Annotated in this window: 50 protein-coding genes and 2 tRNA genes (2 of these 52 running past the window's edge); 23 read left to right on the top strand and 29 right to left on the bottom strand. The window is 71.5% G+C overall.

Going from position 1 to position 57,193, the window contains the following annotated elements; all coding sequences use genetic code 11:
* A protein-coding gene (gene folE, locus LR269_RS08285) for a GTP cyclohydrolase I FolE (RefSeq protein WP_231430261.1) crosses the window boundary here: on the bottom strand, positions 1–191 show its start. 448 nt of this gene lie to the left of the window's left edge; 191 of the gene's 639 nt are visible here — the first part of the coding sequence; its start codon is at positions 189–191; its stop codon lies beyond the left edge, outside the window.
* 86 nt (positions 192–277) lie between these two features.
* Between folE and LR269_RS08280 the strand changes: the two genes are divergently transcribed.
* The 4 genes from LR269_RS08280 to LR269_RS08265 all read left to right on the top strand — a co-directional run bounded on the left by LR269_RS08280 (position 278) and on the right by LR269_RS08265 (position 3,961).
* Entirely contained in the window at positions 278–952 is a 675-nt protein-coding gene (locus tag LR269_RS08280; protein ID WP_231430260.1) for a metalloregulator ArsR/SmtB family transcription factor, read from the top strand.
* Between the two features lie 56 nt (positions 953–1,008).
* Positions 1,009–1,701, top strand: coding sequence for a response regulator transcription factor (locus LR269_RS08275; protein ID WP_022894322.1), 693 nt, complete (start codon positions 1,009–1,011; stop codon positions 1,699–1,701).
* 31 nt (positions 1,702–1,732) lie between these two features.
* On the top strand, positions 1,733–3,547 hold the full coding sequence (locus LR269_RS08270; protein WP_231430259.1) for a cell wall metabolism sensor histidine kinase WalK: 1,815 nt from the start codon (positions 1,733–1,735) through the stop codon (positions 3,545–3,547).
* A 123-nt stretch (positions 3,548–3,670) separates the two neighbouring features.
* Positions 3,671–3,961, top strand: a complete 291-nt coding sequence (locus LR269_RS08265) for a WXG100 family type VII secretion target (RefSeq protein ID WP_231430258.1) — start codon at positions 3,671–3,673, stop codon at positions 3,959–3,961.
* Between the two features lie 156 nt (positions 3,962–4,117).
* On the opposite strand, the gene groL is transcribed toward LR269_RS08265, so the two are convergent.
* The 5 genes from groL to LR269_RS08240 all read right to left on the bottom strand — a co-directional run bounded on the left by groL (position 4,118) and on the right by LR269_RS08240 (position 8,423).
* Entirely contained in the window at positions 4,118–5,737 is a 1,620-nt protein-coding gene (groL, locus tag LR269_RS08260) for a chaperonin GroEL (RefSeq protein ID WP_231430257.1), read from the bottom strand.
* 199 nt (positions 5,738–5,936) lie between these two features.
* Positions 5,937–6,989 carry a DUF3048 domain-containing protein gene (locus LR269_RS08255; protein WP_231430256.1) on the bottom strand — a complete coding sequence of 351 codons (1,053 nt, stop codon included), beginning with the start codon at positions 6,987–6,989 and terminating at the stop codon, positions 5,937–5,939.
* Between the two features lie 150 nt (positions 6,990–7,139).
* Complete coding sequence (locus LR269_RS08250) at positions 7,140–7,343, bottom strand: cold-shock protein (protein WP_231430255.1); 204 nt, start codon at positions 7,341–7,343, stop codon at positions 7,140–7,142.
* A 210-nt stretch (positions 7,344–7,553) separates the two neighbouring features.
* The gene (locus LR269_RS08245; protein ID WP_231430254.1) at positions 7,554–8,099 is read right to left on the bottom strand and encodes a LytR C-terminal domain-containing protein; all 546 of its coding nucleotides are present in this window, start codon (positions 8,097–8,099) and stop codon (positions 7,554–7,556) included.
* Between the two features lie 27 nt (positions 8,100–8,126).
* Complete coding sequence (locus LR269_RS08240; protein WP_231430253.1) at positions 8,127–8,423, bottom strand: DUF3263 domain-containing protein; 297 nt, start codon at positions 8,421–8,423, stop codon at positions 8,127–8,129.
* 191 nt (positions 8,424–8,614) lie between these two features.
* On the opposite strand from LR269_RS08240, the gene msrB reads away from it, so the two are divergent.
* Both msrB and LR269_RS08230 read left to right on the top strand, forming a co-directional pair.
* A complete protein-coding gene (gene msrB / locus LR269_RS08235) occupies positions 8,615–9,016 on the top strand; it encodes a peptide-methionine (R)-S-oxide reductase MsrB (RefSeq protein WP_231430252.1) in 402 nt (133 codons plus the stop codon).
* On the top strand, positions 9,013–9,561 hold the full coding sequence (locus LR269_RS08230; RefSeq protein ID WP_231430251.1) for a nitroreductase family protein: 549 nt from the start codon (positions 9,013–9,015) through the stop codon (positions 9,559–9,561). Before msrB ends, LR269_RS08230 begins: the two co-directional genes overlap by 4 nt.
* Here LR269_RS08230 and LR269_RS08225 read toward each other — a convergent pair.
* The 3 genes from LR269_RS08225 to LR269_RS08215 all read right to left on the bottom strand — a co-directional run bounded on the left by LR269_RS08225 (position 9,545) and on the right by LR269_RS08215 (position 11,691).
* Positions 9,545–10,573 (bottom strand): DMT family transporter, encoded by a 1,029-nt coding sequence (locus LR269_RS08225; RefSeq protein WP_231430250.1) that lies wholly within the window; start codon positions 10,571–10,573, stop codon positions 9,545–9,547. The two genes, LR269_RS08230 and LR269_RS08225, sit on opposite strands and share 17 nt — an antisense overlap.
* A gap of 1 nt (position 10,574) precedes the next feature.
* A tRNA-Thr gene (locus LR269_RS08220) sits at positions 10,575–10,647 on the bottom strand.
* A 111-nt stretch (positions 10,648–10,758) separates the two neighbouring features.
* The gene (locus tag LR269_RS08215; RefSeq protein WP_231430249.1) at positions 10,759–11,691 is read right to left on the bottom strand and encodes a thioredoxin domain-containing protein; all 933 of its coding nucleotides are present in this window, start codon (positions 11,689–11,691) and stop codon (positions 10,759–10,761) included.
* Positions 11,692–11,972: 281 nt separating this feature from the next.
* Between LR269_RS08215 and LR269_RS08210 the strand changes: the two genes are divergently transcribed.
* Positions 11,973–13,073 carry an ABC transporter ATP-binding protein gene (locus tag LR269_RS08210; RefSeq protein WP_231430248.1) on the top strand — a complete coding sequence of 367 codons (1,101 nt, stop codon included), beginning with the start codon at positions 11,973–11,975 and terminating at the stop codon, positions 13,071–13,073.
* A 121-nt stretch (positions 13,074–13,194) separates the two neighbouring features.
* Positions 13,195–14,514, top strand: coding sequence for a DUF4032 domain-containing protein (locus LR269_RS08205; RefSeq protein WP_231430247.1), 1,320 nt, complete (start codon positions 13,195–13,197; stop codon positions 14,512–14,514).
* An 88-nt stretch (positions 14,515–14,602) separates the two neighbouring features.
* Here LR269_RS08205 and rlmB read toward each other — a convergent pair whose 3' ends face one another.
* From rlmB to LR269_RS08185, 4 genes are all read right to left on the bottom strand, one after another.
* Positions 14,603–15,646: a 23S rRNA (guanosine(2251)-2'-O)-methyltransferase RlmB gene (gene rlmB, locus LR269_RS08200; RefSeq protein WP_231430246.1), complete on the bottom strand. Its 1,044-nt coding sequence runs from the start codon at positions 15,644–15,646 to the stop codon at positions 14,603–14,605.
* Positions 15,643–17,073, bottom strand: coding sequence for a cysteine--tRNA ligase (cysS, locus tag LR269_RS08195; RefSeq protein ID WP_231430245.1), 1,431 nt, complete (start codon positions 17,071–17,073; stop codon positions 15,643–15,645). The genes rlmB and cysS overlap by 4 nt, the downstream gene beginning before the upstream one ends.
* 40 nt (positions 17,074–17,113) lie before the next feature.
* Entirely contained in the window at positions 17,114–18,319 is a 1,206-nt protein-coding gene (gene ispD / locus LR269_RS08190; RefSeq protein ID WP_231430244.1) for a 2-C-methyl-D-erythritol 4-phosphate cytidylyltransferase, read from the bottom strand.
* Positions 18,320–18,388: 69 nt separating this feature from the next.
* Complete coding sequence (locus tag LR269_RS08185; protein ID WP_022889889.1) at positions 18,389–18,871, bottom strand: CarD family transcriptional regulator; 483 nt, start codon at positions 18,869–18,871, stop codon at positions 18,389–18,391.
* Between the two features lie 157 nt (positions 18,872–19,028).
* Between LR269_RS08185 and LR269_RS08180 the strand changes: the two genes are divergently transcribed.
* On the top strand, positions 19,029–19,553 hold the full coding sequence (locus tag LR269_RS08180; protein WP_231430243.1) for a hypothetical protein: 525 nt from the start codon (positions 19,029–19,031) through the stop codon (positions 19,551–19,553).
* Between the two features lie 75 nt (positions 19,554–19,628).
* Here LR269_RS08180 and LR269_RS08175 read toward each other — a convergent pair whose 3' ends face one another.
* The 3 genes from LR269_RS08175 to LR269_RS08165 form a co-directional block, all read right to left on the bottom strand.
* Positions 19,629–19,967, bottom strand: coding sequence for a hypothetical protein (locus LR269_RS08175; protein ID WP_231430242.1), 339 nt, complete (start codon positions 19,965–19,967; stop codon positions 19,629–19,631).
* 75 nt (positions 19,968–20,042) lie between these two features.
* Positions 20,043–20,723 carry a response regulator transcription factor gene (locus LR269_RS08170; protein WP_231430241.1) on the bottom strand — a complete coding sequence of 227 codons (681 nt, stop codon included), beginning with the start codon at positions 20,721–20,723 and terminating at the stop codon, positions 20,043–20,045.
* On the bottom strand, positions 20,720–21,964 hold the full coding sequence (locus tag LR269_RS08165; RefSeq protein WP_231430240.1) for a cell wall metabolism sensor histidine kinase WalK: 1,245 nt from the start codon (positions 21,962–21,964) through the stop codon (positions 20,720–20,722). The genes LR269_RS08170 and LR269_RS08165 overlap by 4 nt, the downstream gene beginning before the upstream one ends.
* 189 nt (positions 21,965–22,153) lie before the next feature.
* Between LR269_RS08165 and phoU the strand changes: the two genes are divergently transcribed.
* A complete protein-coding gene (gene phoU / locus LR269_RS08160) occupies positions 22,154–22,813 on the top strand; it encodes a phosphate signaling complex protein PhoU (protein ID WP_231430239.1) in 660 nt (219 codons plus the stop codon).
* A gap of 68 nt (positions 22,814–22,881) precedes the next feature.
* Here the strand turns inward: phoU and LR269_RS08155 are convergent, their stop codons facing one another.
* The gene (locus LR269_RS08155; protein WP_231430238.1) at positions 22,882–23,628 is read right to left on the bottom strand and encodes a phosphoglyceromutase; all 747 of its coding nucleotides are present in this window, start codon (positions 23,626–23,628) and stop codon (positions 22,882–22,884) included.
* Positions 23,629–23,717: 89 nt separating this feature from the next.
* On the opposite strand from LR269_RS08155, the gene LR269_RS08150 reads away from it, so the two are divergent.
* Complete coding sequence (locus LR269_RS08150) at positions 23,718–24,569, top strand: class I SAM-dependent methyltransferase (protein ID WP_231430237.1); 852 nt, start codon at positions 23,718–23,720, stop codon at positions 24,567–24,569.
* 220 nt (positions 24,570–24,789) lie between these two features.
* Positions 24,790–30,885, top strand: coding sequence for a ThuA domain-containing protein (locus LR269_RS08145; protein ID WP_231430236.1), 6,096 nt, complete (start codon positions 24,790–24,792; stop codon positions 30,883–30,885).
* Between the two features lie 108 nt (positions 30,886–30,993).
* Here LR269_RS08145 and LR269_RS08140 read toward each other — a convergent pair whose 3' ends face one another.
* The 3 genes from LR269_RS08140 to LR269_RS08130 all read right to left on the bottom strand — a co-directional run bounded on the left by LR269_RS08140 (position 30,994) and on the right by LR269_RS08130 (position 33,226).
* On the bottom strand, positions 30,994–32,157 hold the full coding sequence (locus tag LR269_RS08140; RefSeq protein ID WP_231430235.1) for a folate-binding protein YgfZ: 1,164 nt from the start codon (positions 32,155–32,157) through the stop codon (positions 30,994–30,996).
* A complete protein-coding gene (locus tag LR269_RS08135; protein ID WP_231430234.1) occupies positions 32,157–32,765 on the bottom strand; it encodes an FABP family protein in 609 nt (202 codons plus the stop codon). The genes LR269_RS08140 and LR269_RS08135 overlap by 1 nt, the downstream gene beginning before the upstream one ends.
* A 146-nt stretch (positions 32,766–32,911) precedes the next feature.
* On the bottom strand, positions 32,912–33,226 hold the full coding sequence (locus tag LR269_RS08130; RefSeq protein ID WP_231430233.1) for a hypothetical protein: 315 nt from the start codon (positions 33,224–33,226) through the stop codon (positions 32,912–32,914).
* A gap of 76 nt (positions 33,227–33,302) precedes the next feature.
* On the opposite strand from LR269_RS08130, the gene LR269_RS08125 reads away from it, so the two are divergent.
* From LR269_RS08125 to pstB, 7 genes are all read left to right on the top strand, one after another.
* Positions 33,303–33,989, top strand: coding sequence for a response regulator transcription factor (locus LR269_RS08125; RefSeq protein WP_231430232.1), 687 nt, complete (start codon positions 33,303–33,305; stop codon positions 33,987–33,989).
* 45 nt (positions 33,990–34,034) lie between these two features.
* Positions 34,035–36,242, top strand: a complete 2,208-nt coding sequence (locus tag LR269_RS08120; RefSeq protein ID WP_231430231.1) for an RNA degradosome polyphosphate kinase — start codon at positions 34,035–34,037, stop codon at positions 36,240–36,242.
* Positions 36,239–37,174, top strand: a complete 936-nt coding sequence (locus tag LR269_RS08115) for an NUDIX hydrolase (protein WP_231430230.1) — start codon at positions 36,239–36,241, stop codon at positions 37,172–37,174. The genes LR269_RS08120 and LR269_RS08115 overlap by 4 nt, the downstream gene beginning before the upstream one ends.
* 138 nt (positions 37,175–37,312) lie before the next feature.
* Positions 37,313–38,407 carry a phosphate ABC transporter substrate-binding protein PstS gene (pstS, locus tag LR269_RS08110; protein ID WP_231430229.1) on the top strand — a complete coding sequence of 365 codons (1,095 nt, stop codon included), beginning with the start codon at positions 37,313–37,315 and terminating at the stop codon, positions 38,405–38,407.
* A 116-nt stretch (positions 38,408–38,523) separates the two neighbouring features.
* Positions 38,524–39,465, top strand: coding sequence for a phosphate ABC transporter permease subunit PstC (pstC, locus tag LR269_RS08105; protein WP_231430228.1), 942 nt, complete (start codon positions 38,524–38,526; stop codon positions 39,463–39,465).
* Positions 39,465–40,571 carry a phosphate ABC transporter permease PstA gene (gene pstA, locus LR269_RS08100; RefSeq protein WP_231430227.1) on the top strand — a complete coding sequence of 369 codons (1,107 nt, stop codon included), beginning with the start codon at positions 39,465–39,467 and terminating at the stop codon, positions 40,569–40,571. The genes pstC and pstA overlap by 1 nt, the downstream gene beginning before the upstream one ends.
* A gap of 43 nt (positions 40,572–40,614) precedes the next feature.
* Positions 40,615–41,394, top strand: a complete 780-nt coding sequence (gene pstB, locus LR269_RS08095) for a phosphate ABC transporter ATP-binding protein PstB (RefSeq protein WP_231430226.1) — start codon at positions 40,615–40,617, stop codon at positions 41,392–41,394.
* Between the two features lie 72 nt (positions 41,395–41,466).
* Here the strand turns inward: pstB and LR269_RS08090 are convergent, their stop codons facing one another.
* From LR269_RS08090 to LR269_RS08070, 4 genes are all read right to left on the bottom strand, one after another.
* Complete coding sequence (locus LR269_RS08090; protein ID WP_231430225.1) at positions 41,467–43,320, bottom strand: glycosyl hydrolase family 18 protein; 1,854 nt, start codon at positions 43,318–43,320, stop codon at positions 41,467–41,469.
* Positions 43,321–43,552: 232 nt separating this feature from the next.
* Positions 43,553–46,147, bottom strand: a complete 2,595-nt coding sequence (locus tag LR269_RS08085; protein ID WP_304504448.1) for a glycosyl hydrolase family 18 protein — start codon at positions 46,145–46,147, stop codon at positions 43,553–43,555.
* A 176-nt stretch (positions 46,148–46,323) separates the two neighbouring features.
* Positions 46,324–48,843: a helix-turn-helix transcriptional regulator gene (locus tag LR269_RS08075; protein ID WP_231430224.1), complete on the bottom strand. Its 2,520-nt coding sequence runs from the start codon at positions 48,841–48,843 to the stop codon at positions 46,324–46,326.
* Positions 48,844–48,955: 112 nt separating this feature from the next.
* Positions 48,956–49,843 (bottom strand): aminodeoxychorismate lyase, encoded by an 888-nt coding sequence (locus LR269_RS08070; RefSeq protein WP_231430223.1) that lies wholly within the window; start codon positions 49,841–49,843, stop codon positions 48,956–48,958.
* 51 nt (positions 49,844–49,894) lie between these two features.
* On the opposite strand from LR269_RS08070, the gene LR269_RS08065 reads away from it, so the two are divergent.
* A complete protein-coding gene (locus LR269_RS08065; protein ID WP_231430222.1) occupies positions 49,895–50,800 on the top strand; it encodes a MerR family transcriptional regulator in 906 nt (301 codons plus the stop codon).
* On the top strand, positions 50,797–51,717 hold the full coding sequence (locus LR269_RS08060) for a transglutaminase-like domain-containing protein (RefSeq protein ID WP_231430221.1): 921 nt from the start codon (positions 50,797–50,799) through the stop codon (positions 51,715–51,717). The genes LR269_RS08065 and LR269_RS08060 overlap by 4 nt, the downstream gene beginning before the upstream one ends.
* Before the next feature lie 231 nt (positions 51,718–51,948).
* Here the strand turns inward: LR269_RS08060 and LR269_RS08055 are convergent, their stop codons facing one another.
* Complete coding sequence (locus LR269_RS08055; RefSeq protein WP_231430220.1) at positions 51,949–52,587, bottom strand: DNA-directed RNA polymerase subunit beta; 639 nt, start codon at positions 52,585–52,587, stop codon at positions 51,949–51,951.
* Positions 52,588–52,878: 291 nt separating this feature from the next.
* The gene (locus tag LR269_RS08050; RefSeq protein WP_231430219.1) at positions 52,879–53,193 is read right to left on the bottom strand and encodes a hypothetical protein; all 315 of its coding nucleotides are present in this window, start codon (positions 53,191–53,193) and stop codon (positions 52,879–52,881) included.
* 172 nt (positions 53,194–53,365) lie between these two features.
* On the opposite strand from LR269_RS08050, the gene LR269_RS08045 reads away from it, so the two are divergent.
* Positions 53,366–53,440 (top strand) — tRNA-Lys (locus tag LR269_RS08045).
* Positions 53,441–53,525: 85 nt separating this feature from the next.
* Here LR269_RS08045 and LR269_RS08040 read toward each other — a convergent pair.
* A complete protein-coding gene (locus LR269_RS08040) occupies positions 53,526–54,197 on the bottom strand; it encodes a response regulator transcription factor (protein ID WP_231430218.1) in 672 nt (223 codons plus the stop codon).
* Complete coding sequence (locus LR269_RS08035; RefSeq protein ID WP_231432285.1) at positions 54,194–55,531, bottom strand: sensor histidine kinase; 1,338 nt, start codon at positions 55,529–55,531, stop codon at positions 54,194–54,196. The genes LR269_RS08040 and LR269_RS08035 overlap by 4 nt, the downstream gene beginning before the upstream one ends.
* A 158-nt stretch (positions 55,532–55,689) precedes the next feature.
* On the opposite strand from LR269_RS08035, the gene LR269_RS08030 reads away from it, so the two are divergent.
* A complete protein-coding gene (locus LR269_RS08030; RefSeq protein ID WP_231430217.1) occupies positions 55,690–56,841 on the top strand; it encodes a hypothetical protein in 1,152 nt (383 codons plus the stop codon).
* On the opposite strand, the gene LR269_RS08025 is transcribed toward LR269_RS08030, so the two are convergent.
* Positions 56,822–57,193 carry the end of an LLM class F420-dependent oxidoreductase gene (locus LR269_RS08025; protein ID WP_231430216.1) on the bottom strand. The gene runs 678 nt beyond the window's last position, so the window shows 372 of its 1,050 coding nt (coding positions 679–1,050); its start codon lies beyond the right edge, outside the window; it ends in the stop codon at positions 56,822–56,824. The genes LR269_RS08030 and LR269_RS08025 overlap by 20 nt on opposite strands.

The raw sequence follows: 57,193 nt of genomic DNA, 5'->3' as shown, positions 1-57,193 counted from the left end.
AAGGCGTCGGCCACGCGTCGCGGGGTGTCGGCGAGGTGCTCGCTCTCGACGTCGCGGCCGAGCGCGACGAGCAGCGCCCGCACCGCGCGGGCGGCCCCCTCGCGGTCGACGGCACGCTCCGGCGCCTCGTCGGCGGTGACGGCGTGGAGTCTCGGCACCTCGGCCGCCCCTGCGAGTTCGATCGACGTCATGCGCACCTCCCGGGCCCTCGATGCCGAGGCTAGGCCCGCGTGATTCTTTTGTCAATGATTTCTGCATTTAGAGATATGATCGGGCCATGGCCTCCGCAGCGCAGGGCGACGCCGACGCGATCCGGGCGGTCGGCGCCCTCGCCGACCCGATCCGCAGACGCGTCTACCGCACCGTCTCGGCGAGCCGCGACGCCGTCGGTCGCGATCACGTCGCCGAGGTGCTCGACCTGCCGCGATCGACGGCCGCGTTCCACCTCGACCGCCTCGCGGACGCCGGTCTGCTCGCGACCGAGTCGCGCCGCCTGACCGGCCGATCAGGACCGGGGGCGGGCCGACCCGCGAAGCTCTACCGGCGCGCCGACGACGAGATCGCCTTCAGCATCCCGGCCCGGCTCTACGAGCTCGGCGGCGGCGTCATGGCCGAGGCGATCGGCCGAGCCGTCGACGAGGGGGTCCCGGTGCGCGACGCGCTGCGCGACGCGGCCGAACGAGCTGGGCGGCGTCTCGCCGAGGCATCCGGCGACCTCACCGAGGCGCTCGGCGACGCCGGCCTCGAACCGCGCGACGACGGCGGCGAGGGGGTCGTGCTCGGCACCTGCCCGTTCCATCGGCTCGCCCGCGAGAACCCCGGCGTGGTGTGCGAACTCAACCACGCCCTCGTCTGCGGCATGGCCGACTCGACCGGGTCCGACCCCGAACGCGTCATGCTCGACCCCGGGGCGGGCGCATGCTGCATCCGCATCGTCGACGCGCCGCACTGACCCGCCGCCCACACGACTCACAGCCACGTTTCAGCAAACGTCAAGAGAATCGAGCCATGAGCGACGGACCTCGCATTCTCATCGTCGACGACGAGCCCAACATCCGCGACCTCCTCACCACCAGCCTGCGGTTCGCGGGCTTCGCGGTGCGCGCCGTGGGCAACGGCGCGCAGACCATCTCGGCCGTGCTCGAGGAGGAGCCCGACCTCATCATCCTCGACGTCATGCTGCCCGACATGAACGGCTTCGGCGTCACCAAGCGGCTGCGCTCGGCCGGGTACACCGCGCCGATCCTCTTCCTCACCGCGAAGGACGACACCGAGGACAAGATCACCGGCCTCACCGTCGGCGGCGACGACTACGTGACGAAGCCCTTCTCCCTCGACGAGATCGTCGCGCGCATCAAGGCCATCCTGCGGCGCACGATGCACGCCGAGGAGGACGCGGTCATCCGCACCGGCGAGCTCACGATGGACCAGGACACCCACGAGGTGCTCGTCGGCGACGTGCCGGTGGAGCTCTCGCCCACCGAGTTCAAGCTGCTCCGCTACCTCATGCTGAACCCCAACCGGGTGCTGTCGAAGGCGCAGATCCTCGACCACGTCTGGGAGTACGACTTCAACGGCGACGCCGGCATCGTCGAGAGCTACATCTCGTACCTGCGCCGCAAGCTCGACCAGCACTCGGCCGAGCCGCTCATCCAGACCAAGCGCGGGTTCGGCTACATGCTGAAGAGCTCCAAGCCCTGACCCAGCTTCCGCCGCCTAGACTCGGCCAGCCATGAATCAGACGATGTTCGAGCGGTGGAACCGCATCTCGCTGCGCACCAAGATCACCGGTGTGACGGTGCTCATGCTGACGCTCGGGCTGCTCGTCTCGGGCATCGGCACGGCCGCGATGCTGCGCTCGTACGTCGAGGACCAGATGGAGTCGAAGCTCCAGTCGCTCGCCTCGGGCGACGGGCTCACGAAGTACTTCGAGATCGACAGCGACCGGCCCCGGGCGCAGACGAACCTCAACCAGCTCGACTTCAGGCCGAGCGACGACGTCTTCGTGGCGATCTACACCTCGAGCGGCGAGTACCTCCGCAGCAACTGGGAGGACCGGCCCGAGGCCGACTGGCCGCGGATCCCCAAGACGCTCACGCAGGGGAAGGTCACCTCGCTCAACGACGGGGGCTACCGGACGTTCGCCCTCGACGACGACGCCGACGAGCCGACCTTCCGCGCCGTGACGACGCTCGTCACCGCCGACTCGCACGGCACCCTCGTGCCGATCGTGATCGCGATCTCGTCGAAGGACACCGAGCGCCTGCTCGCGGTCTACCTGACGATCTTCTTCGGCTTCGGGCTCGGCGTCGTGCTCGTCGGGGCGCTGCTCACCCGGATGCTGGTGACGAGCACCTTCGCGCCGCTCCGCGAGGTCGAGCGCACGGCCGCCGCGATCGCCGACGGCGACTTCAGCCAGCGCCTCGGCGGCGCCACCCCGAACACCGAGGTCGGCCGGCTGAACCGGTCGCTCAACACGATGCTCAACCGCATCGACCGCGCCTTCCGCGACCGCGCGCGCACGATCGACCAGATGCGCCGCTTCGTCGGCGACGCATCGCACGAGCTGCGCACGCCGCTCGTCTCGGTCCGCGGCTACGCCGAGCTCTACCGCATGGGCGCACTGCAGTCGCCCGAAGAGGTCGGCCAGGCGATGGAGCGCATCGAGAAGGAGGCCATCCGCATGGGCGGTCTCGTCGAAGACCTCCTCGCGCTCGCCCGCCTCGACGAGGCGAAGCCGCTCGAACTCGCCGAGGTCGACCTGGTTCCGCTCGCCCGCGACGCAGCGCTCGACACGATGGCGGCCCATCCCGACCGCACCGTGACGGTCATCGCCCCCGAGGCCGGCACCGTCGAGGACGCCTCGGAGCCCGTGGAGCTCGCCGTCGACCTCGAGCAGGCCCCCATGCGCTCGACCGGCGCGATCGCGTTCGCCGGCGCGACCCTCGCGCGACTCCGTGGCCGACGACTCGCACCGGCGCCGCGGCGCACCTCTTCGCGCGCGGCCGGACGCGAGGCGCAGCGACGGCGCCAGCTCGACGCCGCCGGCATCGAGCTCGAGGCATCCGCAGCCGCATCGGCCGGCGAGCCCACCGGGCCCGCGCCCACGATGCCGGTGCCCATCGGGTCCGGTGAACCCGCCCCCGTGCAGCGCGCCGTCGTGCTCGCCGAGGAGAACAAGATCCGCCAGGTCATCACGAACCTGATGGGCAACGCGATGCGCTTCACGAACGACGGCTCGCCGATCGAGATCAGGGTGAGCATCGACCCGGCCGACGAGCGGGCAATGGTCGAGGTGATCGACCACGGCGAGGGCATCCCGCCGCAGATCCGCGAGAAGATCTTCCAGCGGTTCTGGCGCGCCGACACCTCGCGCACGCGCGAGACCGGGGGCTCCGGTCTCGGGCTCGCGATCGTCTCGTCGATCGTCGCGGCCCACAACGGCAGCGTCGACGTCGTCGAGACGCCCGGCGGCGGCGCGACCTTCCGCGTCATGCTGCCGCTCGCCGGTTCCGCCGCCGCTCCGCAGTCGATCGTCGAGGCCTGAGCCGCGGACCCGTCCTCGACAGCCGCCGACGTGCGCCGTCAGTGCACGACGGCAGCGGACTCGCGGTCCCGAGCGGACGCGCCCGCCTAACGTTCGGGAAGACACCGAACGAGAGGGACTCCCATGACCAGCTATCACGTCGACGCCGACCAGGTCTCCGCCGCGACCCAGACCGTGCAGGGCACGATCGGGCGCATCCAGTCCGACGTCGCGGCGCTCATGTCGCAGCTCACCGGGCTGCAGTCGTCGTGGTCGGGCCAGGCGTCGTCGGCCTTCCAGGGCGCGGTCGCCGACTGGCGGGCCACGCAGTTGCAGGTCGAGCAGAGCCTCGTCGGTCTCAATCGCGCACTCGGGCTCGCCGCGGCGCAGTACGCCGACGCCGAGCAGTCGAACGCCCGGCTCTTCCTGCGCTGAGCCGGGCGCATTCCCGGCGTCGGTGCCACGTGCCCGAGACCGGGTCCATGACGAACGAGACACCGCTCGACCTGTCGCCGGCGGACGCCCGGCGGGCGGACACGACGAAGGGCGCCTCCCGGGGGAGGCGCCCTTCGCGCATTTCGTGCGGACTGCTTAGAAGTCCATGCCACCCGTGGGGTCGCCGACCGGAGCCGGGTTCTTCTCGGGCTTGTCGGCGACGACGGCCTCGGTCGTGAGGAAGAGGCCGGCGATCGACGCGGCGTTGAGCAGCGCCGAGCGGGTCACCTTCACCGGGTCGTTGATGCCCGCGGCGAGCATGTCGACGTACTCGCCGGTCGCGGCGTTGAGGCCCTGGCCGACCGGGAGGTTGCGCACGCGGTCGACCACGACGCCCGGCTCGAGGCCGGCGTTGAGGGCGATCTGCTTGAGCGGGGCGTCGATCGCGACGCGGACGATGTTCGCGCCGGTCGCCTCGTCGCCCGAGACGTCGAGCTTCTCGAAGGCGGTCTTGCCGGCCTGGATGAGCGCGACGCCACCACCGGCGACGATGCCCTCCTCGACCGCGGCCTTCGCGTTGCGGACGGCGTCCTCGATGCGGTGCTTGCGCTCCTTGAGCTCGACCTCGGTGGCCGCGCCCGCCTTGATGACGGCGACGCCGCCGGCGAGCTTGGCGAGGCGCTCCTGGAGCTTCTCGCGGTCGTAGTCGGAGTCGGTGTTGTCGATCTCCTTGCGGATCTGCGCGACGCGGCCGGCGATGGCCTCCTCGTCGCCGGCACCCTCGACGATGGTCGTCTCGTCCTTGGTGATGATGACCTTGCGGGCCTGGCCGAGCAGGTCGAGGGTGACGTTCTCGAGCTTGAGGCCGACCTCCTCGGAGATGACCTGGCCGCCGGTGAGGATCGCGATGTCCTGGAGCTGCGCCTTGCGGCGGTCGCCGAAGCCGGGAGCCTTGACGGCGACCGACTTGAAGATGCCGCGGATCTTGTTCACGATCAGGGTCGCGAGCGCCTCGCCGTCGACGTCCTCCGCGATGATGAGCAGCTGCTTGCCGGTCTGGATCACCTTGTCGACGATGGGCAGCAGGTCCTTGATGTTCGAGACCTTGCTGTTGACGATCAGGATGTACGGGTCTTCGAAGACCGCCTCCTGACGCTCGGGGTCGGTGACGAAGTACGCCGACAGGTAGCCCTTGTCGAAGCGCATGCCCTCGGTCAGCTCGAGCTCGGTGCCGAAGGTGTTCGACTCCTCGACGGTGACGACGCCCTCCTTGCCGACCTTGTCGATCGCCTCGGCGATGAGCGCACCGATCTGCTCGTCGGCGGCCGAGATCGAGGCCGTGGCGGCGATCTCTTCCTTCGTCTCGACGTCCTTCGCGTTCGCGAGGAGCTCGGCCTCGACGGCCTGGACGGCCTTCTCGATGCCGCGCTTCAGCGAGATGGGGTCGGCGCCTGCGGCGACGTTGCGGAGGCCCTCGCGGACGAGCGCCTGAGCGAGGACGACCGAGGTCGTGGTGCCGTCACCGGCGACGTCGTCGGTCTTCTTCGCGACCTCCTTGACGAGCTCGGCGCCGATCTTCTCGTACGGGTCGTCGAGTTCGATCTCCTTGGCGATCGAGACGCCGTCGTTCGTGATCGTGGGGGCGCCCCACTTCTTCTCGAGCACGACGTTGCGGCCGCGCGGGCCGAGGGTCACCTTGACCGCGTCGGCGAGCGTGTTGAGGCCACGCTCGAGGCCGCGACGGGCCTCTTCGTCGAAAGCAATGATCTTTGCCATGTGTGTCTCTCGTCCCTTCTCGGACGTCTTCAAAGATTCGTGGTTTAGCACTCAAAACGAGTGAGTGCTAAGACGATTCTGGCACTCTCGTGCTGGGAGTGCAAGCGAGCACCGGACCCTTCCGCACGCTCGCGGCGAACACCCGCCGCTGCGTGCGCGGCGGTCCGAGACCTCCCGGATGCCTCGTGGCCGGCGCCGTTCAGGGCGCGAACTTCACCGAACCCGACTTCGGCACGAGTTCGATCCAGGTGTTGCCCGGCGCGAGCCGAAGCGGCGACCCGTCGTCGGCGGTGAGCACGATCGGCGCCGCCTGCGAGTCCTTCTTCCAGGTTCCGTGGGCGGTGCGCCCGGCGCTCGAGACCCACACCTCCCCCGAGCCGACCATCACCGTCTTCGGCACCTCGCCGTATCGCCAGTCGATGCCGACCCGCATCGTGACGACATTCGTCGCACGGACGCGTTCGCCGCCCTCCTGCGTGTCGGCCCGCCCCTCCTGCGAGCGGAGCCAGCTCGAGGTGCCCGCGTCCCAGTCCCACGAGGGGTTTCGGGCATCGGAGAACACGAGCGCGATCTTCGAGGTCGGTGCCGCCTTCAGGGCGGGGTCGGCGAGCGGGTCGGCCGTGCCGTACGCGAACTGCACCGGCGGCGGATCGAGCTTCGCGTTGCGCCCGACCGCCTCCTTCGAGCGCAGGATCACGTCGTGCGGTCCCGGCCGCTCGTCAGCGCGGTGGAAGAGACCGGTGTCGTCGTAGTCGAACACGATGTTCTTGAGCGGGGTCGCCATCATCATCGCGACGAACTGGTCCTGCCCGCCCGAGTACGCGATGATGCCGCCGAGCGGCGTCACGATGTCGGGATCCATCGGCCGGATCGACCGGACCGGTCCCACACTGTCCGGCACGTCCGAGTGCCAGACCGCGATGTAGCGGGTGATGCCGCCCTCGACGAGCTCCTCGAAGACGAGGTCGGTGCGGTTGAGCGCGATCTGCGGCCGCGCCTCCTCGTGGTCGTCGATCTTGACCGCGAGCGACGGGTGCGCGGGCGCCGCGGGGTCGGTCGTGGTGCCGCGCAGCGGCGAGAACGAGACCGCGACGGGCTGCGACGTCCCGACCGGCCGCGGTTCGGCCGACGGCGTCGGCGCCTCCGTCGGTTCGGGCGGTGACGACTGGCACGCCGCGGTGACGAGCACCGCCGCGGCGAGCACGAGGACGGCGATCGCACGTCTCGCGCCCGGGCGGACCCCCTTGACCATGCCGTCATCGTAGCCATCGCCGGGCTTCGCCGGCCGGGATGCGGCCCGGGACACGCCGCGCCCGCCGCACCTCGCCGGGTCGCGCGACGAACCCCACGAACACCGAACGCGCCGCCGATCGGCGACGCGTTCGGGACGCTCGGATGACGCTCAGGCGGGACGCACCGCCTCGGCCTGCGGCCCCTTCGACCCGGTGCCGACCTCGAAGACGACCTGCTGGCCCTCTTCGAGCACCTTGTACCCGGCCATGTCGATGGCCGAGTAGTGGACGAAGACGTCCTGGCTGCCGTCGTCGACGGTGATGAAACCGTATCCCTTTTCAGCGTTGAACCACTTGACGGTTCCGTTCGCCATGCGTTGCTCCCATAACTGCAGTGTGTCGATCAGCACGTGCCTGTCGCCTGTACCGGGCCGGCTCAGTCGATGCACTGGCACGAGCCCCGAGGGGGCGCCTGCACAGCGCGGGCGCGAGCGACCAATTCCAGATACTCACAGACCCGACATCCCGCGCACAAGGGGTCCGATGCAACGAATGGTCGCAGAATGGCAACGATTCGCGGGCGATCAGCCGGCGGACGCCTCCGCGTAGTCGGAGCCCAGGACGAGGACGAGCGGCGTGCCCGTCTCGGCGAAGCTCTCCGACAACCGGACGTCGGCTTCCGGCAGGAGTCCGGCGACCCCGCGCGCCGCGCCCTCGAGGTCGGGTGTCGCATAATAGACGACCGTCTCCGTGATGTCGTTCTCGCTGGCGTTCGCGGTGGCGCCCACCGTGACCCCGCCGGCCGTCAGCGTCTCGCTCGCCTTCGCCGCGAGGCCCGCCGTCGAGGTGCCGTTGAGCACCGTCACCGGCACCGGTGCGATCGTCGGCGGGGCCGTGGCGGCGGGCGACGCCGACGCCGTCGCAGCGGGCCCGCCGCCCGAGATGTCGAGGCGGTCGTTGAAGATCATGACCCCCGCGATGCCGATGCCGGCGAGCACGACGGTCGCGAGCGCCGCCCAGCCGAACCTGATCCACTTCGCACCGCGGCGGGCGGGAGCGCGATGCGCGCCGACGCGGTCGATGCCGTGCGGGATCGAGTCGAAGCGGTCGCGGGGGAACTTCTGCGCCATGGGGTCCAGATCGGGGTCGGGGCCGGCTCAGTCGAGCGGTCGGCCGAGGGAGAGCGAACGTTGCGATCTCGCCGCGCGGCGTGCGGACCGCAGGCGTTGCAGTCGCTTGACGAGCATCGGGTCGTGGCGCAGCGCCGCCGGCGAATCGATGAGCTCGCCGAGGATCCGATAGTAACGGGCGGCCGAGATGCCGAACTCGTCGCGGATCGCCTCGGCCTTGCGGGCCGGCTGCTGCCACGCGCGCGCCTCGAAGGCGAGCACGCGCAACTGGCGATCGTCGAGCGGGGCGTCGTCGGGGCGGTGCGGCACGCGCTCGGCGCTCATCCGGTCCTCCCGTCGCGCGAGCCGGGCGGCCCGCCTGCAGCACATCCTAGGCAACGCTCGCCGAGAGGCCGCCGCATGGCGGCGTGTGTCACCGCGGAACAGCCGGGCCGCTCGCGGCGTTGCATCCGATGTCGTCGCCGCCCCTGAGAACTGCGACGATGGAACCGACCCCGTGAACGAGAGGAGCGCCCATGTCACACCCGGTGCAGAAGAGCGATGAGGAATGGCGCGCCGAGCTCGACCCCGCACGGTACTCGGTGCTCCGTGAGGCCGCGACCGAGCGGCCGTGGTCGGGCGAACTGCTCGACGAGGAGCGCGCCGGCGTCTACACCTGCGGCGCATGCGGTGCCGAGCTCTTCAAGAGCGGCACCAAGTTCGACTCGGGGTGCGGCTGGCCGAGCTTCTACGAGTCGGTGCGGCCCGAGGCGGTCGAGCTCATCGAGGACCGCACCCTCGGCATGGTGCGCACCGAGGTCCGCTGCGCGGCGTGCGGCTCGCACCTGGGGCACGTCTTCCCCGACGGGTTCGGCACGCCGACCGGCGACCGCTACTGCATGAATTCGCTCGCGCTCGGCTTCACGCCCGAGCAGTGACGACGGATCCGGCACGCCGGGCGGCGCTCCTGCGCCGCTCGGCAGCCAAGGTGACGGAGGCCGCGCCCGACGACGCCGAGCTGCTCGTGCTGCTCGAGGCGGCGGAACGGGTCGCCGATCACGCGGGCCTCCGTCCGTGGCGGACGATCGCCCTGCGCGGCGACGCGCGGAGGCGGCTCGGTGCCGCACTCGTCGAGGCATCCGGTCTCGACGGCGCGGCCGCCGACAAGCTCGCGGCCAAGCCGTTGCGCGCCCCGCTCCTCATCGCGCTCGTCGTGCGCCGCATCTGGCACCCGAAGGCTGCCGACTGGGAGCAGGACGCCGCGGCGGCCGGCGTCGCGCACATGCTGAGCCTCCTGCTCGACGAGGCCGGCTGGGGCGTCATGTGGCGCACCGGGCCGTACACGAGGCATCCGGCCGTCGCCGACATGCACGGCCTCGCGCCCAACGAGCAGCTGCTCGGCTGGCTCTACGTCGGCGGCCGCGACGGCGAACGGGCGCCGAGGGGCCCGGCCAGGCCGCCGCAGTTCAGCTCGATCGACTGACCGCGTCGGGGCGCTCGACGACGTCGGAGCGGTGCCGGTGGCGCGACCACCGGATCGATGCGACCGCGACCGCGGCGAGCGCGAGGAGGGTGCCGCCGATCGTCGCCGCGTCCACGGCGCGTCCGGTCGGCAGGAAGAGGTCGAGCGCGAGCGCGCCCGCGAGCTGTCCGGCGACGCCGCACAGCGCGAGCAGGAGCACGCCGACGACGCGCACGACGAGCGCCTGGCCCGCGATGAAGATGCAGCCGATCGCCCCGCCGGCGCAGAGCCACGGTTCGGTCGGCAGGCGTTCGGGCCAGCCTGCGGCGACGCCGTGCACGACCGCCGCCGCGACGAGAGCGACGGTGCCGACCGCGAAGTTCACGAACGCCGCCGTCAGCGCGCTCGACGCCTCGGCCTTGACGCGGCCGTTGACGGCCTGCTGCCACGAGACGGCGAGGCCGGCCGCGAACGGCAGCAGCATGACGACGAACGGCACGTCGTGGGCGAGCTGCGCCGAGACGGCCCAGGCGATCGCCGCGAGGGCGAGGACCGCGCCGAGCACCCGGGTCGGCGAGAGCGGCCTCCTGCCGCCCGGGCCGAGGCCCGCGAGGTCGAACACGATCCCGCCGATCGTCTGGCCCGCGACGATCGCGACGGTGAACATCGCGACGCCGAGGAGCCCCGCCGACAGCCCCTGGGTCGTGACGAACCACGCACCGCTCAACCCGCCGAGCACCATCCACCAGGCGAGCCGGCGTGCGCCGAGCGCGGCGATCACCCGCCGGAGGCCGACCCGACCCGGACGCCACACGCAGAGGGCGACGGCGAGGATCACGAGCCCCGACCCGAACGAGATCGCGGCGGCCGTGAACGCGTCGTCGAGGTCGGCCGCGAGCGCGCCGTTGACCCGCGACTGCAGGGCCGTGAACGCCCCGAACACGATCGCCAGCGCGATGGCGATCCAGCGCGGCATGCGGGTGCGTTCGGCGTGCTGGTGGTGCTCGTGCACGTCGGCGGGATGCTCGGTCAAGAGCCGACTGCGGGACTTGAACCCGCAACCCCCGTATTACAAGTACGGTGCGCTACCAATTGCGCCAAGCCGGCATGGCCCGACCGGTGCGGGCCCCGACAATCCTACTCGGAGCCCGGCCGCCGGTGCGCGGAGACGACGAAGGCCCGGCGACGCGCGCCGAGCCTTCGTGCGATCGCGATGGGTCAGCCCGCGGGCGTGGGCGTCGGGGTGGGCGACGGGGTCGAGTTCGACTCCGAGAACGCCTCGCCGGTGGCCTGCAGCACGAACGACTGGAACTCGGCCGGGTCGGTGAGCGAACCCTGGTACTGCTTGCCGTTCACGAGCACCGTCGGGGTGCCCTTGATCGACTCGAGCTCCGAGTTCGGCACGGGCTGGGTGAGCGCGCGGGTCGTCGCCTCCTGCACCCACGACTTGAACTGGGTCTCGTCGATGCACTTCTCGATCGTCGACGTCGACTTGGCACCCGACTGCGACACGAACTCCTTCAGCTGGTCGTTCGTGAGGCCGTCGCTGCCCTCCTCGGGCTGGTTCTCGAAGAGCAGCGCGTTGAAGTCGAGGAACGCCTCGGGCGAGGTGTCGGCGACGCACGCCGCCGCGTTCGCGGCGCGCAGCGAGTACTGGGTGCCGTTCGATCGGTTCGTGAGGATCGCGAGCGGGTGCACCTCGAGCGTCGCCGCCCCCTGCTCGACCATCGTGCTGATCGCTTCGCCGTTCGTCGTCTCGAACTGGCCGCAGAAGGGGCACAGGTAGTCGACGTAGACGACGATGTTCGCGACCGTGCCGCTGTCGTCCTGCTCGGTCGGCTTGGGCGTCGCACCGGCTGCGAGCGCCGGGGTGTCGACGGGCGTGATCGTGCCGTCGGCCCCCGTGAGCACGATGCCGTCGCTCGCCATGTTGGCGGGGCCGGGGCCGGCCGGCTTCACGCTGTTGAAGATGAGCGTGCCGACGAGCGCCGCGATCGCGATGACCGCCACGATGATTCCGCCCTGGATCAGCACCTTGTTGCGGCGGTCGCGCTTCTTCTGCGCCTCGCGGAGCTCGCGCGCCTTCTCGCGCGCGGCCTCCCGCTGCTGGTTACGGGTGGGGCGTGGCTGGTTGGATCCGCCGTTGCTCATCGATGGTCACTCCGGTCGCTGTGTGGGCACGCCGAAACAGGGGGGCGCACGTGAACACGATAGTAGGAACGGCATCTGGGAATCACCCGAACCCCGGCTGGACATCGCGACGACGGTCTGGCGGTCCGCCCCGAGAGGTCCGTGCGAGGCATCCCCGCGAATTCCTCCGTGGTCGGGAGCCTCTGCCGCGCGTGCGATACTGAGGAGGCGTCACCGTCGACGCGCTTCCATTCACAACGGATCGTCCGGCACGTACCTGCCGGTGAAGGAGAGAAATCAACATGGCGTCAGTCACGTTCGACAAGGCCACCCGCCTCTACCCGGGCGGCACCCGCCCCGCGGTCGACCAGCTCGACCTCGAGATCGCCGACGGCGAGTTCCTCGTGCTCGTCGGCCCGTCCGGCTGCGGCAAGTCCACGTCGCTCCGCATGCTCGCCGGCCTCGAAGAGGTCAACGACGGCAACATCTTCATCGGCGACCGCAACGTCACCGACGTCCCCCCGAAAGACCGCGACATCGCGATGGTCTTCCAGAACTACGCGCTCTACCCGCACATGACGGTCGCCGAGAACATGGGCTTCGCGCTCAAGATCGCGGGCGTCGGCAAGGACGAGCGCGCTGCGCGGGTCCTCGAGGCCGCGAAGCTGCTCGACCTCGAGCCCTACCTCAGCCGCAAGCCGAAGGCCCTCTCTGGCGGCCAGCGCCAGCGCGTCGCGATGGGCCGCGCGATCGTTCGCCAGCCCCAGGTCTTCCTCATGGACGAGCCGCTCTCGAACCTCGACGCCAAGCTCCGCGTGCAGACCCGCACCCAGATCGCGTCGCTCCAGCGCCGGCTCGGCGTCACGACCGTCTACGTCACGCACGACCAGACCGAGGCGCTCACGATGGGCGACCGCATCGCGGTCCTGAAGGACGGCCTGCTCCAGCAGGTCGGCACCCCGCGCGACCTGTACGAGAAGCCGAACAACGTGTTCGTCGCCGGCTTCATCGGCTCGCCCGCCATGAACCTGTTCCACGCCGACCTCGTCGACTCCGGCGTCAAGTTCGGCACGGCTGTCGTTCCCGTCGACCGCGACGTGCTCGCCGAGGCCAACGGGGCTGTCGCCACGATCGGCGTGCGCCCCGAGGACATCGTCGTGTCGGCGACCCCGGGCGAGGGCCTCGAGGTCGACGTCGACCTCGTCGAGGAGCTCGGCGCCGACGGCTACCTCTACGGGCACTCGACCGTCGAGGGCAAGCGCACCGACATCGTCGCGCGCGTCGACGGCCGCCTGCACCCGAACGCCGGCGACAAGGTCTACCTCACCGCGACGCCGAACCACGTGCACCTCTTCGACGCCGAGTCGGGCGACCGCCTCGGCAACAAGGCCGTCGTCAGCTGACGCGCCTCACGACGATCGATGCCGGTCGGGCCCTCGGCCCGGCCGGCATCGTCGTCTCCGGCGGCGCCCCGCGCGAGGCATCCCGTTTCTGCAACCGCCGCAGGGCTGCAAGGATCGACATATGAGCGGTTCCCTCTCGATCACCTCGGCCATGACCGACCCGGCGCTCCTCGATCTGCCGTGGGACCTCCCGCTCGAGTCATGGCCGTCCGACGCGATCGCCGCGCTGCCGAAGGGCATCTCGCGGCACCTCGTGCGCTTCGCCCACCTCGGCGGCCACGTCGTCGCGATCAAGGAGACGACCGCCGAGATGGCGCGGGGCGAGTACGAGATGCTGCGCACCCTGCAGCGGCTCGAGATCCCCTGCGTCGAACCGGTCGCGGTCATCACGAACCGCACCGACGACGAGGCCGAGGAGCTCAAGCCCGTGCTCGTGACGCGGCACCTGCGGTTCTCGCTGCCGTACCGGGCCCTGTTCTCGCAGACGCTGCGACCCGACACCGCGACCCGGCTCGTCGACGCCCTGGCGGTGCTGCTCGTGCGGCTCCACATCGTCGGCTTCTTCTGGGGCGACGTGTCGCTCTCGAACACGCTCTTCCGCCGTGACGCCGGCGCGTTCGCCGCCTACCTCGTCGACGCCGAGACCGGCAAGCTCTTCGAGGGCGGCCTCTCGAACGGCCAGCGCGAGAACGACCTCGAGATCGCGCGCGTGAACATCGCCGGCGAGCTGCTCGACCTCGAGGCCGGCGGCAAGGTCGCCGACGAGCTCGACCCGGTGCGCATCTCGAACGGCATCGTCGACGCCTACCGCAAGCTCTGGGGCGAGCTCACCGGGCCTGAATCGTTCCCCGGCGCCGAGCGCTGGCGCATCACCGAACGCGTCAACCGCCTCAACGAGCTCGGCTTCGACGTCGAAGAGCTGGCGATCAAGACGGATGCCTCGGGCACGACGGTCCGCATCCAGCCGAAGGTCGTCGACGCGGGCCACCACCAGCGGCGCCTGCTGCGCCTCACCGGCCTCGACGCGGGCGAGAACCAGGCCCGGCGGCTGCTCAACGACCTCGACTCGTACCGCGCGGCGTACGGCAAGGCCGACCTCGACGAGGAGATGGTCGCGCACGAGTGGCTCATGCGGGTGTTCGAGCCGGTGGTCCGCGCCATCCCGCTCGAGCTGCGCCGCAAGCTGGAGCCGGCCGAGGTGTTCCACCAGCTGCTCGAGCACCGCTGGTTCATGGCGCAGCGCGCCGGACACGACATTCCCCTCGCCGAGGCCGTGACCTCGTACGTCAACGAGGTGCTGCGGCACCGCCGCGACGAGGCGACCGTGATCGACCCGCCGACCGGATCGATCACGGCGGCGATGGACGTCGTGCCGACCGAGACGGCTGCGATCAGCGCGATCGACCCCGACGACGAGGACGACTGGCGGCTGAAGGTCTGACGCACGGGCGTCGCGCCCGCGGGTCGGCGCCCGCGGGTCGGCGCCCGCGGGTCGGCGCCCGCGGGTCGGTCGCGCGGCGGCGCGCTCGTTACTCGGCGGCGCGCAGCTTCGCGATCTCGTAGAGCGTGACCGATGCGGCGATGCCCGCGTTCAGCGACTCGGTCGAGGCGCTGATCGGGATCGACACGATCGCGTCGCACGTCTCGGCGACGAGGCGCGAGAGCCCCTTGCCCTCGCTGCCGACCACGATGACGATCGGGCGATCGGCCCAGCTGAGGCCCGGCAGCGACACGTCGCCGTCGCCGTCGAGGCCCAGCACGAAGACACCGCGCTCCTTGAGGCTCTTGAGCGTCTGCGTGAGGTTCGCGGCCATCGCGACGGGCACGCGAGCCGCGGCGCCCGCGGAGGTCTTCCACGCCGCCGAGTTCACGCCGACCGAACGGCGCTGCGGCACGATGACGCCCTGGCCGCCGAACGCGCCCGTCGACCGCAGGATCGCGCCGAGGTTGCGCGGGTCGGTGACGCCGTCCAGGGCGACCAGCAGCGGCGTCTCGTCGCGGGCGATGACCTCGTCGAGCAGTTCGATCGGGTGGGCGTACTCGTAGGGCGGCATCTTGAGCGCGAGGCCCTGGTGCACGCCGCCGTCGCCGGCGAGCCGGTCGAGCTCGGGCCGCATGACCTCGAGGATCGGGATGCCGCGGTTCGTGGCGAGCTTGACGGCCTCTTTCACCCGGTCGTCCATCTCGACGCGGGCGGCGATGTACAGCGTCGTCGCGGGAATGCGGGTGCGCAGCGCCTCGACGACCGAGTTGCGGCCCGTCACGATCTCCGACTCGTCGCCGGACTTGGCGCGGCGCGATGCGCCCGAGGCGCCGCGGGGCGCGCTCGCGCCCCGGCCCTGACCTGCGACCTTGCCGGCCGGCTTGCCCTTGCCGCCGGCCGCGGCGTAGCGCTCCTGCGCCGCCTTGCGCTTGCCGGCGGGGTGCCAGGCGCGATCCTCCGCCTTCGGGGTCGGGCCCTTGCCCTCGAGCGCCTTGCGCCCGTGCCCGCCGGTGCCGACCTGCTTGCCCGCCGCGCCCTTGCCGCCCTTGCGTACGGCTCCGGCGCGCGACTTGCCGCTGCTGCCCTTCATGATCCCAAGCTCCAATGCGTGCCGGTCTGACTGTCTTCGATGGTGATGCCCGCCTCGGCGAGCTCGGTGCGGATGCGGTCGGCGGTCGCCCAGTCCTTCGCGTCGCGCGCTGCGCGGCGGTCGTCGATGAGGCGTTCGACGAGCGAACCGAGGGCGGATGCCGCGGGGCCGGCGTCGGCCGTGGCCCAGTGCGGGTCGCGGGGATCGATGCCGAGCACCTCGACCATGGCGCCGACCTGCCCGTGGGCGACGGCGGCGTCGTGCAGTTCTTCGTCGTCGAGCGCCTGGTTGCCGGCGCGCACCGTGTCGTGCAGCACGGCGAGCGCCTGCGGAACGCCCAGGTCGTCGTCCATCGCCGCGGCGAACGCTTCGGGGACCTCGGGCGCGCCGACGCCGACGAACCGGGTGCCGGCGAGTCGGCGTTCGACGCGCTGCAGGAACGTGCGGATGCGATCGACGGCGGCCTCGGCCTCGGTGAGCGAGCCCGGCGAGTAGTCGAGCGTCGAACGGTAGTGGGCCTGCCCCAGCAGGTACCGCACGGCGAGCGGAGAGGCGAGGCTCAGGAGCTCGGCCGCGTAGACCGAGTTGCCGAGCGACTTCGACATCTTCTGCCCGCCGATGTTCACGAGGCCGTTGTGCACCCAGTAGCGCGCGAACGCCTGGCCGGCCGCGGTCGACTGGGCGAGCTCGTTCTCGTGGTGCGGGAAGCGCAGGTCGAGGCCGCCCCCGTGCACGTCGAACTCGTCGCCGAGGTAGCGCGCAGCCATCGCCGAGCACTCGATGTGCCAGCCGGGCCGGCCCACGCCCCAGGGCGAGCGCCAGCCCGCGGACTCGGGCTCGCCGGGCTTGCGTCCCTTCCACAGGGCGAAGTCGCGGGGGTCGCGCTTGCCGCGCGGGTCGGCGTCGGCCGCGGCCTCCATCTTGTCGCGCGACTGACGCGTGAGCTCGCCGTAAGCGGGCCAGCTCGAGGTGTCGAAGTACACATCGCCCGAGTCGTCGGCGGCCGGATAGGCGTGCCCCGATTCGATGAGGCGGGCGATGAGCTCCTGCATCTGCTGCACGCTCGCCGTCGCCCGCGGCTCGTACGTCGGCGGCAGGATGCCGAGCTGCGCGTAGCCCGACGTGAACTCGAGCTCGATGCGGTAGGCGAGGGCCCACCACTCCTCGCCCGAGCCCTGCAGCTCGCGGTGCGCGGCGTCGAGGATCTTGTCGTCGATGTCGGTGACGTTGCGCACGAAGACGACCTCGTTGCCGCGATAGGCGAACCAGCGCCGCATGATGTCGTAGACGAGCGCACTGCGGAGGTGCCCGATGTGCGGGCTCGACTGCACCGTCGGACCGCAGACGTACATGCCGACGCGCCCCTCGCGGAGGGGCACGAAGTCGCGCAGCGCCTGGGCCTTCGAGTCGTAGAGTCGCACGGTCACCCGCCAAGCCTACCGGCGGGGGGCCCGAACGTCGTGCGGCTCAGGCGGGCACGATGAGCGCGGTCGCGATCGCCGCGACCCCCTCGCCGCGCCCGGTGAAGCCGAGCGCGTCGCTCGTCGTCGCGGCGACGCTCACGGGGGCGCCGAGCACGCGGGACAGCAGCGCCTCGGCCTCGGCGCGACGCGGCGCGAGCTTCGGCCGGTTGCCCACGACCTGCACCGTGACGTTGCCGATGACGAACCCGGATGCCTCGACGAGGCGCCGCGTCTCGGCGAGGAAGACCTCGCCGTGGGCGCCGGCGAAGCGCGCGTCGGCCGTGCCGAAGATCTTGCCGACGTCGCCGAGGCCCGCGGCCGCGAGCAGCGCGTCGCAGATCGCGTGGGCCGCGGCGTCACCGTCGGAATGGCCCGAGAGCCCGCGCTCCCCCGGCCACTCGAGCCCGGCGAGCCACAGCGGCGTGTCGTCCTGCCCGAACGCGTGCACGTCGGTGCCGGTGCCGATGCGCGGCACCGCGGCGCTCCTGCCCCGGGCGGCCGCCGCGGCGGCGGCGGCCGGGTGCGGCTCGGCGAGCAACTGCTCGGCGCGGCGCAGGTCTGCGGGCACCGTGATCTTGAAGGCGCGCACGTCGCCCGGCACGGTGTCGACGACGAGCCCGGTCGCTGCGACGAGCGCCGCATCGTCGGTGTGTTCGGCGTCGGCCGTACGGTAGGCGTGGTCGAGCGCCCCGCGCGGGAACCCCTGCGGGGTCTGCACCGCCCGGAGCTCGGACCGGTCGATCGTCTCGACCACCGACCCGTCGGCGACGCGCTTGATGGTGTCGACGACCTCGAGTGCCGGCACGATTCCGTGACCCCGGGCGCGCACCGCGGCGGCGACCTCGTCGAAGACCGGTGCGGGCGTGAGCGGCCGGGCGGCATCGTGCACGAGCACCGTGTCGACGCCAGCGGCGACGACCGCGAGGCCCCGGGCCACGGAGTCCTGCCGGCTCGCACCGCCCGCAACGACCTCGAGCGGAGCGCCGGCGGCCGCGACGACCGGGGCGAGCCCGCCCCGCACCTCGTCGACCCGGTCGGCGGGGGCGACGACGACGATCGCCGGCGTCTCGCGCATGGCGAGCACGCCGGCGATCGCGGTCGAGAGCACCGTGCCGTCGCCGAGCGGCACGAACGCCTTCGGCTCGGGACGGCCCAACCTCGTGCCGCTTCCTGCGGCGACGATGATGACGGCGGTGCGCGGGGTGCTCATGGGATGAGCGTAGCCGCGACCCCGGTGGCCTCGATACGGCGCTGCGCGCCTACTCGACCGACCGTGGCGTCAGGAGGCGAGGACCTCGTCGAGGACGGTCGACGCCGCCTCTTCGTCGGTCTTCTCGGCGAGCGCGAGCTCGGAGATCAGGATCTGGCGGGCCTTCGCGAGCATGCGCTTCTCACCGGCCGAGAGGCCGCGGTCCTGATCGCGGCGCCACAGGTCGCGCACGACCTCGGACACCTTGATCACGTCGCCCGAGGCGAGCTTCTCGAGGTTCGCCTTGTAGCGGCGCGACCAGTTGGTCGGCTCCTCGGTGAACGGCGCGCGAAGCACCTCGAAGACCTTGTCGAGGCCCTCTTTGCCGATGACGTCGCGCACGCCGACGAGGTCGACGTTCTCGGCCGGAACCTCGATGACGAGGTCGCCCTGCGTGACGTTCAGCTTGAGGTAGAGCTTCTCTTCACCCTTGATGATCCGTTTCTTCACCTCGGTGATCGTTGCGGCTCCGTGGTGGGGGTAAACGACGGTTTCGCCAACCTCAAAAAGCATGAATAAAAGTCCTTTCGGCAACTTTCAGGATATCACATTCGTGATCGTGCTAAGGTTCGCCTCCCCTTCCACGCCCGCCTCCTGCCGTGCGATATGCTCGGAGTCGATCGCGCGCGCCACCTGGGCGCGCGTGCGCACGCTCGCACTTGGAGGTTCTGTGAAGGCGCGTCTCGCGGCATCAGCTGCTCTGGCCCTCGGCATCGCGATCGGCGCGAGCGGCTGCTCGATGCTGACCTATCAGGCGACGACCGAGCCGTACGACGCGAGCGACGGCGTCGGGGTCAACGTCGGCGACCTCCACCTCCGCAACGTGCTCGTCGTGAGCGACGACGGCGTCGACGGCACCCTCGTGCTGACGATCGTGAACGACGGCGCCGACGACGTCGAACTCGGTGTCCAGGTCGCCGACGGCGAGACGCAGACCATCCCGGTCGACGCGGGCGCCACGGTCGCCTTCGGCGTCGCCGACGAGGACGAGCTCGACGTCGTCCCGCCGCTGGTCCTCGAGGGCATCGACACGAAGCCCGGCGCGCTGCTGCCCATCTACTTCCAGTACGGCTCGGCCGAGGGCATCGAGAAGGAGGTCCCCGTGCTCGACGGCCGCCTGCCCGAGTACGCAGGCCTGCTTCCGGCCGAGGTCGCCGTCGAGGACGTCGCGACCGAGGCGCCGACCGCGGGCTGACCCCACCGACGACGACGAAGGGCGGATGCTTCGGCATCCGCCTTTCGTGCACCCGGGCGAGCCGCCCGGAGCGGGTCAGCCGGGGAAGGTGCTCGCGACGCCGCCGAGGAATCCGATGAGGAACATCACCGTCGCGGTGACCGCCGCGATGACGCAGATGCCGATGCCCACGAACGCGGGCCACTTCGGGCGCGGACGGAAGATCGCGATCACCGACACCGCGAGTGCGGCGATCAGCAGCACTCCCCCGACGAACTCGAACAGGATGCTCGGGCTGGCCACGCCGACCAGGGCGAGCACCCCGAGGCCGATGCCGAGGTACCCGAGCACGTTGTGGCGCCGAGGCCGCTCTCCTGCGCTCGGTTCGGGCGTGGTCGTGCGTTCGGTTCCGTCGGCAGGGGCGTTGGCGGTCATCACCCGATCGTCGCAAACGCCGCTCGCCCGGTGCAAGGGCGCGACGCCGGCGGCACACGGGCCATGCGGGTCGGCCTAGCCCTCGAAGCGGTAGCCGAGCCCCCGCACCGTCACCAGCTGGACGGGCTCGGAGGGCTGCACCTCGATCTTCGAGCGGATTCGCTTGATGTGCACGTCGAGCGTCTTGGTGTCGCCGAAGTAGTCGGACCCCCACACGCGGTCGATGAGCTGGCCCCGCGTGAGCACCCGCCCGGGATTGCGCATCAGCAGCTCGAGCAGCTCGAACTCCTTCAGGGGCATCGGCACCTGGACGCCGTCGACCTCGACCGTGTGCCGGTCGACGTCCATGCGCACGCGCCCGCCCTCGAGCACCGACTCGTCGAAGTCCTCGATCTCGGTGCGTCGGCGGAGCACGGCACGGATGCGGGCGAGCAGCTCGCGCGTCTTGTACGGCTTCGTGACGTAGTCGTCGGCGCCGAGCTCGAGCCCCACGACGATGTCGATCTCGGAGTCCTTCGCGGTCAGCATGATGATCGGCACCGACGAGCGGTTGCGCAGCTCCCGGCACACCTCCGTGCCCGGCAGGCCCGGCAGCATGAGGTCGAGCAGCACCAGGTCGGCGCCTTCGCGGTCGAACGCCGCGATCGCCGAAGGACCGTCGGCGGCGACCTCGACCTCGTAGCCCTCGCGCTCGAGCAGGAAGCTCAGCGGGTCTGAGAGGGCGATCTCGTCTTCGACGAGCAGGATGCGGGTCACTGGTGTTCTCCTCGGTCGGATGCTGCGGCCTTCGCAGCGTGTCGGCGCGCGCCGGCGCCACTCGCCGGAGGCTCCGCGGATCGCGCAGCATCGGCGCCGGCCGGTTCGTCGACCGGCGGCAGCTCGGCGAGCGGAAGCCGGATCATGAAGGTCGACCCGCGCCCCGGCTGCGACCAGACGCGCACGTCGCCGCCGTGGTTCTGAACGGTGTGCTTGACGATGCTGAGGCCGAGGCCCGAACCGCCCGTGTTGCGGGAGCGGGCCTGGTCGACCCGGTAGAACCGCTCGAAGACGCGCTCGAGCTCGTCGCCGTCGATGCCGATGCCCTGGTCGGTGACGGCGATCTCGACGGAGCCGTCGACGATCTTCGTGCCGACCCCCACCCTTCCGCCCTCGTTCGAATACGCGATCGCGTTCGCGACGAGGTTGTGCACGGCGACGACCATGAGGGCCCGATCTCCGTAGACCTTCGCCCCGGTCGCGGCCTTGACCGCCATCTCGACGCGCTTGCCGCCCGCGACGACCCGGTTCTGGTCGACCGCCGACGCCACGACCTCGTCGACGTCGACGAGGGAGTCGGGGCGCAGCGCGTCGCGCGCCTGAAGCCGGGACAGCTCGATGACCTCGCTCGTGATGTGCGCGAGCCGCGTCGCCTCGACCGACAGGCGGCCCGCGAAGCGGCGCACCTGGTCGGGCTCGTCGGCGGCCTGGTCGAGCGCCTCCGCGAGCAGGCTCACCGAGGCGATCGGCGTCTTCAGCTCGTGGCTGATGTTGGCGACGAAGTCGCGCCGCACCTCATCGAGCCGGTGCGCCTCGGTGCGGTCCTCGGCGAGGAGCAGCACGAACCGGGCGCCGAGCCGGGCGACCCGCACCCGGAGGCGCATCGTCGCTTCGCCCTGCGCGGACCTGGCGACCGCGAGCTCCTCGGCGATCGGCTCGCCCGAGCGGCGGACCGCGGCCACGAGCTCGATGAGTTCGGGATGCACGAGCGCCCGCTGGCGCACGAGCCCCATCGCGAGCGCCCCGGGCGAGGCGCGCAGCACGTTGTTCGATGGGTCGAGCACGATCCCGGCGGACTCCAGCACCTCGAGCACCTGGTCGACCCCGTCGGGGATCGTCGGTGCCACGACCTTCGCGGCGCTCGAGCCACGGCGCTCGGCCATGTGCAGCACGACCATGAAGGCGGCCCCGAGGAACAGGCCGAAGGCGAGCGCGGTGAGCACTGCCCAGGTGGAATCCATGGCACCAGACTAACGACGCCGCAACGGCCCGATTCGCCGTCTCGCCCGCCGTGGAGCGGTACGTTGGTGAGTGTTCAGCCAACCGGCACCTGTTGTTCACCTGCGCCGGAGAAGATGGCGCGGAGCCGGAATCGACCCGGCCGGTTCGTGCTGTGCGCGCGGCCGATGAGAGACAGAGGTATCCCGAACATGCGTGAGGTGTTCCAGCAGGAGCTGGCCGAGGTGCAGGAACGACTCGTCGAGATCGCCGACCTCGTCGCCGTTTCGATCGACAAGGCGACCCGGGCGTTCAACGAGTCGGACGTCAGCCTGGCCGAGGAGGTGATCGCCGACGACGACAAGATCGACCAGGCGGCCGTCGAGCTCGACGAGCTCGCGATCACGATCCTGGCCCGCCAGCAGCCCGTGGCGCGCGACCTGCGCATCGTCGTGAGCGCACTGCGCATCAGCGCCTCGCTCGAGCGCATGGGCGACATGTCGACCCACATCTCGCAGCTCGCCCGCTACCGGTTCCCCGACAAGGTCGTGCCGAAGTCGCTGCGCCCGACCTTCGCCGAGATGGGCCGCCTCGATGTCGAGATCGCCCGCCGGCTCGTCGAGCTGCTGCGCACCGAAGACGTGCACCTCGCCGAGGAGATCCGCAACGAGGACGACAAGGTCGACGCCCTGCACCTCTCGGTGTTCGACAAGGTGCTCGGCGAGAAGTGGAAGGGCGAGACGGTCGACACGGTCGACGCGACCCTCGCGAGCCGCTACCACGAGCGCTTCGCCGACCACGCCGTGTCGATCGCGAAGAAGGTGCAGTACCTCGCGACGGGCGACTGGGACCCGGAGAAGTCCGCACTCTGAGTGCGACGCGGACCTGACGAGGGGGATGCCGGGCGGCATCCCCCTCGTCAGGTCCCAGCGGCTCGCGCCTACTTCTTGCCCTGCGCGGCGACCGCGGCAGCGCCGGCTGCAGCGGCCTCGGGGTCGAGGTACTCGGCCGGCTTCGTCGGGCGGAACTCGTCGTCGAGCTCGTACACGAGCGGGATTCCGGTGGGGATGTTGAGCTCGGCGATGTCGTCGTCGCTGATGCCGTCGAGGTGCTTCACGAGGGCGCGGAGCGAGTTGCCGTGCGCGGTGACGAGCACGGTCCTTCCCGCGGCCAGGTCGGGGACGATGCCCACCTCCCAGTACGGCAGCATGCGCGCGATCACGTCTTTCAGGCACTCGGTGCGGGGCAGCTCGTCGTCGCTCAGCGCCGCGTAACGCGGGTCGCCGACCTGCGACCACTGGGCGTCGTCGGCGAGCGCGGGCGGCGGCACGTCGAACGAGCGGCGCCAGAGCTGGAACTGCTCGGGGCCGTACTTCTCGAGCGTCTCGGCCTTGTCGAGCCCCTGCAGCGCGCCGTAGTGGCGCTCGTTGAGGCGCCACGTGCGGCGGACGTCGATCCACGCGCGGTCGGCGACGTCGAGCGCGATGTTCGCGGTCTGGATCGCGCGCGTGAGCACCGACGTGTGCAGCACGTCGGGCAGCACGCCGTGCTCCGCGAGGAGTTCGCCGGCGCGCGCGGCCTCGGTGCGGCCGAGCTCGGAGAGTCGCACGTCGACCCAACCGGTGAACAGGTTCTTCTGGTTCCATTCGCTGTTGCCGTGGCGGAGCAGCACGAGGGTGTGAGGCATGCGAACAGCCTACCGGCGAGGCATCCGGCGCCCCGTCGCGTGAAGCGCGATGACCGGATGCCTCGCCGAGTGCCTGACAGACTGGAGGCATGCCCGACGCCTCGCCCCACCCCCGGCGCCTGCGGCCCGGGCAGCGCGTCGGCACCGTGACCCGCGGCACGACGAACGCGAACCGGCTGCGCCGCGTCGACCGGTGGATCGCGGCGCACCCCGCCCTCGTGCACGCGACCGACCCGTTCGTCGTCGACCTCGGCTACGGGGCGAGCGGCGTGACGACGCTCGAGCTCGCCTCTCGCCTCGTGCACGTGCGACCCGACGTGCGCGTGCTCGGCCTCGAGATCGAGCCCGAGCGGGTGCGCGTCGCCCGCGAGCAGCTCGAGCGGGTGCGCGCAGGCGACGCCCACTTCGACCCGGGTCTCGACGTCGGCTTCGCGGTCGGCGGGTTCGAGGTGCCGACGCCGGGCGATCGCCGACCCGCCGTGATCCGTGCGTTCAACGTCCTGCGGCAGTACGACGAGTCCGACGTCGCGGGCGCCTGGGCGCTCATGACCGCGCGCCTCGCTCCCGGCGGACTCGTGGTGGAGGGCACGTGCGACGAGCTCGGCCGCGTTGCGAGCTGGATCGGGCTCGGCGGCGACGGGCCGCGCACCTTCACGATCAGCCTCCGCCGCTCGGGGCTCGAGAACCCGTCGGTCGTGGCCGAGCGGCTGCCGAAGGCGCTCATCCATCGGAACGTCCCCGGCGAGCCGGTGCACGAGCTCCTCGCGGCACTCGACGCCGCATGGCGGATGCACGCCCCCCTCGCGGTCTACGGGCCCTCCCAACGCTGGATCGCGATGGTCGCCACCCTGCGGCACGAGGGATGGCCCGTGATCGGCGGTCCGCGTCGGAGCCGGCTGGGCGAGCTCACCCTGCCGTGGGCAGCGGTCGCACCGCGCTGAGTTCGGGCACGAAACGCCCGTTCAGGGGCCCTTTCAGAGTGCCTTCCAAGGCGCAAGTTCTGCGCGTATTCGATCATTACAGACCGCCGTGTTCGAGTAAGAAGACGACACGCAACCAACTTTTGCTTGACGCACGACATAAGTCGCCCTAGGTTCAGGACCGGGCTCGCACTCGATCCGCCATATCGCGTGTCCAGCATCTGAAACCAACGGAGGTCTCATGCTGACGAAGTTGCACCACGTCCTCTCCCGGCTCCTCGCCGGAACCGTCGCCGCGATCCTCGCCGCAGGCGCGATCACGGCGATCGCCGCCCCCGCACAGGCCCACGACGGCGCCCACGTGCTGATCTTCACCAAGACGACGCAGTTCCGGCACACGGACGCGATCGACAAGGGCACGCCGCTCATCACGGCTGCGCTCGAGGCCGAGGGGATGGAGGTGACGCACACCGAGGACTCCACGATCTTCAACGACACCGATCTCGCCGGCTTCGACGCGCTCATCATGTTCCAGGCGTCCGGCGACCCGTGGAACGCCGACCAGAAGGCGGCCCTCGAGCGCTACCAGGAGGCGGGCGGCGGCATCGTCGCCATCCACAACGCGACCGACATGCGCGGCAACTACGCCTGGTGGGACCAGCTCGTCGGTTCGCTCATGCCGGGCCACGCGGCCACCGGCACCGACCCCGGCCAGCCGGGCACGGTGCGGATCGAGGACCATGCGCACCCGTCGACGGCCCACTTCGACGACGCGCGATGGGAACGCTCCGACGAGTGGTACAACTTCTCGAACAACGTGCGCGGCACCGCGCACGTGCTCGCCTCGATGGACGAGTCGACCTACGACGCCGGCGGCAACGCGATGGGCTACGACCACCCGATCTCGTGGTGCAAGCCCTACGACGGCGGACGCGCCTGGGCGACCGCGATGGGGCACTTCGGCTCGCACTACCTCGAGCCCGACTTCATGGCCCACATCGTCGGCGGCGTGAAGTACGCCGCGGGCATCGAGCCAGGTGACTGCGGCGGCACCGTCTGGAACGACTTCGAGAAGGTCGCCCTCGACGAGAACACCTCGGCACCGTTCGCCATGGACATCGCCGACGACGGCCGCGTCTTCTACACGGAGCTCGTACGCGGCCAGGTACGGGTCTGGGACCCGGCGACGAACAACGTCACGACCGCCCTCGAGCTCGACGTGTACTCGGGCGGCGAGGACGGCCTGCTCGGCATCGCCCTGGACCCCGACTTCACCGACAACGGTCGTGTCTACCTCTACCGATCGCCCGACACCGCCGACAACGCGGACCCGTCGAACTTCTTCAGCCGTGTCTCCCGGTTCACGATGGAGAACGGCGTCATCGACCCGGCCAGCGAGGAGCTCATCATCGAGGTCCCGGCCCGGCGCCTGCCCGACGAGCCCGGCCACACGGGCGGCGGGCTCGACTTCGACGCCGACGGCAACCTCTACCTCAGCGTCGGCGACGACGTGAACCCGCACTCCGAGCCCTCCGGCGGCTACGCGCCGCTGTCGACGCGCGACGGCACGTTCCACGACGCGCGGGCGACGTCGGCGAACACCAATGACCTGCGCGGCAAGCTGCTGCGCATCACGCCGAAGGCCGACGGCCCCGGCTACACGGTGCCCGAGGGCAACCTGTTCCCCGAGGCCGACGACCCGGGCGACAAGACCCGTCCCGAGATCTACGCGATGGGGTTCCGCAACCCGTTCCGCTTCTCGGTCGACCAGGCGACCGGCTGGATCAGCCTCGCCGACTACTCCCCCGACAACGGCACCGATGCGCCCGAAACCCGCGGCCCCGCCGGCATCGCCGAATGGAACCTCATCAAGAGCCCCGGCAACTACGGCTGGCCCCTCTGCATGGGCGACAACGAACCGTTCCGCGACGTCGACTACACGACGAGCCCGGTGACCGTCGGCGACTTCTTCGACTGCGACGCCCCGGTCAACGACTCGCCGCGCAACACCGGCCTGACCGAGCTGCCCGCGGCCCGCGCCGCCGACATGTGGTACGGCTACAAGCGCTCGTCGGTGCCCGAGATGATCCCCCAGGGCGGCGGCCTCGCCCCCATGGGCGGTCCGGTCTACGACTACGACCCCGACCTCGCGTCCGACACGAAGTTTCCCGCGTCGTACGACGGCAAGCCGTTCTTCTACGAGTGGGCGCGCAACAAGATGTACTCGATCCAGCTCAAGGACCCGGCCGCGGAGTCGGGCTCGCAGGTTGAGAAGGTGAACGCCTTCCTGCCGCAGGAGCAGTTCCTCGCGCCGATCGACTCGAAGTTCGGTCCCGACGGTTCGCTCTACGTGCTCGACTGGGGCGGCGGCTTCGGCCGCGACAACCCGAGCTCGGGCCTGCACCGGATCGACTACATCCAGGGTTCACGGTCGCCGATCGCGAAGATCGCGGTCGACCGTGACTCGGGCCCGGCGCCCCTCGAGGTCGCCTTCGACGGAACGGCCTCGACCGATCCCGAGGACGCCGCGCTCGCGTACGAGTGGGACTTCGACGGCGACGGCACGACCGACGCGACCACCGCGACGGCGAGCCATTCGTACGCCGCGACGGGCGTCTTCGACGCACGGTTGACCGTGACCGACCCCGACGGCAAGACCGGCACCACGACCGTGCCCATCACCGTCGGCAACACGAGGCCCGACGTCGGCATCTCGCTGCCGCCGGACGGCGCGTTCTTCGACTTCGGCGACGAGCTCGCGTGGGCGGCCCAGGTGACCGACCCCGAGGACGGCACCGTCGACGGCTCGGAGGTCATCATCCAGCCGGCACTCGGCCACGACGACCACGCCCACCCGCTGACCCCGTTGAGCGGGCTCACGGGGACCACGGAGACGAGCCTCGGCGGCCACGCGCCCGACGAGGACATCTTCTTCGCGATCGACGCGCGCTACACCGACCACGGCGGCGAGGGCGGCGCGAACCCGCTCACGGGTTCGGCGACGACGCTCGTGTTCCCCAAGCTCAAGCAGGCCGAGTTCTTCGACGGCGCCTCACCCGGGGTGACCGTGGCACCGAGCCGCGACACGGAGGGCGGCGAGGCCGACAAGGTCGTCGTCGGGCACGACGGCGACTGGGCGCACTACGAGCCGGTGAGCTTCCACCGCGTCGACGAGCTCGCGCTGCGGGTCTCGGCGAACGCCGAGGGAGGCTCGATCGAGCTGCGAAAGGGCGCGGCCGACGGCGAGCTGCTCGCGACCGCCGACGTGCCCGCGACCGGATCGACGCGGTTCGCCGACGTCGTCGTCGACGTGAGCGCGTTCCCGAGCGACTCGCTCGACCTCTACCTCGTGTTCCGGGGCGGCGAGACGAAGCTCAACTTCATCGAGGCGATCGGCCGCGGCTCCTCGCCGACCGCCGCGCCGGACGTCGCGATCACCGCACCCGCCCCGGGCGTCGAGCTCGAGCCCGGCCAGGACGTGACGATCGAGGCCGCGGCGACCGACCCGCACAACGCCGACGGCGGCGTCACCGCCGTCGAGTTCTTCGTCGACGGCGAATCGATCGGCACCGACGAGTCCGCGCCGTTCACCGCCGCGTGGACGAGCCCGGAGGAGGGGCTCTACGAGCTCACCGCGGTCGCGAGCAACGAGGCGGGCAAGTCGCGCACCTCGCGCGTCGTCGTCGCCCAGGTCGGTGAGCTGTTCGGCGACCTCGTGCCGTTCACGAACGCCGACGGCGTGTTCGAACGCCTCGGCGAGGGTCGCTTCCGCATCACCGGCGCCGGAGCCGACACGTGGCAGGGCATCGACGAGTACTCGACGCTGTACGCCCCCGCCGGCGGCGACGAGGACTGGGAGGCGGTCGTGAAGGTCGACGCCCAGCAGAACACGAACGGCTCGGCGAAGGCCGGCGTCATCGTTCGCAACGACCTGACGCAACCGGGCACCTCGCCCGGCTACGCGATGGTCGGCATCCGCCCCTCGGGCGGCGTCGAGTTCCTGGCCGACCCCGACGGCAACGGGCAGCTCAACACCTCGGTCGCGGGCGGCACCACCAGCTACCCCGTCTGGGTGAAGCTCAAGCGCTCGGATGCCTCGTACACGGCGTACTTCTCGAAGAACGGCACGAGCTGGACCCAGGTCGGCGGCGCCGTGACCCTCACGGGTGCGGCGAGCACGCAGGACGTCGGCATGTTCACGGTGTCGCACGCGAGCGGCGCCGGCACGGTCGACTTCGCCGACTTCGCGATCGACACCGACCCGCAGGGGCCCGAGCCCGAACTGCCGCTCGAACCGCTCATGTGCGCGGGTGCACCGCTCTCCGACGAGTTCGACGGCCCGGCCGTCGCGCCTTCGTGGGCCTTGCGCACGGGCCCGGTTCCGATCACCCAGTCGGGTGGCACGCTGAAGCTGCCGGTGACGACGGGCGACATCAACGAGACGTCGACCGGCCCCGTGAGCTTCGCGGGCAAGCCGCTGCCGACCGGTGCCTGGGAGGCGACGACGAAGCTCTCGCTCGCCCACACCTCGCACTGGCAGTGGGCCGGGCTCGTGGTGCACCAGAGCGACGACGAGTACAACAAGCTCGCCTTCGTCCGCCACCAGAACGGAAACCGGTTCATCGAGTTCCAGAGCGAGACGGGCGGATCGCGGACCACCGCAGCGGCGCCCACGCTGCCGGCCGACTTCCCGTCGACGATCCACCTCAAGCTGACGAGCGACGGCACGACCCTCACGGGCGCGTACTCCGCCGACGGCACGACGTGGACCCCGCTCGCCGGAAGCCTGCAGCTCAAGGCGAACGCGAGGATCGGCCTGATGTCCGCGGGCGACCTCGGCAGCACGCCGGCGGTGGCGACGGCCGACTGGTTCCGCTTCGCACCGGAACCGGAGCCCGGTGATCCGGTGACGCCGAACGACGAGTTCGACGGGACCACGCTCGACGGCTGCCGCTGGTCGCAGAGCGTGCGCTACGACTCGAACCACCTGGAGGTCGCCGACGGTCACCTCAGGATCGAGACGCAGCCGGGCGACGTCAACGGCACGAACCCGATCTCGCCGCGCAACTTCGTCCTCACCGAGGCGCCTGAGGGCGACTGGGTGGCGACGACGAAGTTCACGGCGCCGCTGAAGCACCGCTGGCAGCTGGCCGGGCTCATGATGTGGGCCGACGACGACAACTACGTCAAGGCCGACGTCGTGGCGTACAACAACCCGGGTACGGCGCTCGACCTGCGGGCGGAGCTCGCTGGCGAGGCCGACGCAGTGGGCATCGGCAACCGGAACCTCAACATCGCGGACTCCAGCGAGAGCGGGTACTGGTACATCCGGGTGACCAAGACGGGCGACCTGTACACGGCCGAGGTGAGCGACGGCGGCGTCAACTGGACGTCGATCGGCGCCGGCATCACCTTCGACCGGCCGCTGCGGGGCCTCGGCCTCATGGCGATCGGTCCGCAGCAGGAGGAGTCGGTCGTGGTCGGGTTCGACTCGTTCACGCTCGACGCCGAGTCGGAGGACACGACGTCGCCGACGACGACGCTCACGTGGGATCCCGCCGAGCCCGACGGCGAGGCCGGCTGGTACACGACCGCGCCGAGCTTCTCGCTCGAGGCGAGCGACGCCGGCGGATCGGGGGTCGCCACCACCGAGTACGCGATCGGCGACGGAGCGTGGACGGCCTACACCGAGCCGGTCGCCGTCACCGTCGAGGGCGAGGCGACCGTCGCCTACCGGTCGACCGACACGGCCGGAAACGTCGAAGAGGCGGGATCGGCGACGGTCCAGGTCGACACGGTGGCGCCGGTCACCACCGCCACGGTCGACGCCGGCGACGGCGACGCCCGCGTCACGCTGACCGCGACCGACGACACCTCCGGCGCGGCGCGCACGGAGTTCCGGGTCGACGACGGCGAATGGGGCGCGTACGCCGACCCGATCGTCGTGACCGGTGCCGGCGACCACACCGTCGCCTACCGCTCGGTCGACGTCGCCGGCAACGCCGAGGAGGAACAGGCGGCCACGCTCACGATCGACGAGCCCGTCCCCGTCGAGATGGGCGTGACGGCGACCGCCGCCAGCCAGTGCCTCGCCGGAACCGCCCAGGTCGCCGTGTACGCGGCGAACACGGGCAACACGCCGGCCGACCTCGTGATCTCGACGCCGTGGGGCGACCACGAGATCGCCGACGTCGCGGCGGGCTCGGCGGTGTACCACCTGTTCGACACGGGCACGGCGCGACTCAAGAAGGGCACGCTTGAGGTGACCGCCCGCCATCAGGACGGCGAGCACGAGGCCGAGGCGCGCGCGGCGTACGCCAAGGCGAATTGCAGGTAGCCCCGTGACGACGGCCCCGGCGCTCCGGCGTCGGGGCCGTCGTCGTGCGCGCGAAGGAGCCGGCGCGCGACGGACGTCGGCACCCGGCAGATCAGCCGGTCGGCGGTGTCAGGGCTTGCGCACGCCGAGGCGGGGCAGGCGCGGCACCTCGACGGCGGCGCCCGCATCGGCGGGCACGATCTCGACCTGGGCGGCCGCCACCTCCACGCCGTGGCGCTCGACGATGAGCGGCAGGTCGGCGGGAACCGCGCGCTTGACGAGCGCGAGCGCGATGGGGCCGAGCTCGTGGTGCATCGCGCTCGAGGTGACGTGGCCCACGACCTTGCGCTCGGGCGCCTCGCCCTCGGCGGGCTCGGGCCGCACCTTCTCGCCGACCACCTCGTCGCCCGGCACCGGCAGCACGGTGTCGCTGCCGTCGAGGTGCAGCAGCACGAGTCGCCGGGGCGGCCGGCCGAGGTTGAGCACCTTCGCGACCGTCTCCTGGCCCTTGTAGCAGCCCTTGCCGAGGTCGACCGCGCTGCGCAGCCAGTCGACCTCGTGCGGAATGGTCTTCTCGTCGACCTCCGTCGCGAGGCGCGGACGCCACGCGGCGATCCGCAGCGCCTCGGCGGCGAGCGCTCCGGCGGCGGCCACGCGGCCCGAACGGACCGATGCGGCCGCGTCGGCCAGTGCGGCGCGTTCGACGATGCGCTCGATCCAGCGCCAGTCGGCGCCCGGGTGCCCGGCTGCGGCGGCGTACTGGTGGCCGCCCGGGCGGGGTTCGGCCCAGGGGTCGACCCAGTCGAGCGCGACGCCGGCGGGCGCGTACGCCGCGACCGCCGCATCGAGCGCGTCGGCCGACATCGCCGCGATCACGGCCAGGTCGGCCGTTCGGTCGGCGACCTCGACCCGGAGCATGAACCGCATGCGGTCGAGCCAGGCGGCGAGCGGAGCCGCTTCGTCGCCCTCGACGATGAGCCACACCGACTCACCGTCGTCGACCGCGTGCACCGCGTGCTCGACACGGCCGGAGGCGTCGAGGAGCAGCGCCTCGATACCTTCGCCCGGCCGGAGCCCGGTGAACGACTGGCTCGCCATGGAGTGCATCCAGCTCAGCCGGTCGGGACCGGTGACGACGACGAGACCGCGGTCGGACAGATCGACGATCGCCTCGCCGCGCTCGAGGCGACGCTGCTCGATCATCGGCTCGCCGTAGTGGCCGGCGACGCCGGGCGACGTCTCGAGGGCGACGGCTCCGGGAAGGGCGAGGAACGGCGACGGCGACCCGGTCATCAGTCGACCTTCGCGAGGCGGGCCGACGCATGCGTGCGCAGGTCCTGACCGAGCGCCGCGATGTCCCAGGCCCACAGGAGGTGCCCCTCGACGAGGCCGTACAGCCGCGTCGCGGCCGCGTAGTCCTTCGCACCGGCCGAGCGCATGACGGCGTCGGTCGCGAGGTCGATGCGCGGGCCCTTCACCTGGCCGAGGTAGAGCTCGCTCACCCCGCCGGGGTGCACGATCGACACTTCGAGGTCGAACCCGCCCTCGGCGTTGCGCAGCCGCTCGACCGCCTCGGCGTCGCCGTAGCGCGGCTCGCCGACGGCCGGCAGCATCGCTGGGCCCGGGTCGCCCTCGCCCTGTGCACGTGCGAGCCGCCAGTACCCCGTCTCGGTGGCGAGCGGCGTCGGCTCACCGCCCTCGTCGTCGGGGAAGAGCCACGAGTACGAGGTGTAGTTGAGGTGCGGCAGCCCGTCGTGGCTGAAGCTCACCCGCTGGCCGAACTCGTGCGTGACGGACTCGTCGCCGACCTTGTAGTCGATGACGCCCGACCCCTCCCACACGCCGAGGAGCCACGAGAGCGGGACGAGCTCGGCGGGAAGGTCGACGGGCAGCTCGATCATCGCCACGCCTTCACCAGCGCCTAGCGCTGACCCTTGAAGAGCTTGTAGACGACGACGCCGCTGATCCACGCGATCGCGAGGCTCGCGAGGCCGAGCAGGCCGATGAAGAGGAGTTCGAGGGCGAGCAGCTCAGACATGCCTCGAGTCTAGCCCGCGGCGACGGGGGCGACGATCGCCGCCGCGACCGCGACGACCACGAACGCGCCCGCGATCGACGCCGAGACGCGACCGACGAATCCGGCCGGCCGGCGGCTCGCGAGCTGGACCACGAGCGTGCCGAGCACCGAGACGGCGAGCACGACGCCGAGCGCGCCGAACACGCCGAGCCACGAGTCATCCTCGAACCAGTCGTCGACGCCGCCGAACGCCAGCCCGGCGACGATCGCGGAACCGACGACGGCGACCGCCCAGATCAGGACGATTCCCGGCCATCCCGTGCGCGTCTCGGTCTCGTCGGTCATGCCGCTCCGTTCGGTTCGCGGGACGGCGTCGGCCGTCCCGTAGTATTGACCGCACCTTACTACTGGAGGGTGTGGCGTGGCGCAGCTGCTCATTCTGACGCCGGCGGCCGACGACGTTCTCCCGGCGCTCGCACTCCTGACGCATCGGGTGCGGGTCATCCCCGCCTCGCCCGAGCGCCTCGTCAACGCGCCCGACGCCGAGCTCGTGCTGCTCGACGCCCGCACGAACCTCGCCGGCGCCAAGGCGCTCGCGCAGATCCTGCGCACCACCGGGCTCTCGGCGCCGCTCGTGCTCGTCGTCACCGAGGGCGGGCTCACCGCCGTCTCCCCCGACTGGGGCGTCGACGACGTCGTGCTCGAGGGGGCCGGCCCGGCCGAGGTCGACGCGCGCATCCGGCTCGCGATCGGTCGGGCGCTGCAGTCGCAGCCCGCGGAGCGGATCCAGACCTCGGGCGTCGTCATCGACGAGGCCAGCTATTCGGCCAAGGTGCACGGCAAGCCGCTCGACCTCACCTACAAGGAGTTCGAGCTGCTGCGCTTCCTCGCGGCGCACCCGTCGCGGGTCTTCACGCGCGAGCAACTGCTGAGCGAGGTGTGGGGCTACGACTACTTCGGCGGCACCCGCACCGTCGACGTGCACGTGCGGCGACTTCGGGCGAAGCTCGGCGACCTCGACAGCCTCATCGGCACCGTGCGCAACGTGGGCTACCGGTTCAACGTGCACGAAGAGGATGACGAGAGCGCGCCCGTCACCGCCCGTTAACCCTGCCCTCATCGGCCGCAACCGCGTGCGTGCCATGATGAGTGGATGAGCCCGGACAGCATCCTCGAGGACGACCGGACGTCGGATCGCACGGCGAGCGACTTCGACGACGACTTCGAACCGCTCGACATCGAAGGCGCGCCCGAGCTGCCCGCCGAGCGCTACCTCGACCGCGAGCTGAGCTGGCTCGCCTTCAACCAGCGCGTGCTCGAACTCGCCGAGGACCCGCTCGTCCCGGTGCTCGAGCGGGCGAACTTCCTCGCGATCTTCGCGTCGAACCTCGACGAGTTCTTCATGGTGCGGGTCGCCGGGCTCAAGCGCCGCATCATGACCGGGCTCGCCGTGCCGACGAACGTCGGCCGCGCCCCGGTCGACGTGCTGAGCGACATCTCGCGCATGGCGCACGAACTGCAGGAGCGCCACGCCGCCGCCTACCAGGAGCTCGTGAAGCCCGCCCTCGCCGACGTGGGCATCCGCATCGTGACCTGGGCCGAGCTCGGCGACGACGAGCGCGCGCACCTGCGCGGCTACTTCTCGTCGCAGATCTTCCCCGTGCTCATGCCGCTCGCGGTCGATCCGGCGCACCCGTTCCCCTACATCTCGGGCCTCTCGCTGAACCTCTCGGTGCGCGTGCGCAACAGCCGCACCGGCCGGCAGGAGTTCGCGCGCGTGAAGGTGCCGCAGATGCTGCCCCGGTTCGTCCGCGTCGAACCCGGCGAGTCGGTCGAGGACGCGCGCTACATCACACTCGAGGACCTCATCGCGAACCACCTCGGCGACCTCTTCCCCGGCATGGAGATCGTGGAGCACCACGTGTTCCGCGTCACCCGCAACGAGGACGTCGAGATCGAGGAGGACGAGACCGAGAACCTCATCAAGGCGCTCGAGAAGGAGTTGCTGCGACGCCGATTCGGCCCGCCGATCCGCCTCGAGGTCACCGACGACATGGACGAGGTGACGCTGGGCCTGCTCGTGCGCGAGCTCGACGTCACCGAGCAGGAGGTGTACCGGCTGCCCGCGCCGCTCGACCTCGGCGGGCTCTTCGACCTCGCGCGGCTCGACCGCCCCGAGCTGCACTACCCCACGCACGTGCCGACCACGGCCGTGCAGCTGCAGCCGACCGAGTCGAACCTGCGCGCCGACGTGTTCAAGGCCGTCTCCCGCCAGGACGTGCTGCTGCACCACCCGTACGAGTCGTTCGCGACGAGCGTGCAGGCCTTCCTCGAGCAGGCCGCCGCCGACCCCGACGTGCTCGCGATCAAGCAGACCCTGTACCGCACGTCGGGCGACAGCCCGATCGTCGAGGCCCTCATCGACGCCGCGGAGTCTGGGAAGCAGGTGCTCGCCCTCGTCGAGATCAAGGCCCGCTTCGACGAGCAGGCGAACATCACGTGGGCGCGCAAGCTCGAGAAGGCCGGCGTGCACGTCGTCTACGGCCTCGTCGGCCTCAAGACCCACTGCAAGCTCGCGCTCGTGATCCGCCAGGAGAAGGGCGTGCTGCGGCACTACAGCCACATCGGCACGGGCAACTACAACCCGAAGACGAGCCGCATCTACGAGGACCTCGGCCTCCTCACCGCCGACGACCAGGTCGGCAAGGACCTGACGCGCCTCTTCAACGAGCTGAGCGGCTACGCGATCGAGAAGAAGTTCAAGCGGCTCCTCGTCGCGCCGCTCCACCTGCGCAAGGGGCTCCTGAAGCTCATCGCGGGCGAGATCAGGGCGGCCGAGGAGGGCCGGCCCTGCGGCATCCGCATCAAGGTCAACTCGATGGTCGACGAGGCCATCATCGACGCGCTCTACCGGGCCTCGAACGCCGGCGTCCCCGTCGAAGTGTGGGTGCGCGGCATCTGCAGCCTGCGACCGGGCATCCCCGGCCTCAGCGAGAACATCCGCGTCCGGTCGATCCTCGGCCGCTACCTCGAGCACTCGCGCATCTTCTCGTTCGCGAACGACGGCGACCCGCAGGTCTACATCGGCTCCGCCGACATGATGCACCGCAACCTCGACCGCAGGGTCGAGGCGCTCGTGCGCCTCACCGACCCGCAGCACCTCGTCGAGATCGAGCGCATCTTCGACCAGGCGATGGACGAGTCGACGAGTTCGTGGCACCTCGACGGCGACGGCGTCTGGACACGCCGGTCGGTCGATGAGGAGGGCCGCCCGCTCACCGACCTGCAGAATGGCCTCATGCTCGAGATCGCCCAGCGCACCCGATCGGGCCAGCGCACCCGATCGGGGTCGCGCCGGTGACGACGGCCGTCTACGCCGCCGGCGCCGTCTGCTGGCGCTACATCGACGGCAAGCTGCACGTGCTCGTCATCCACCGCACCGTGTACGGCGACGTGACCATTCCGAAGGGCAAGGTCGACCCCGGCGAGTCGCTGCCGCAGACGGCCGTGCGCGAGATCCAGGAGGAGACCGGCCTCGCCGTCGACCTCGGCGTGCCGCTCGGCGTCTCGCGCTACCCGCTGCCGTCGGGCCGCGAGAAGATCGTGCACTACTGGGCGGCCGAGGTGGGCGAGAAGGCGGTGCAGCGCTCGACCTTCAAGCCGAACGCCGAGGTCGCCGCGCTCGAATGGGTCACCCCCAAGCGCGCCCGCGGCTACCTCACCTACGAACCCGACGTCGAGATCCTCGACAACTTCACGGCGCTCGTCGAACAGGGCGTCACCGAGACGTTCAGCATCACGGTCCTCCGGCACGGCAAGGCGGTCGGGCGGGGCGGCTTCGACGGACCGGATGCCTCGCGGCCGCTCTCCGCCCGCGGCGTCGACCAGGCCGCGGGCCTCGTCGACACCCTCACCGCCTGGGGCCCGAAGCGGATCGTGTCGAGCCCGGCCGTACGCTGCGTCACCACCGTGACGCCGCTCGCCGCGGCCACCGGCATCGAGATCAAGCGAGACGCCGGCATCAGCCAGGAGGCGTTCGAGGCCGGCGAGGCCGAGGTGCGCCGGGTCGTCGGCAAGCGCGTGCGCGCAGGCAAGTCGGCCGTCATCTGCAGCCACGGGCCGGTGCTGCCCGACATCATGCGCGAGCTCGCACTCGCGACCGGCACGCCCCTCGGCACGTACGCGACCGACGCCGCGGAACTCGAGCCCGGCGCGTTCAGCGTCGTGCACCTGTCGGCGACGAACCAGGGCTCCGGCATCATCTCGATCGAGACGCACGCGCCGCGCGCCTGAACGCAGCGGAATCAGGCGCCCGATTCCGTTCACCTCCCGTTCACCGGCGTGGCGGAAGCTCGTAAGGCGCACTGATTAGCGTCGCAGGCGGGTCGGCACCGACCCGGACCTGCAATCGAACCCCGGAAGGGACTTCACGTGAACTTCAAGCGTTTCGGCGTGCCCGCCGTCGTCGCCGTCACCGCGGCGCTCGCGCTCAGCTCCTGCGCAGCAAACGAAGGCGGCGGCAGCGCCACCCCCGAAGAGTCGACCTCGACCCTCTCGGGCACGATCGACGCGGCCGGCGCCTCGTCGCAGGGCTCGGCGCAGGAGGCGTGGGTCGCCGCGTTCCAGACCGCGAACCCCGACGTCACCATCAACTACGACCCCTCGGGCTCGGGCGCGGGCCGTGAGGCCTTCATCGCGGGCGGCGTCGACTTCGCCGGCAGCGACTCGTACCTGAAGGACGAGGAGCTCGCGGGCGAGTTCGCCGCGTGCGCCCCCGACACCAAGGCGATCGACCTGCCGGTCTACATCTCGCCCATCGCCGTGATCTTCAACGTCGAGGGCGTCGACGAGCTCAACCTCGACTCGGCGACCCTCGCGAAGATCTTCAAGGGCGACATCACCAAGTGGAACGACCCGGCGATCGCCGCGCTCAACGAGGGCGCCGCCCTCCCCGACGCGACCATCACCGCGGTGCACCGCTCGGACGACTCGGGCACGACGAAGAACTTCGCCGACTACCTCAACCAGACGGCCGCAGACGTGTGGGCCGAGGAGCCGAGCGACACCTTCCCGTACCAGACCGGTGAGGGCGCCCAGGGCACCTCGGGCGTCGTCGACGCCGTCACCAACGGCGTGAACACCATCGGCTACGCCGACGCATCGCGCGCCGGCGACCTCGGTGTCGCGAAGATCAAGGTCGGCGACGAGTTCGTCGGCTACTCGCCGGAGGCCGCCGCGGCCGTCGTCGCGGAGTCGCCGCTCGTCGAGGGCCGCGAGGCCAACGACCTCGCGATCGCGCTCGACCGCACCACGACCGACCCGAGCCACTACCCGCTCGTGCTCGTGAGCTACGCGATCGTCTGCCAGGAGTACGCCGACGCGGCCCAGGGCGAGCTCGTGAAGAGCTACGTCTCGTACCTCGCGAGCGAGGAGGGCCAGTCCCTCTCCGCCGAGCAGGCCGGTTCGGCGCCGCTCTCGAGCGAGCTCGGCGAGCAGGTCCAGGCCGCCCTCGAGACGGTCAAGTAGTCCGGCGCCCGCCCGTCCCGATCGCACCGCAGCGGTGTCCGATCGGGCCGGGCGGGCTCGGTGCGCGAGCCCGGCTCGCGCGCTCCCCATTCGCACGAACCAGGAAGACCCGCCCCATGACGCCCCCCGAGGCATCCACCATCACCGCCAAGCAGCGCCCCGGCGATCGGATCTTCTCGACCGCCACGCTGGTGGCGGGCGTGCTCATCCTGGTCACCCTCGCGGCCGTCGCGATCTTCCTCGTCGCGCAGTCGCTGCCCGCGTTCACCGCAGTGGCCGACGACTTCAAGGGCGACGCCGAGAACTTCTGGCAGTACGTGTGGCCGCTCGTGTTCGGCACGATCTGGGCGGCGGCGCTCGCGCTCATCATGGCCGTGCCGCTCTCGATCGGCATCGCGCTGTTCATCTCGCACTACGCGCCGCGGCGCCTCGCGCAGGGGCTCGGCTACATCATCGACCTGCTCGCCGCCGTGCCGTCGGTCGTCTTCGGCCTCTGGGGCATCACGGTGCTCGCCCCCGCGGTGCAGCCGTTCTACACCACGCTCACCGAGTGGTTCGGATGGTTCCCGCTGTTCGCCGGGCCGGTCTCGGGCACGGGGCGCACGATCCTCACCGTCGCGGTCGTGCTCGCCGTCATGATCCTGCCGATCGTCACCGCGCTCTGCCGCGAGATCTTCCTGCAGACCCCCGTGCTCCACGAGGAGGCGGCGCTCGCCCTCGGCGCGACCCGCTGGGAGATGATCAAGCTCGCGGTGCTGCCGTTCGGCCGCCCCGGCATCATCTCGGCCTCCATGCTCGGCCTCGGTCGCGCCCTCGGCGAGACGATGGTCGTCGCGATGGTGCTGTCGCCGTCGGCGATCATCAGCTTCGCTGTGCTGCAGTCGCAGAACCCGACCACGATCGCCGCGAACATCGCGCTCAACTTCCCCGAGGCGCACGACATCGGGGTCAACATCCTCATCGCGACGGGCCTCATGCTCTTCACGATCACGCTCGCCGTCAACATGGTCGCCCGCTACATCGTCGAGCGCCGCAAGGAATTCTCGGGAGCCAACTGATGAGCCTCACCGCCACTCCCCCGCAGGCGCCGGTCACGCAGAACGGCATCTCCAACTCGCTGACCGCGGGCAAGCTGCCGCGCTACGCCTCGATCTACGTGCTCGTCGGCGCACTCGCCGCGTCGAGCGCCGTGTTCGGCCTCGTCGCCGTCTCGAGCGGCGAGCTCTTCAACATCGCCGGCGCCGTCTTCTGCGGCGTCGTGCTCTACACCGCCTCGATCTGGCTGATCTCGCGCCTCGTGGAAGGCTCGCGCAAGGCCGCCGACCGGTTCGTCACCGCGCTCGTCGCGACGGCGTTCACGATCGCGCTGCTGCCGCTCATCTCGGTCGCGTTCACGACGATCGTGAACGGCCTGCCGCGCTTCGACGCCGCGTTCTTCACGGAGTCGATGCGCAACGTCGTCGGTGCCGGCGGCGGCGCGCTGCACGCGATCATGGGCACGCTCCTCATCACGGGCATGGCCGCGCTCATCTCGGTGCCCGTCGGCCTGCTCACCGCGATCTACCTCGTCGAGTACGGCCGCGGCAAGCTGAAGCACGGCATCACGTTCTTCGTCGACGTGATGACGGGCATCCCCTCGATCGTCGCCGGCCTGTTCGCGTTCGCGCTCTTCGCGCTCGTGACCGACGACCCCGGCGTGCGAATGGGCTTCGGCGGCGCCGTCGCCCTCTCCGTGCTCATGATCCCGGTCGTCGTGCGCTCGAGCGAGGAGATGCTGAAGCTCGTGCCGAACGACCTCCGTGAGGCGTCCTACGCGCTCGGCGTGCCGAAGTGGCTCACGATCCTGAAGGTCGTGCTGCCCACCTCGATCGCGGGCATCATCACCGGCATCATGATCGCCGTCGCCCGCGTCATCGGCGAGACCGCGCCGCTGCTCATCATCGCCGGCTTCACGACGAGCATGAACTACAACCTGTTCGCCGACCGCATGATGACGCTGCCGGTGTTCGTCTACACCCAGTACATGAACCAGGGCACCGACTCGCAGGCGTACATCGACCGCGCCTGGGCCGGTGCGCTGACGCTCATCCTCATCGTCGCCCTCCTCAACGTCGTCGCCCGCATCATCGCGAAGGCGTTCTCCCCCAAGACCGGCCGCCGCTGAGCGCCCAGACCGCAACGACCCCGTACAGAGAGAAGCAGCACCCGTGTCCAAGCGCATCGAGGTCGAGGACCTCAACGTCTACTACGGCAACTTCCGCGCCGTCGAGGGCATCACGCTCGAGATCGAACCCCGCACCGTGACCGCGTTCATCGGCCCCTCCGGCTGCGGCAAGTCGACCTTCCTCCGCACGCTCAACCGCATGCACGAGGTGATCCCGGGCGCGCGCGTCGAGGGCAAGGTGCTCATCGACGGCAACGACCTCTACGGCCCGGGCGTCGACCCGGTGCTCGTGCGCCGACAGGTCGGCATGGTCTTCCAGCGTCCGAACCCGTTCCCGACGATGTCGATCAAGGAGAACGTGCTCGCCGGCGTGCGCCTCAACAACAAGCGGATCTCGAAGCCCGACGCCGACGAACTCGTCGAGCGTTCGCTGCTCGGCGCGAACCTCTGGAACGAGGTCAAGGACCGCCTCGACAAGCCCGGGTCGGGTCTCTCGGGCGGCCAGCAGCAGCGCCTCTGCATCGCCCGCGCGATCGCCGTCTCGCCCGAGGTCATCCTGATGGACGAGCCCTGCTCGGCACTCGACCCGATCTCGACCCTCGCCATCGAGGACCTCATCGAGGAGCTGAAGCAGCAGTACACGATCGTGATCGTGACGCACAACATGCAGCAGGCCTCGCGCGTGAGCGACAAGACCGCGTTCTTCAACATCGCGGGCACCGGCCAGCCGGGCAAGCTCATCGAGTACTCGGACACGACGACGATCTTCTCGAACCCGCAGGTCAAGGCGACGGAGGACTACGTCTCGGGCCGCTTCGGCTGATCGTCCTGCCGGCGACGAAACGGATGCCTCGGAGCGGACTTCGCTCCGAGGCATCCGTGTCTCAGGACGGGATCAGCAGGCCTTCACGAGCTCCCAGGGGCCCCACTGCTCGGCGCCGGGGACGTTGTTCTGCGTCCACCACTTCGCCCGGTACTCGCTGCCCTGGTAGCTCACGACCTGCCCGCCGGTGTAGGCGGTCGAGGCGCTCCACGCCGCGGCCGCACAGGTGCCGGGGTCGGTCGGGTCGGTCGGATCCGTCGGGTCGGTCGGATCCGTCGGGTCCGTCGTGCACGAGCCGACCTCCGCCCAGACCGCGGACGTACCGGGCTGCTCGCCCTGCGTCCACCACTTGGCCGAGTACTCCTTGCCGCCGAACGAGACCTTCTGGCCGCCCGTGTAGACCGCGGTCGAGCTCCAGGCCGGCGACGCGCAGTCGCCCGGGTCCGTCGGGTCGGTCGGGTCGGTCGGATCCGTCGGGTCGGTCGGATCCGTCGGGTCGGTGGTGCCGACCGGGTCGGTGGCCGGACCGGACTTCGCCGCGCGCAGCCGGTCGGCGAGCGTGCCGATCAGTTCGCCCCGGCGGTCGCCGTCGAGCTCCCACCACATGCCACCGCCGAGGCCCTGGTCGACGATGTACTGCGACTTGCGCGCGGTCGACTGCGCGTTGTCGTAGCTCCACCACTGGTTGCCGTCGTAGCGCCAGGCCGCGCCGATCGCGGCGTCGTAGTGGTCGGTGCCGAGGGTCTTCAGCTTGTCGTAGTCCTCGTTGCCCTTCTCCCAGGTGCCCGGGGCGGCACCGGTCGCCGGCCCCCATGCGTTCGCCGAGCTCGCGCCCTGCCAGCCGCGGCCGTAGGCGGCGAGGCCGATGCCGAGCTGCTTGGGCGAGATGCCCGTCTTCAGGTACTCCTTCACGGCCTTGTCGACGCTGAACCTCTTCGAGGCCGGCCGGGTGTCGGCCGGATCGTCGAAGAGGTTCGCCTGGTGGCCGGTGAGTGCCGGGTCCCAAGCGCCGTGCAGGTCGTAGCCCTGGATGTTGCCGTAGTCGAGGTAGCGGAAGTTCTCGGGGTTGTTCCAGCCGCCCGCCGCGATGTCGGCCGGGTTCGCCGGCAGGAATGCGGAGAGCTGGTACGGGTGCCCGTTCTCCGCGGTCAGGGCGTCCATCTGGGTGCGGAACTCCTTGAGGAGCAGCGTGAAGTTCGCCTTGTCGTTGACCTCGTCGACGTAGTTGCCGACCTCGCCGTTCTGCGAGCCGGGCCACTCCCAGTCGATGTCGATGCCGTCGAACACCCCCGCGGCCGCGCCGGTGCCGCCGCGCCCGTCGATGACGGGCAGGTTGCCACGCAGGTAGAGGTCGACGCAGCTCTTCACGAACTTCTTGCGCGAGGCGTCGGTGGCCGCCGCCTTGGAGAAGTTCTTCGACCAGGTCCAGCCGCCGATCGACAGCATGACCTTGAGCTTCGGGTGCTTCTGCTTCAGCTGCTTGAGCTGGTTGAAGGAGCCCGCGAGCTTCTGGTCCCAGGTGTCGGCGACGCCGGCGACCGAGTTGGCCGCGGTGTAGCCCATGCCGAAGTCGGCCCACGCGTCGCCCGCGCCGTCGGATCCCGTCGGCCCGGTGCCCTGCGCCTTGTTCGCGATGAAGCAGGTGAGGTCCTGGTAGTGGATGTTGCCGAACGCGTAGTTGATGTGGGTGAGGTCGTCGGCGGCGCCCGACACCTCGAGCTGCTTCGCCTGGAACGCGCGGCCGTACACGCCCCACTGGGCGAAGTAGCCGACGTTGCGGTAGCCGTTCACGGCGCTCGGCGCCTGCTCTGCGGCGACGGCCGGTGCGGCCGCGCCGAACGCGGCGAGGCCGGCGACCATCGCGCCGGTGGCGACGGCGGCGAGCGCAGTGCGCAGGCCCCGTCGCGTGCGTTGCTGATTCTCCATGATGTCCTTCGTCGTGTGGGGAACCGGACGCGCATCGTGCACGCCCCTGGACGCTCTCACGCTAGGGACGCATGCCTCGCCCCGGCGTCCGCACGATCCACATGATCCGCGCCGTGCGGGGCCACGGGTACGTGGAACTACCTACAGCCCCCGCAGCGGGCCGCCGGGCGCGCCGGGACGCCGGAGCGGGGGCTCCGGTCGCCGGAACCCCCGCCCGAGGCATCCTGTTCGATCAGCAGGCGGCGGCGTCGCCCCAGACGGCCGCACTGCCGGGCGTCTCGCCCTGCGTCCACCACTTCGCGGTGTACTCGGCACCCCCGTAGCTGACCTGCTGGCCGCCCGTGTAGACCGCGGACGCGCTCCAGGCGGACGCGTCGCACGTACCGCCGGTGCCGCCGCCGGTGCCGCCGCCCGAGCCCGAGCCGCCCCCCGGCTGGACGACCATCGCCCCGCGGGGCAGGTCGTAGAGCGCCGCGTAGGTCTCGGTTCCGATCTTCACCCGCAGGTTCGAGAGCTCGGCCATCGGCAGGCGCCAGCTCAGCTTCGTGGAGACGCTGCCGCCCGCCGCGATGCCGCCCGATGGCACCGTGATCGTGTACGTGTGGAAGTCGCCCTTGAGGCCGCCGACGTTCGATCCGGTGTGATCGCTCGAGACCTTCGTGATGCCCCATCCGTTCTGCTCGCCCATCGCGCCCGTGTCGCTCGTCGCGGTGTCGAACGTGATCTTCGATCCGGCGGGGATCGCGGTCGTCGAGTTGTTCGTGAACGTCACCTTGGGGTTGATCGGGTAGTTGTTGTCGCCGAGCGCGAACTCGGAGAACCTCACCTGCAGGTCGATCGACTTCGCGGGCATCGCGACGTTGGCCTTCGCCGCGTCGTACGGCTGCGAGGCCGCGAGCCGGTCGTGCAGCAGCGACACGAGGGTCGAGCCCATCTCGTACTGGCCCTTCTGGGCGTTGTACGAGTAGTCGCCCGCGAGCTCCCAGATCATCGCGCCGCCGATGCCCTGCTGCGCGATGTAGTCGGCCTTCGCGCCGATCGCCTGGTCGGCGTCGCCAGAGAGGAAGGTCTTCGTCGTGTCGTTCCACCACCACTCGGTCTTCGTGACCGAGTCGAAGTGATGCGTGTACGAACCGCTGATCGACGTCGGTGCACCGTAGCTCGCCGTGTAGTCGCCCACGACGCCCTTCTGCAGGTTGAGCACGTGCCAGATCGGATTGGCGCCGGCACCCACCTCGGCCCCGGTCTTGTCGAGGTCGTGCCACAGGTTGTTGATGCCGACCGCGCCGTTGCCGCACTTCGACGTGCCGCCGAGCGACGGACCGGTGCCCGCGGGGCACTTCGTCTGGTCGGGCAGCGGCGCCTTGCCGTAGAGGCCGTTCGTCCCGCCCTGCACGCCGTCCCACCCGCGGGTGTAGAACGGCACGCCGACGTTGATGCGGCCGGGCGGCATCGCACCGCGGAAGTAGTGGTACGCCCAGTCGGTGTTGAGGTAGCCGATGCCGTTGTACGCCCCGTACACGCCGCCCGCGGCGAGCTCGGGGTCCTTGCCGTCGTCGAAGAGCGGGCCGTTGCCGCCGACGTAGTCGTTCCACGAGCCGTGCAGGTCGTAGCTCATGATGTTGACGTAGTCGAGGTACGGGGTGACCTGGTAGACCTCGGCGCCGCGCAGCAGCCAGCCCGAGGCGGGTGCGGCAACGGTGAGCAGGTAGTGCTTGCCGTCGGCGGCGCCGGCGCGGTCGAGCTTCTCGCGGAGGGTCTTCATGAGCGACTCGTAGCCGGCCCAGAGCTTCGCCCGACGCGGCTCGGAGAACGAGAAGTCGTCGGGGCTTCCGGCCTTGCCGTTGGAGTTGGCGTACTCGTAGTCGATGTCGACGCCGTCGAAGCCGTAGGTGCGGATGAACTGCACCGCCGAGTCGGCGAACGCGTCGATCTTCGCCTGCGAGTCGGTCAGCGTGTAGAAGCCGCCGTCTGCGACCCTGTTGCCGTCGGCGTCGAAGTGGCCGCCGGTCTCGGCCCAGCCGCCGACCGAGACGAGCGCCTTCACGCCCGGATTCTGCTTCTTGTACTTCGTGAGCAGGTTGAAGTGCCCCTGGTACGGCAGCGTCGGGTCCATCTCGGCACCGGCGACGCCGGGCCAGGTCATCTTCGTCGAGGCGTTGCCCGCGACATCCTGGTTGACCGAGACCTTGCCCTGTCCGTCGATGTGGGCGAAGGCGTAGTTGATGTGGCTGAGCTTCTTCCACGGGATGTCGCTCGCGAGGTAGCGCGGCTGGCCGTTCTGGCCCGTGCGCCAGTTCGTGAAGTAGCCGATGACGCGATGCTCGAGGCCGTTCGGCAGCTTCTCGCGGCCGGCCTCGTCGTAGATCGTGCAGTAGGGCACGTTGACGCCGGGCGTCTGGTAGAGGCCGTCGGGGCGGCACTTCTCGTCGGGGTTCGTCGTCCACGGGGTGCCGCCGGGGTCCGGGGTCGGCGTCGGCGTGGGCGTCGGGGTCGGCGTCGGCGTCGGCGTGGGCGTCGGCGTCGGGGTCGGCGTCGGCGTCGGCGTCGGGTTCACCGTGCCGCACGCGCCCAGCGACTCCCACGGGCCCCACTGCTCGGCACCGGGGACGTTGTTCTGCGTCCACCACTTGGCCTTGTAGTTGACGCTCTGGTACGAGACGAGCTGGCCGCCCGTGTACGTCGCCGACGACGACCAGGCGGGTTCGCACTCGGTCGTGGCGGCGGTCGCGGCCGTGGCGCCGGCGAACCCGAGGGTGCCGATGAGCGCCAGGCCCGAGACGATCGCGCCCGCACGGAAGCGGGCACGAGAAGAGAGTGTGCGCATTCGAGTCCTCACTGACTGGGGATGCCGCGGCGGAGGCCGCCCGGCGGCTCGACGCTATTCGAGCCGGAGGCGCGAGCGCGTCCGTACGACCCCGCATACGTAGGACTGCGTAGACGTCGCCGGCGGCGAGCGGCGGGTCGCATTCGGCACCGGCTCGCGGCGCGGACGGCCGGAGATCAGCGCAGGGCGTGCGCCGCATGGGCCATGCGGTGGGCGAGCACCGCGAGCTCGACCCGCGAGTGCACGTCGAGCTTCTGGAACACCCGGCCGACGTGCACCTCGACGGTGCGCACCGAGACGTAGAGCCGGGCGGCCGCGTCGCGGTTCGAAGCACCCTCCACGACGAGCATCGCGACTTCGAGTTCGCGCTCGGTGAGCACGTCGGTCCACACGGCCCGGCACGCCGCGAGCGGATCGCCCGGCACGTCCACGACGCCAGAGGTGGCGCCACGGTCGCGGACGCCGGCGGATGCCTCTGGAGGGCGACGCGCGCCCGCGGCGGGTTCGCCCGTCGGGTTCGTCGTGAGCGCGGGCGCGGACTCCGCCGGCACGGGCCCCTCGGCGCGGGAGAGGCTCCCGTCGGGAGCGAGCGCCCGACGTTCGTGGGCGACGGCCGTGAGCCAGGCGTCGGCGCCGGCCTCGCCGAAGAGGTGCTCGGCCGCCAGCAGGTGCCGTTCGGCGCGCTCGGGCACGCCCGCCTCGCCGCAGGCCCGCGCGAGCATGAGCTCGGTGCGCGCCCGCTCGTAGGCCGATGCGATCGCCCGCCCGCCCTCGACCGCGGCGAGGTAGTCGGATTCGAACCGCGTGCGGTCGGTGCTGCGCATCCGCCGGCGCAGCGCGCTCGCGAGCAGCGCGTCGGGCGGCCGACGCACCGCCGGGTCGCCCGCCGCCCGCCCGGCATCGGTCGAGCACCAGTCGATGCCCGCGTCGAGCCCGGGCACGTGCAGTCCGCCGCCGCGCTCGAACTCCGTCGCGAGCGCGACGAGCGTGGCCGCCTCCGTGCGCGCACCGCCGAGGTGGGCCGCGACGGCGCGGTCGATCAGTTCCTCGTACCGCACCGCTCCCGCCGACGGGGGTTGGGCGGCCTCGATCGCGCGGGCGAACGCGGAGACCTCGCCCGTCGTGATGATGTCGATGCGCCGTGCGACGGCCGCGCCGATGCCGCCGAGCGGCGACGCGATCGGCAGGTCGGCCGCGCCGCGGGCGAGCACCTGCGCGGCCCGTCGCACGTCGCCCGCCCAGAGTTCGAGCAGGCTCGTCGCGACCGCCCGTGCGGCGCGCATGAGCGGCGACCGGTCACCGCGTGCGATCGCCGGGTCCGCCGCCGTCTCGCGCACGGCGCCGAGCCAGCGCACCGCGGCCGCCGGGTCGCCGGCGAGACCGCGCTCGAGGGCCGCTGCGACCGCCCGCGCGCCCCCGACGAGGGCGATGCCGCCGGTCGAGACCGCGACGGCGTCGTCGGAGTCGGCGGACTCGGTCGAGCCTGCAGCGCCGGTGACGTCGAGGCCGAAGAGGGCGCACCAGGCGCTGCCGGCCTCGAGCGGCGCCCGATCGAGGCCGTACCGTTCGGTGATGACCCGAGCCTGTGCGAGTCGTCGTCGGGCGGCCGGCAGCATCCCCCGCTCGGCGAGCAGCCCCGCGGCGGTCGCGACGGCCCGGGCGAGCTGCAGGCGCATCGGACGCGTCGCGGGGTCGAGCGCCGCGGCATCGACCGTCGAGCGTCCCGTCGGCGTCGCCCCCGGTTCGAGCGCACCGCCGGCCTCGTCGAGCGCCGACCCGATCTCGTCGCCGAGCCCCGCGAGCCGGCGGTCGAGCTCGACCTCGGGGACGTCGCCCTCGAGGATCGCGCGGGCCGTCAGGTAGTCGGCGAGCACGGACGTGCGGGCGGGCTCGTCGCCGTGCTCGATGACGCGGTCGAGCCAGCCGCGCGCGTCGTCGACGTGCCCGCCGTGCAGTGCGGCGCGGCCCGCGATGCTCCACGCGGTCACGGATTCGGCACCGCAGGCATGGCTCGCGGCCTCTCGCGCGACCGCATGGGCCCACTCGGATTCGCCCGACGCATCCGCGGACTCCGCGATCTCGATGAGCGGCGCGACGAGGTCGCGCGAGCCCTCGAGCGTCGCGAGCGAGCGATGCCAGGTCGCCTGTCGCGCATCGCCGAGCCGGGCGCACGCCCGGGCGAGCGACGCATGCGCGGTCGTCCGCTCGGCGAGCGTCGCGGAACCGTGCACCCAGACGCGCATGCGCGGGTCGGCGAAGGCGAAGTGCCCGGCCACGAGGAGCAGGTGCCGGCTGACCTCGCCGTCGATGAGGTCGGCCATGGGGCGGTTCGATGCGGCGAGCAGCACGTCGATGCGGTCGTCGACGCACACCGACGCGACGACGAGCAGCTCCCGCTCCCACGCTGCGAGCCGCGCCCCGCTCGGTGCCATCGCGACCTCGATGGCCGGCACCGACGGCAGCGGGTCGGGCAGCACGGCATGGCCGAGGCGCTGCGCGACGCGCAGGAGCCCGGCGACCTCGATGATCGCGTCGGCGTCGCCGCCGAGCGCGAGGCCGAGGCGAGCCGCGACGTGCGGAGCCGCGACGAGCCGGTGCCGGGCGAGCAGTTCGACGACGGCGCGGGTGTCTTCGAAGGCGTCGACGGGCGAGCGGTGCCGCGCGGGCGGCCGGGGGTGCTCGGGTGTGTCAGGCATCGGCCCCTCCGCTCGCTTCACGGTCGCGTGGGGTTATGTTAGCAACATTTACAAAGTGGTCGCGAGGGCCGATGCCGCCAGCGCAACTCCCCGTTCGAGGGGCGGGCCGGCGTCAGTCGCGCGGGCTCAGCAGGTAGTCGTTGAACCGTCGCGTCTCGGCGGCGTCGAACGGCACGGCCGTTCCGTCGAGTGCGGTCACGCCCGCCGCGAGGCGCACGCTCGACACCAGCCAGATCGCGTCGGCGGTCGCGAGCTCGGCGACCGGGATGTCCCGGTACTCCGTCGCGTGACCGTCGCGCTCGAGGAACTCGAAGAGGCTCTGCTGCGTCGTGCCCCGCAGGATCGCGCCGTTCGGCTCTGGGGTCGAGTAGACGTCGCCGTGGCGCAGGATGACGCTCGACGTCGGCCCCTCCATGACGTACCCGTCGCTCGAGACGAAGAGCGCGTCGTCGGCACCCCGCCGCTTCGCCTCGCGGATCGCCGCCATGTTCGTCGCGTAGCTCAGCGTCTTCGCGCCGAGCAGCAGCCACGGCGCCTTCGCCGCGGCGTCGTGCGCGAGGCCGCGGTCGAGCGAGACGATGCGGATCCCGTGCTCGCGCTCGGCGGTGCGATCGGCCGCGCGGGAGGCCGCGAGCCACGCGGTGGGCGCGGGGCCGTGCTCGACGCCCCGGCTGAGCACGAGCTTCAGCGCGAACTCGCCCGACGCGGGCAGCTGCGAGACCGCCGCGGCGATCGCCGCCCGCCATTGCGCGAGGTTGGGCTCCGGGAGCTCGCAGATCTGCGCCGAGTTGCGCAGTCGCTCGAGGTGCGCCTCCGCCTCCTGCGCATGACCGTCGACGACGGCGAGGGTCTCGAAGATGCCGTCGCCGCGCTGCGTGGACAGTTCGCCGACGCGCAATGCGGGCTCCGAGGCATCCACCGCATGGAACGTCGAGTCGAGGTCGACGGCGGGTGCGTCCGCAGTGAGGGGCGCGATGAGGAACGTCACGGTCTCGGGCATGCACCAATCGTAGGCGTGGATGCCTCGCCGCCATGCGCTACCGTACGGTGCATGCGCGCGCTCGGCACCGGGGAGATGAGCCGGGCGTCCGGGCTGTCACTCAAGGCGCTGAGGATCTACGACGCGAGCGGACTGCTCGTGCCGGCCGACGTCGACCCGCGGACGGGCTACCGACGATACGCGCCCGAGCAGGTGGCTCGCGCGCGCACGATCGCGATGCTGCGCCGCATCGACCTGCCGCTCGCCGAGATCGGCGGACTGCTCGATGCGGCACCCGCGGAGGCGCGCGAGCGGCTCCTCGGCTGGTGGGCGGCGCAGCGCGAGGACTTCGCGGAACGCAGCCAGGCGGTCGATCGGCTCGCCGCATCGGACACGGGCCCCGTGGCGGGGGCCGGCACGGCGGACGACGGGTTGCGCGAACGGGTGCGCTTCGAGACGATGCCCGACACGTCGATCGCGACCATCGCCCGCACGGTCGTGCAGTCGCGACTGGTGCCGAGCTTCGTCGCCGACGTGATCGAGATCGGGCGCCACCTCGAGCGCGAGGGCGCCACGGCGGGACCCGGCCATTGGGTGCTCTTCCACTCCCCCGTCGGCGACGCCCTCCCCGGGCGCATCGAGACCGCCGTGCCCTTCACCGGCCGGGCCGCCCCGACGCGGACCATCGCCCTGCGGATGGAGCCCGGAGCCCGCTACGCGGTCATCGACGTCACCGCCCGCGAGGTCGTCTATCCGCAGCTGCTGCGCTTCTACGACGCGGTGCGCGGTGCGGCGGGCGCCGGCGCGTCCGAGGCATCGGTCGGCCGGGACGCCTCGGCGCCCGCGGCGCCGCGCGAGTGGTACCCGGGGCCGTGGCCCGAGGACCCCGACGAGATCGCGATGCGCGTCGCGATGCCGCTGCGGCCCGGTGTCCGGCTTGACCCGGCCCCTGGGACCGACTCGACGATGCCGGTATGACCGGACACCCCAACCCTGCCGAGTACGCCCGCCATTCGCCGTTCTCCGACCCGGGCGCCCATCGCGCGCTCGTCGCGGGGGTCGCCGCCGAGCCCGGCGCGATCCACCGCGCGGTGACCGCCGCGATCACCCACTACCGCGCCGACCCCGCGGTGACCTCCGAACAGTTCGCCGACATCGACCGCCGCTGGATCGCGTCGATCCTCGATGCCGCGACGGAGCGCGCCGACGGCCCGCTCGACGCCGAGCGCGCGCCCGACCGGCGAGTCGGCGGCTGCTGCCGCGACCATTCGCTGCTCGCGGTGTCGATCCTGCGCGAGCACGGGCGCCCGGCACGCACCCGCCTCGGATTCGCGGGCTACTTCACGCCGGGGTTCCGCCACGACCACGTCGTCGTCGAGGCCGGGCACGACGGCCGCTGGGTGCGCTTCGATCCCGAGCTCGACCCGGCGGCGCACGGGTTCGACGTGCACGACCTGCCGACCGGACCGGGTTCGCCGTTCGAGACCGCCGCGGAGGCCTGGCTCGGCTACCGCGCCGGCGAGATCGACCTCGCCGGGTACGGGGTGGCGCCGGGGCATCCGATCTCGGGGCCCTGGATCGTGCACGGCTACGTGCTCGGCGACCTCGCCCACCGCATGCGCACCGAGCTGTTGCTCTGGGACGGCTGGGGCGTGATGGACGCCCCCGACGCGCCGATCGCCGCCGACGCCCTCGACCTCGCCGACCGCGTCGCTCGGCTCACCGTCGCAGCCGACGGCGGGGATGCCTCGGCCGAAGCGGAACTCGCCGCGCTCTGGCGCACGGACGAGCGGGTCCGGCCCGGGCGCACGGTGACGACCTTCTCGCCGGCCGGCGGGTTCGGCACCGTCGATCTCGAGGCCCGCACGACCGCTTGGGCGACCGCGGAGACGTGAAAGGCCGGCCGCAGAACGCCTCTCGGCGCGAGGCCGCTCGGAGCGGCGAATTTTGGAGCCCGGGGTTACTGCGGCCGGCCTCAGACAGTCTAAACGACAGCGAGGGGCGGTTCATTCCCGACGCGAGCCACCGGTCGCCCCATGCGATGTGCGGAGCGCGGACGTGGCCGTTCCGACCGGCTGCGCCCCTTCGCGGGGCCACGCTCGGTCGGAACGGTCACATCCGGCGAATCAGTCGAGTGCGTCACGCCGCCAGAGCTTCGCGCAGGCCGTGAGCTCGTCGCCGAGCTCGGTGAGGCGCAGCGCCCGCCTCGTGAGCGCGGCCGAGCGGTCGTGGTGCACCGAGTCGGAGGCGTCCGCGTCGTCGGCGAGGCTCGTGAAGCCGGTCGCCGTGACCCGCGCGAACGCGGCCGCCCGCTCGAGCGCGACCGCGAAGTCGCCCGTGAACACGCCGTGCAGCACCCGGTCGGCCAGCTCGCGGATCTCGGCGGGGCCGGCCGGGGACGCCGCACCGGCGACGACCTGGTCGATGGTGTGCGACATCTCGGTGCCGCGCCGGTAGGCGAGGCTCAGCGTCTCGGCGTCCTGCCCGATGAGCGTGCGCAGGAGGTAGATGCGCCAGAGCGCGCCAGGCAGGCTCTTCGCCGACGCACCCGACCACAGCTCCGCGATCGCGTCGATGCCGTGCCGGTCGGTGTACGCGATGAGACGGGCGACGATCTCGGGGTCGGGGTCGGCGCGAACCCGGGCGAGCAGGGCCTGCGCGGTGTCGTGGGCTGCCCGGTTGAGGTGGGCCGGGTCGGCCCCGCCGATGAAGTCGTCGAACATTCCGGGTGGGAGTTTCGTCGGGCGGTGGAAGTCGGCGGCCATTCGGTACAGGATACTCCGGTCGGGTGCGGCCATCCCCGGCCGGGTGCCCTGCGCTCCCCCGTGCTCCCCTGTGCGGGGGCCGCTCGCACTGGGGGCTTCGATGCCGTCGCGATCGGGACTAGCCTGCGGGTCATGCACACCCGAAGCATTCTCGGGCGGGCGGCGAGCTGACCGTGATGCCGCTCGAGGGCGAGCGTTCGGCCGTTCGGGCGGACGCGACCCCCGTCGCCGAGATGGCGAGCGGCCGGTCGCCGGGAGGCCCGGCGGCCGGTCGCATCGCCGTGCGCGGCGCTACGAGGCCAGGCCGTCGTCTCCGGCACGACGCATGAGCGCTGACCTCCAGTCGTCGCCCATGCGCTCGTAGCTGACCTTCGCATGACAGTTCCGGCAACGGACATCGCATTTGTCGATCTCGGCCATGACGCGCCGCAGGCCGTACCCGTCTTGAACGAGCTTCATCACCTCAGCGGTCTCGTCGCAGTTCTCCCGGTGATCGAAGTCGAGTACCCGGACGTCGGCCTCACCGCAATCGATGCACGGGTGGTCGAGGAGGTGGTCGCCCACCGCTGCGAGCGCGATCTGGCGCTGAACTGCCTTGCGCGCCATGATCACTCGAATGCGGGCCTCACGGTGTCTCGCGTCGTAGTCGCGAGCCTTCTGCGTGTTGCACTCGCGGCAGATGGGCCGGAGTCCATCGCGGGCTGATCGCAACCGATTGAAATCGGCGATTGGCTTAGACTGTCGGCAAGCCGAGCAGCGCTCCTGCGTCATCGGCGTCGCCCCCGTAGCTCAGAGGCAGAGCAGCGGACTTTTAATCCGCGGGTCGGGATGTCGGAATTCCCCGGGGGCACCATCGAGGGCCGATCGCGGTGGGAGATGCTCGCCGGTTGAGCGCTTCATGCTTCGAACATATCTTCGACCACCGAAATGGAGGCCGCTCACCGCGGCACGAGCCCCCGCTCGTACGCCCAGATGACGACGTGCACGCGGTCGGGCAGGTCGAGCTTCGCGAGGATCGCCTTGACGTGCGTCTTCACGGTGTTGCCCGTGAGGAAGAGCCGCTCGGCGATCTCGTCGTTCGAGGCGCCCGTGACGAGGAGCGCGAGCACATCGCGCTCGCGCCCCGTGAACGGCTCCAGCAGCGTCTCGGCGTCGACCGGCTCGGGCGCGCGCGCGACGAAGTCGACGAGGCTCGCCGTCGCGCGCGGCGCGAGGGTCGCGTCGCCCGCATGCACGGCGCGGATCGCCGCCGCCAGCTCGTCGGCCGAGGCGTCCTTGGTGAGGAAGCCGCTCGCGCCCGCCCGGATCGCGGCGAACACGACCTCGTCGAGGTCGAACGTGGTGAGCACGAGCACCCTCGCGGCGGAATGCTCCGCCCGCACGCGCCGCGTCGCCTCGATGCCGTCCATCCGAGGCATCCGCACGTCCATCACGACGACGTCGGCACGGTGCGCGCGCAGGCGCTCGACGAGTTCGGCACCGTCGGCGGCCTCGACGACGAGCTCGAGGTCGTCGTGCGACTCGAGCATGACGGCGAGCGCCGAGCGGATGAGCTCCTGGTCGTCGGCGAGCGCCACGCGGATGCGCGCGGCCGCCGGATCGTCCGTCACTCCTCGCCCTCCGCTCGAACGGGCGCCGCGACGAGCGGAAGCCGGGCGACGACGCGCCACCCCGGCCCGTCGGGGCGGGGGCCGGCGTCGAGGCTGCCGCCCAACTGGGCGACGCGTTCGCGCATGCCCGGGATGCCTCGACCGCTCGCCGCACGCGCGGCGGCGGAACCTCCGGCGCCCGCATCGGACGCTCCCGTGCGGATGGGCAGCCCGATCGGCTGCCCGTCGTCGTCGACGGTCACGACGAGGTCGCGCCCCCACTCGAGTCCGACGCGGGTCATCGTCGGCGGCGATGCGTGGCGCAGCACGTTCGTGAGCGCCTCCTGCACCACCCGGTAGGCGGTCAGCGCGAGTCCGGGCGGCACCTCGCGCGCGGTGCCGGTCACGACGAGCTCGACCGCGCGGCCGGGTGATTGCGCGCGCTCGACGAGCTCGGCGATGCCGTCGAGCCCCGGGCTCGGCTCGCGGAGCGCCGACTCGCCGCCCCCGCCGCCCTCGCCACGGATGCCGGCGCGAACGCCGGGCTCGACGAGCGCCCCGAGCAGCCCGCGCATGTCCCGCATCGCCGCGCGGCCGGTCGAGACGACGTGCCCGACGGCGACCCTCGCCCGGTCGTCGTCGCGCCCGACGAGCACCCTCGTCGCCTCGGCCTGGGCGACCATCACCGCGAGCGAGTGGGCGATGACATCGTGCAGCTCGCGGCCGATGCGACGCCGCTCGTCGGCGACGGCCCGGAGCTCCGTCTCGATCCGCAGCTCGGCGGCCCGCGCGACGGCGACGCGCTCGGCCGCCCGCTTGCGCAGGGTCTCGCGCCGGTACCGGCCGAGCGCCCACGCGACGCCGATGCCGCCCGCGAGCGATCCGGCGAGCGCGAACGCGGCGCCCGGGCTCGCGACGATCGCCGCATCGTTCGGTCGCTCGGAGACGATCACGAGCCCGGTCATGATGCCCGCGCCGGCGAGGCCGCAGCCGAGCGCCGCCCAGCCGGCGACGAGGTCGTCGCCGGCGGCCGCGGCGAAGACGAAGACGAGGTAGACGAGCGAACTCGCCTGCAGCACCGCGAGCCCGGGCATGCCCGGCACGCTCAGCGCGGCGAGCACGAGCATGAGTGCGGATGCCGCGGCGATCGCCGTGCGCGGCAGCCGGCGCCGCACGACGACGAGGAGATGCAGCAGCACGTAGCATCCGAGCACGGCCGCCGCCCAGACCGCGTGGCGACCGCCCGCCTCGTCGAGCACTTCGACGACCGTGAACGGCAGCAGCGCGCCGGCCGCCACGGCCGCCGTCACCCGATCGGCGTATCCCGGTGCGCGCGACTCCCCCGAGGCATCCATCACCGGCCCCACGCTACCGGCCGTGCTGCTGGCGCATCTCACCCGACCGGGTGAGGCGAACCGCCCGCGACCGCCGCGAGGCTGGCGGAGCCGGGGCGGCGGATCCGCCCGGCGGGCGCCCCGGCGGCGCCCCCTCCGACGATGCACAGGAGCACACGATGACCTCCGTCCGCGAATCCACCGGCGCCACCGCGGTGCCCCCACGAACGCGCCCGAGGCGATGGCTCGCCGCGACGGCGTTGCTCGCATCGGCTGCGATCGCCGCGCTCGGCACCGCATGGTGGCTCGTCCCCGATTCCGATCCGTTCGTCACGGCGTCGTCGCGCAGTCTCGCGAGCGCCGTGCTCGACCCGACCCAGTTCGCCGCCGTCGTGATCGCGACCGGGCTCGTCGGCATCGTCGTGGCCGTCGCCCTGCTCGCCCGGGGCGCACGCGAGCCGCGCGCCCCGTTCGTCGCCGCGGTCGCTGCCGCACTGCTCGCCCTCGCTGCGACCCTCGTGCTGGGAGACGCCGGGACGATCACCTTCGCCGGCTACGTCTTCGGCTTCTGCTCGGTCGTCGCCGGCGTCGTGACGACGTGCGTCCTCGTCGTCCGCGCCCCGCGCCTCGGCGTGCCCCTGCTCGTGCTGCTCGTCGCGCTCGTCGTCGTCGCGGTGTCGTGGGCCGGCCTCACCTGGCAGGGCGTCACGACGTTCCTCGGCAAGTTCGGCGCCGCGCTCGTCGCGAACGCTGGCCTCATCGCCGTCTCGGCGATCTCGGTCGTCGCGGTGCTGGCGTGGGTCGCGATCGCGGTCTCGGTCGGACGCACGACGCGCGAGGTGCGCCGCTTCGAGGGATGGCTCGTGCGACACCGCCGAGTGCTCACGGTGCTCGCCGCGCTCGGGCCGCTGCCCTACGCCGTGGTCCGCGCGAGCTGGCTCACGCCGTGGCCGCTCTTCGCGCCCGCCGCCGACGAGCTCTCGCCGGCGATGCTCACGACCGGGCTCATGCTCGGGGCGGGCGCCGTCGCCGCGGTGGTGCTCACCCTCGGCCTGATCCTGCCGTGGGGGCTCGTCTTCCCGGCGTGGATGCCGCGGGTCGGCGGCCGGACGGTTCCGGCGCGCCTCGCCGTCGTGCCCGGGCTCGCCGCGGCGACCGTCGTCACGATCTCGGCCGTGCCGATGCTCATCGTGGCGGCGGGAAGCCCGACGCTCGGCGAGGCCGTCGTGTTCGACCTGCTGCTGCCGTTCTGGTTCTGGGGGCCGATGCTCGCCCTCGCCGTCTGGGCCTACGCGGCGTGGCGCCGCGAGCTCAGCCGACCAGTCGCCTGAACCCGGCCATGAGCGCCACGCGCTCGGTGGAGGTGCGCGCGAGCGGGGTCACGGCGAGGGTCGTGACCCCGCTCGCGGCGAATGCCGCGACGCGCTCGGCGACGACCGAGGCCGGGCCGATGAGCGAGATCGCCCGCACGAGTTCGTCGGGCACCGCCTGGACCGCCTCCTGCTTGCGCCCGTCGAGGTAGAGGTCCTGGATGTGCGCGGCCTCCGCCTCGAACCCGTAGCTCGCGACGAGGTCGTTGTAGAAGTTCTTGCCGCGGGCGCCCATGCCGCCGACGTAGAGGGCGAGCTGCGGCTTCGCCGCGGCGAGCGCCATGGCCTCGAGCTCGGGGTCCTCCGTGATGGC

Source organism: Agromyces sp. S2-1-8 (genome assembly GCF_021129215.1).
GTDB lineage: Bacteria > Actinomycetota > Actinomycetes > Actinomycetales > Microbacteriaceae > Agromyces > Agromyces chromiiresistens.
This window is presented reverse-complemented; position numbering and strand designations above follow the sequence as displayed.

Bases quoted from the DNA above. Each gene is read 5' to 3' on its own strand.
- LR269_RS08140 (WP_231430235.1), bottom strand. From the start codon at position 32,157: ATGACCGGGTCGCCGTCGCCGTTCCTCGCCCTTCCCGGAGCCGTCGCC.
- LR269_RS08030 (WP_231430217.1), top strand. From the start codon at position 55,690: ATGACCTCCGTCCGCGAATCCACCGGCGCCACCGCGGTGCCCCCACGA.
- pstC (WP_231430228.1), top strand. From the start codon at position 38,524: ATGACGCCCCCCGAGGCATCCACCATCACCGCCAAGCAGCGCCCCGGC.
- LR269_RS08085 (WP_304504448.1), bottom strand. From the start codon at position 46,147: ATGCGCACACTCTCTTCTCGTGCCCGCTTCCGTGCGGGCGCGATCGTC.
- LR269_RS08035 (WP_231432285.1), bottom strand. From the start codon at position 55,531: ATGGATGCCTCGGGGGAGTCGCGCGCACCGGGATACGCCGATCGGGTG.
- LR269_RS08275 (WP_022894322.1), top strand. From the start codon at position 1,009: ATGAGCGACGGACCTCGCATTCTCATCGTCGACGACGAGCCCAACATC.
- LR269_RS08240 (WP_231430253.1), bottom strand. From the start codon at position 8,423: ATGAGCGCCGAGCGCGTGCCGCACCGCCCCGACGACGCCCCGCTCGAC.
- LR269_RS08245 (WP_231430254.1), bottom strand. From the start codon at position 8,099: ATGGCGCAGAAGTTCCCCCGCGACCGCTTCGACTCGATCCCGCACGGC.
- LR269_RS08120 (WP_231430231.1), top strand. From the start codon at position 34,035: ATGAGCCCGGACAGCATCCTCGAGGACGACCGGACGTCGGATCGCACG.
- LR269_RS08150 (WP_231430237.1), top strand. From the start codon at position 23,718: ATGCCCGACGCCTCGCCCCACCCCCGGCGCCTGCGGCCCGGGCAGCGC.
- rlmB (WP_231430246.1), bottom strand. From the start codon at position 15,646: ATGAAGGGCAGCAGCGGCAAGTCGCGCGCCGGAGCCGTACGCAAGGGC.
- LR269_RS08255 (WP_231430256.1), bottom strand. From the start codon at position 6,989: ATGGTCAAGGGGGTCCGCCCGGGCGCGAGACGTGCGATCGCCGTCCTC.
- LR269_RS08050 (WP_231430219.1), bottom strand. From the start codon at position 53,193: ATGGCGCGCAAGGCAGTTCAGCGCCAGATCGCGCTCGCAGCGGTGGGC.
- LR269_RS08155 (WP_231430238.1), bottom strand. From the start codon at position 23,628: ATGCCTCACACCCTCGTGCTGCTCCGCCACGGCAACAGCGAATGGAAC.
- LR269_RS08070 (WP_231430223.1), bottom strand. From the start codon at position 49,843: ATGCCCGAGACCGTGACGTTCCTCATCGCGCCCCTCACTGCGGACGCA.
- LR269_RS08130 (WP_231430233.1), bottom strand. From the start codon at position 33,226: ATGACCGACGAGACCGAGACGCGCACGGGATGGCCGGGAATCGTCCTG.
- LR269_RS08270 (WP_231430259.1), top strand. From the start codon at position 1,733: ATGAATCAGACGATGTTCGAGCGGTGGAACCGCATCTCGCTGCGCACC.
- LR269_RS08205 (WP_231430247.1), top strand. From the start codon at position 13,195: ATGAGCGGTTCCCTCTCGATCACCTCGGCCATGACCGACCCGGCGCTC.
- LR269_RS08215 (WP_231430249.1), bottom strand. From the start codon at position 11,691: ATGAGCAACGGCGGATCCAACCAGCCACGCCCCACCCGTAACCAGCAG.
- phoU (WP_231430239.1), top strand. From the start codon at position 22,154: ATGCGTGAGGTGTTCCAGCAGGAGCTGGCCGAGGTGCAGGAACGACTC.
- groL (WP_231430257.1), bottom strand. From the start codon at position 5,737: ATGGCAAAGATCATTGCTTTCGACGAAGAGGCCCGTCGCGGCCTCGAG.
- msrB (WP_231430252.1), top strand. From the start codon at position 8,615: ATGTCACACCCGGTGCAGAAGAGCGATGAGGAATGGCGCGCCGAGCTC.
- LR269_RS08210 (WP_231430248.1), top strand. From the start codon at position 11,973: ATGGCGTCAGTCACGTTCGACAAGGCCACCCGCCTCTACCCGGGCGGC.
- LR269_RS08065 (WP_231430222.1), top strand. From the start codon at position 49,895: ATGCGCGCGCTCGGCACCGGGGAGATGAGCCGGGCGTCCGGGCTGTCA.
- ispD (WP_231430244.1), bottom strand. From the start codon at position 18,319: ATGAGCACCCCGCGCACCGCCGTCATCATCGTCGCCGCAGGAAGCGGC.
- LR269_RS08055 (WP_231430220.1), bottom strand. From the start codon at position 52,587: ATGGCCGCCGACTTCCACCGCCCGACGAAACTCCCACCCGGAATGTTC.
- pstA (WP_231430227.1), top strand. From the start codon at position 39,465: ATGAGCCTCACCGCCACTCCCCCGCAGGCGCCGGTCACGCAGAACGGC.
- LR269_RS08135 (WP_231430234.1), bottom strand. From the start codon at position 32,765: ATGATCGAGCTGCCCGTCGACCTTCCCGCCGAGCTCGTCCCGCTCTCG.
- LR269_RS08250 (WP_231430255.1), bottom strand. From the start codon at position 7,343: ATGGCGAACGGAACCGTCAAGTGGTTCAACGCTGAAAAGGGATACGGT.
- LR269_RS08265 (WP_231430258.1), top strand. From the start codon at position 3,671: ATGACCAGCTATCACGTCGACGCCGACCAGGTCTCCGCCGCGACCCAG.
- LR269_RS08060 (WP_231430221.1), top strand. From the start codon at position 50,797: ATGACCGGACACCCCAACCCTGCCGAGTACGCCCGCCATTCGCCGTTC.
- LR269_RS08280 (WP_231430260.1), top strand. From the start codon at position 278: ATGGCCTCCGCAGCGCAGGGCGACGCCGACGCGATCCGGGCGGTCGGC.
- LR269_RS08090 (WP_231430225.1), bottom strand. From the start codon at position 43,320: ATGGAGAATCAGCAACGCACGCGACGGGGCCTGCGCACTGCGCTCGCC.
- LR269_RS08185 (WP_022889889.1), bottom strand. From the start codon at position 18,871: ATGCTTTTTGAGGTTGGCGAAACCGTCGTTTACCCCCACCACGGAGCC.
- LR269_RS08175 (WP_231430242.1), bottom strand. From the start codon at position 19,967: ATGACCGCCAACGCCCCTGCCGACGGAACCGAACGCACGACCACGCCC.
- LR269_RS08145 (WP_231430236.1), top strand. From the start codon at position 24,790: ATGCTGACGAAGTTGCACCACGTCCTCTCCCGGCTCCTCGCCGGAACC.
- LR269_RS08075 (WP_231430224.1), bottom strand. From the start codon at position 48,843: ATGCCTGACACACCCGAGCACCCCCGGCCGCCCGCGCGGCACCGCTCG.
- LR269_RS08165 (WP_231430240.1), bottom strand. From the start codon at position 21,964: ATGGATTCCACCTGGGCAGTGCTCACCGCGCTCGCCTTCGGCCTGTTC.